Consider the following 57,671-nt stretch of genomic DNA (forward strand, 5'->3'; position numbering starts at 1 on the left):
TCCTGAAACCTGGCGACCACTTCACATTCTTTGGAGAAGACATGACATACAGCTCGCTGAACAGCCTCTCCGGCTACCAGTACCGCAAATACATGGAGCCTTTCTCTTATCCTGGCGCCGTTCATCTCAGCCCTAACGGTGACCACCCTACTACAGACCTTTCTGTACCTTTATTACGTTATGCAGAAGTGATCCTGATCAAAGCAGAAGCCAAGCTGATGCAGGGCAAAAATGCTGATGCAGAGATCAATATGATCCGCCATCGTGCCGGACTTGCCAATGTTACAAACGCCAATATGGACGAACTGAAAAAGCAACGCCGTTGCGAACTGGCAGGAGAATGGGCAGACCGCCATTCCGACCTGGTACGCTGGGGAGACGCCAAGGACACCTATGCCAAACCGCTGCATGGCGCCGATGGCAGGGAAGTATGGCCTGCCCGTACTTTCAATCCGGCGGTGCACAACGTGTGGCCTGTACCACAAAGCGAGATCGATAACAGCGGCGGTGTTATAAAACAGAACACCGGCTGGTAATATTATTATGAATTAATGCCACGGATTACGAATGATGACGGCAGAATATTATATTCGCTCCGCTATCATTCGTAATCCGTAATTTAAACTGAAGCCATACGCAATGAGAACTTATATCTGGAGCGCTTTACTAGTCATATCTTTCCTCCCTTCCGTTTTTGCACAATCTGGCCACTATACCACCGCCAATGCACATTCGCATAATGATTACGAACACGACATTCCTTTTTTAACCGCTTACTACCAGCACTTTGGCTCCATTGAAGCCGACGTATTTGCCCGGAACGGCCAGCTTTATGTAGCCCATAAAGAGGAAGAGATAGACACTACCCGCACCCTGGCGGCCTTATACCTGCAGCCCCTGCGTGAGATGATCCGTAAGGCCGGCGGTAAAGCCTATAATAACGGCCAACCACTGCAGTTGCTCATAGACTTCAAAACAGATAGTCTGTTAACCATGCAAACCTTATTGCAGCAACTGCAGCAATACCCGGATATCACCGGCAATACACACATCCAGCTGGTGATCAGCGGCAGCCAGCCAATACCAGCGCAGTGGGACAACTACCCGGCCTATATCCTGTTTGATGGTAAAGGCTCCCTGACTTATTCTGCCGCACAGCTGGAACGCCTGCCGCTCTTCAGCTACAACCTGCAGAACTATGCCAGGTGGAATGGCAAAGGCTCCATGAAAGCGGCAGAACAACAACGTGTACAGGCCCTGATAGATCATGCTCATCAGCTGGGTAAAAAGATCCGCTTCTGGGGCACACCAGATAATGTGAACACCTGGATCACCCTGGCAAAAATGGGCGTAGACTATATCGGAACAGATCATATAGAAGCATTGTCTGATTTCCTGAAACGCCGCCGGGCATCAGAATACCAGGCAGCAGGCAACACACATCCCGTTTACCGTGCACGCTATGTAAACAACGACCGCCTTTCAAAAGTGAAGAATGTCATATTGCTGATCGGCGACGGAATGGGCCTTACCCAGATCTATGGCGGGTACACCGCCAACAAAGGACAGCTCAACCTGTTCCAGATGATCAATATCGGTTTATCAAAGACCAGCTCCGCAGATAATTATATCACTGACTCTGCCGCTGGTGGTACCGCTATGGCCACTGGCCATAAAACCAACAACCGTTCCATCGGCGTGGATGCCACCGGCGTAAAACAACCGGCCATCCCCGATCTCATACAACGCTATGGAATGGAAAGTGCGCTGATCAGCGCGGGAGACGTTACAGACGCCACACCGGCTGCCTTCTATGGTCATCAGCCAGACAGGTCACTGGAAGAAGATATTGCCAGGGACTTTCTCAACAGCCCTGTAAGCATTTTGATAGGCGGTGGCCTGCAGCATTTTGAGCGCAGAAAAGATGGCCTTTCTTTAACCACCCTGCTGCAACAGAAAGGATACACCATCGGCCGGGATCTTTCGGGGCTGGAAAATATGCGCACCCGTAAATGGGTACTGCTGGACAGTGTAGCCGAGGCGCCTGTTCTGAAAGGCAGAGGCGACTTCCTGACACGCGCGCTGAAAAAGACCATCAACACCCTGCAGGATAACCGCAACGGCTTTTTCATTATGGCGGAAGGCGCCCAGATAGATGTTGGCGGCCATTTCAATAACCTGCCCTACAACGCAACAGAAATGGTGGATTTTGACAAGGCTATTGGCGCTGCAATGGAATTTGCCGACAGCAACGGGGAAACACTGGTGATCGTTACGGCAGATCATGAAACGGGCGGACTAAGCCTGCTGGACGGCAATATTCAGAAAGGTTACGTGAACGGACATTTCAGTACCGATGATCATACCGCCGTAACCGTACCTGTATTTGCCTATGGTCCGCACTCGCTTGATTTCAGGGGCGTCTATGAGAATACGGCCATCTTTGAAAAGATCATGAAGATCCTGTCTGAAAGAAAATAGTGATCGCTAAAACAGATAAAAAAAAGCAGGTGACCGCAGCAGCATCGCAGCTGTAACGGCTATATTGCAATCAGGAACTGACTATAAGAAGGGAGAACAACTTGCCAGGGGTTGTCGCAATTCATTACCCTTCAACCGATACTAATGATGCAGTATCATGTTTCCGGCAAAATGCTGGAAGGAGTCACTATACGCCCTGATATCCCCAAACAGTACCAACATTTTCAACTTCCCTTTGCTACAACGGTAGAATCTGTCAGTGGCGTGTTCGGTGCTATGCTGAACCAGGTAGTGGCTGGCGACGATTGGTCTATACAACTGGTCCAGTTCTTTATCGCAAAGCAGGTACGCCTGTACCCGGTAGCACAGCAGCCTTTGGGCGTGTTGCACTGCATGTTGAAGGGACAGGTGCCCTGCATGCTGAAGGGAATGGGAGATATCGTGCTGCGTGAAAGGGAACTGCATTTCTTTTATGTACCTGCAGGCAGCCGTAACCTGGCGCTGCTATCCAAAGGTTATTATGAATCTTTCCAGATCGGCTTCTCCTCCGCGTATCTGTCGCGCTTTGCACAGAATGGTTCTCCTTTGAAGGAGGTATATCATAAACTGGCGCACCAACTGCCCCTTGGCGCCGCCGCGGGTAGTTGTGCACTCAGCCTGCAAGCCATTGAACAGGTGGAAAAGATCAGGCAATGCCAGTTAAAAGGTACGCGCAGACACCTGTATCACCAGGCCCGTATCAACGATTTGATGCTGATGTACATTTCCGCCCTCGAAGACCGCCATCATCAAAAGCTGCCTGTCATGAGCAAACATGAAACTGAAATGCATCAGCTATCTGCCTACATCAAAGACAACCTGGAAAAGCCTTTGATGATCGCACAGCTGGCAGACAAAATGGGGCTGCAGTTACAGGCAATGGAGAAGGAATTTAAAAAGGTACACAAGCAAACCGTTAAATCCTTCGTACAGGAACAGCGTATGAAAAGAGCGCGCCTGCTGCTGGCTGACGGTAAAATGCAGGTAACAGATGTAGCTTATACAGTAGGCTATGCGGATGCCGCTTACTTCAGCAATGCGTTCAAAAAGCAATTCGGCATGACACCCTCCACTTATCAGAAGATCATACAGGAAGAAAAATTACAAGACAACGTTTCGTAATACTACAAGTTTGTTAGGTTCGTTTTACAGATCTTTGTTAAGGTGAAAGGAACTAAACTCAAAATAACTGACATTAAAGAAGGCACGGCTTCCTGGCCTGCAAATCAACTTAATTTTTCACCCCTGGATCTGTTCCCTTTCCACCTGTACTTTCATTGAAAATCTAATGTTTGCGGCCTATGCGAAAAACAAACCGTCCCTCTCTCCGGCGAACCTGGTGATCCGCCTGGTACCGGCCTCATTCCGGGAAGCTGCTCATAGCTGTCCTCCGGATAAGTTTACATAAAACAATAAGGTTAAAACATCAGTGACATTTTCTGCATATGGAAATTCCTCTCAAAGGTACTCCAACGGAGATACCGCTGCAGCTGGCGCCCCATGTTGCCAATTGGGCAACGGCCACTTACCGCCAATGTGACTTTGGTGACCTGTTGTCCCAAACACTTCTATACAAATCCTATTGTATCTACATCTACCGTTTTCTGGCAGAACGGCCGGCATGCCTGCCGCTGTACTGCACAGAAGGCGCCGTGGTACTGCAGCTTGTTACCCAGGGACCCATAAAAAGCGTGATAGAAGGAATAGGAGATACATTGCTGCAAACAGGGGAATATAATTTCTTCTATCTGCCTGCCGGTACCCATGCCCTATGCCTCAGCACCGGCGAATATGAATCCATTTACATAGTGCTGGGCGCAACCTTGCTGGAAGAGCTGGCGGAAAGCAGGGAAGAGATGAAGGAGCTGCTGGATCACCTGCAACACTCCCATGAAGCAGGCGCGGGGCTTACTCCCCGTTTAATGGATTACAGGATGCAGGAGCTCCTCAAAGGCATGCGCAACTGCAGGGAAACCGGCGGCAACCTGTTGGTAGAGTTCAGTACCAGCATCAGGAACCTGCTGAACCTGTACCGTAAATCGCTGAACGATGTGGAATACAGTTTACAGTTGCGCGCTGCCGGCTACATGACCGCCATGTTGAGCATACGCGAAGAAGTGATACGAAATCCCAGCATACAGCAACACACGCTCACCTACTTCTCGCGGAAGCACAATATGAGCCAGTCTACCTTAAAACGGTACTTCAAGGCTGTGTTCAATAAAACGCTGCATGAATTTGTGCGGGAAGAATGTATGAAAAAAGCTTCCTGGATGCGGAACAATATTGCGGCAAGTCTGGAGGACATTGCAGATGAAGTAGGCTATGCCGATAAATCCGGCTTCCTGAAATCCTTTAAACAGTTTCATAACAGGATGTCGCAGCAAAAGCCCTGCTGAACCCTTTCCTCCATTGAACAAACCTGTGCCAGGCCGCTGTTACATAAGGCCAGCCGAAAGCTGCTGTACTAAAGATGATCATCGCAGCGCCAAATAATTCAAGGCCCATGCAGATGGCTATGCCCAGGTGTAACAGTACAACGGCAAGATATCCGTACAGGCGTAAGGGGCGGAACCACATATAGACAGGGTAACCGATCTCTACCAGCAACGTACTCCAGCATATCAGCCTTGCCAACCATGGATATTCCGACAACCAGCTCATATCAAACCGGCTGAACTGCGTGTGCATCAGCGTTTGCCAGATAGCTTCGCCATTCCACCACTGGATGCCCATGGATTTTTCAATACCGGAGGCCAGGTAAACAATACAAAGGTGAAGCTGCAGCACACGAATGGAAAGCGTGTTCCATGCACTGTCAGCTGCACCGCGCTTCACAGGCATTACAATGCAGTAACACAGACCGATATGCATAAAAGTCTCTACACCGTAAGCCGCCATGAAGCCGGTATTCATGAGCATGAAATGCAGGGCCCAGGCTACCAGCGCCATCACGCGGATACATTTTCCCGCCAGCAGGCCTGTTAAAGCAGCGAGGTAGACAAACAACAGGATGAACACCCATTTATCTGTTGACAGATGTGTAGCTGTTGCCAGTGACTTCAACCAGGACAGCTGCGGCATGTGAGCGCCTACAATGCCTTCGCTGATCGGCCATTGCACCAATCCCTGCTCACCGTATAACAGTATTGCATCACCTGCCAGCCATATTCCCTGTGAAAGGCCCAGCAACGTAATCGCTATCCTGAAAAACACAAGTGGCCGGGACGATGAAGGCGCCAGGAAAAAAGCCTGCCATGTATGGGTAAACGTATTCATAACTTTTATTTTTATCGCTTGTAATAATCTTTCACCAGGAAGGGCGACCACTCGGGACGTGCGCCCCCACGGTATTCCTGCATGCCGGGTACATGCCTGGCTACTGCCGTTACCCTTACAACGTGATGGCCGGGATACCGGCGCAGCATATACGAAGCGCAGCTCTGGGCAAGTAATGGGCAGGCTTCCTCAATACTGAAAAAATTGTAGATGGTCTGAATGCGGCGGTTGCATTCGGTATTGTTGCCTTCCAGTCTGACAACCCGTTGCGAGCTGTCGCTCGCGGCCAGTGTATAGATCACGGCTATTTCATTTCCAACAGCCGGTGCAAAGAAGCTGAAAATGTTACCGGCACCGGTGTAGTCGCCATAGGTGGCAAGTCCTTTTATCAGCGGCTGTTGATGCCCGGTCCATTCTTCCAGGTGTGCTGCGTGGAGAGCTGCTATCAGCAGGTGGGCAACCGCAATGCCCGTCCAGCACCAATGCTTCCATGTGATCATAAAAAAGGAGTTATAAACAGCATGCGCAACTTCCTTCCGCAGTACATTGCCCATGCTGTTGTTGTAGTTGTTAGCATGAAAAGCTGTGATTGTTTAAAAAGCCTGTGCGGCGCCCAGCATTGCACCACCGGGTACTTCTATCACATCCATAGGAATAAAGCGTTTGTCCAGCGTCACAAAATTTGCACGGATCGCTCTCAGTATTTCCGGGTCAAAACAGCCGATCATGTTGGGAAACTTCCTCCTGAGAATACTTTCCCAGGTAGGTTCTCCTGTCCCTGCAGCTCTTACCGCTGACGGGGCGGCCTGTGTAATATCGCCTATGCCGTAAAAACCGCGGGTGGCGTAAGGGAATGTAGTGCCAGCCGGTAAGGCAATACGGAACTTGCTGAGATCCAGTTTGCCCACCACCTTATTGTCAATGACGTCGGGCTGCATGGCTGCAGCGGCGCCAAGAAAAGATTTGGTGGCGATGATGTGCTGTTTGCCAACAGCTACCGTGGTTACATCAAAGAATGTTTTGCTGTCTGCTTTCTTCATCAGTCCCGCCGCCCTCGTGGCGATGTCAATGTAAGGGATCATGTCCGGACAGGTTTTGATCCAGATCTTTTTCCAGGGTGTTTTGGTGTATCCGATCTTTTGTAATGCGGGCGAAGGGCTGCCGGCGTATTGCGCTTCATCAGAAAGGCTGCCGTAAACGCTTTTGGTGATATATGGGTTCGCCGCTAATCCGTCAAATTTAAGCAGGTAGGTGTCAGGACTGAGGCCCTTCAGAATGGCATCCAGTTCATCATCCGCAGCAGCGTTGGCGGCCACAGGAGAAGGAGCAGGTGTATTGGTCCGGTCAAAGGGCTGGGTCTGGTCTTTCTGACAAGACAACATCAACATGGCCGCGATGCCAGCTGTACCGAAAAAGATAAATTTCCTCATTTTCTTGGGGTTATTGAAGTTATTAAATCAGTTTCATGCTGCGCAACGCCGTAAAATTGATGCAAAAACCACTTGCGGTCAAGCGTAAAAATACCTGATTTGGGAACGGAGAAATGCGCAATACCTCATTTTCTGAAAAAGCGATACATTTAACCTATGATCTCCCTGCAGACATATCATCCGGAAAAATTATATCCTTTCATAAAATCATTCTGGCGGCTGGAAGTAGTCAACGCAGGAGAAAGATCTTACGAAGAAGACATTATCCCTGACGGTCATCATGAGATCATCTTTCACCTGCAGCCCGGTACCGCCCGGAGAAAGATGGGACAGGAACAATGGCTGTCTGAACCAGACGCCCTTTTTGCCGGGCAAACATTACAAAGTTATGCGCTGCAGTTACAACCAGGATCCGTACTGTATGGTATCCGGTTCTATCCACATACCATGGCGCTGCTGTTTAATGTTCCCGCTTCCCTATTTACCGATCAGCTGCTTGCGGTAAGCGATATTGCAGGCGCCAATGCGCTACGTCAATGCGTTACAGATAATGCAGCCCATACCTTTTCCCGCTTTGAGGACCTATTGGCTGCAAAGATAGCCGCCCTGCAACCCAATAATGGTTTCCAGTATGTGAACGCAGCCGTAACCACGGTACTGCAGCATAACGGGAACGTCAGGGTGGATGCGCTGATGCGGCAAACAGGGGTTTCCGTCAGGCATCTTGATACCTCGTTCAAACAATTTGTGGGCATCACTCCCAAGACCTTCTGCAACATCATCAGGCTGAACCATTTTATACGCTACCGTGCGGCCCATTCTTTCAAAAGCCTTACAGAGTGCGCTTATGAAGCCGCTTTTTATGACCAGTCGCATCTGATCAGGCTGTTCAGGTCTTTCACCGGTAAATCACCCAGGGCTTATTTCAACGATGCCAACTACATTAATGCGCATTTTACCGTGATGTAGCACGCAGCTGTTTCCCGGCAGTTCATTTTTTTACAATTCCATCTTGCCTGCAGCAGCTATGTTTGCAAAAAAAGACGATGCGAACACTTACGTTCCTGCTGCTGCTCTGTTCAATACAATCGGCGGCACAACAGCATATTGCCCAGTTTGTAGCATGGAAGCCCAAAGCGGGTGCAGAACAGCTGTTTGAAACAGGATACCGTCAACACCTGCTATGGCATAAAACCAATCGTGATCCCTGGGGATGGTATGGCTGGTTCATTATTTCCGGACCACGAACCGGGCAGTTTGTAGACGCGACGGTAGAACATGCATGGAGTGATTTTGATCAGCTGCTTAAACCTGCAGACGACCGGGCAGATAATGAATTACATGTGTATCCTTATCTATAAGATAGTAGACGGCGGTCCTGTTAATCAACTGCTGTTGTTATGGGGCTTTAACAGTTACGAAGAATACGGCAGCAGTGAACAACTGCAGGAAGCGCTGGCTGCAGCTGAAACAGCGTTGAAGGTAAAGGCTGTCAAAGCCCTTACCTCCGAAACGCTTGTTTACCGGCCAGATATGAGTTTGTTCCCGGAATGAGACTTACCAGGTGTGCCAGATCACTTCCTCAGCTTCCCAGGGAGCTGGCACTTCCAGCTTAGCGGCTAGTTTTTCCAGCACAGCGGCCGGCACCACCGCTTCGCGGTTGCGGTTCTGCTGCTGCAATTGCCGATAGGCAGCTTCCACATACACCACTTTAACCTTCGCTTTATAAGCGTGGAAAAGGTCTATCAGCTGTGAACGCATCTGCCGCGTAGTATTGGTGGCATTCCACACCAATCCTGTCTGTCGTCGCAGGTAGGCTCTCGCTTGTTCTTTTGCCGCCTGTATCACCTGACCGTTACCGGTTGCATCTGTAGGTGAAACCTTGCGCAGAACGCGGATCTCATCAAGCGAAATAACGGGCAGGCCGGAAAGATATTTTTTTACAAAAGTATCTTTGCCTGCGCCCGGCAGGCCGCACATCAATATCACTTCAGTATGGGGCTGCTCAAACGGAACGTAGTCCGGATGAGCATCTTCCCTTTGCAGGTAATGCATACGGGCATGCGCAGATGCAAAGGCACGGGCGCTGCCCCAGCAGCCGTTTTCGCGGCAAAGCTCCGCAAAGCAGTCCAGCCGGTATAAGAGCTCAGCCTGATCCATACATATCCTGCCCAGCACATCTGCCCGGGCCAGGAGGTATAGCCACCGGGTATTCACTTCCAGGCTGGCTTTAATTAACTCCCGCAAGGGGTCTTTCTTTTCAAATATCCACAAAGGAAGACCATGATAACGCACCAGCGCTGTGATCTGCTCCCTTATCATTAAAGGCGCAGGCACTTCCCTGTACAGGATGTTCCTGGCTTTCAATGCACCTTTGCGCGCATGACCATGAGCAGTTATACGACCATCGGACTCCGTTACAGTGGTGCTGTACTTTTCAACATCGTGCAGCAAAGCAGCAGTCCAGAGTATTTCCTGTTCCTGCGCTTCCAACTCGCGGCAGGCTGGCTGTGCCTGCAATGCTTCCAGCACCATTTGTGTATGTATGGCCACATTTCCTTCCGCATGGTGATGAATATCCTGCGGTACCTGCTCCATCACACTGATCCAGTCAAAGCGTCCTGCAAGGTAGGCCCATGTTTTATTATCGCTGATCGTCCACATATTTACCTCCTTCATTATTCAGCCGGGCCCTGCGCCAGTGGCGGGTCCAATGCTGATCAGTTTTAACATGTCCTTTCCGCACATATTTGAATACGTGCTGAGAAAAGGCGTTTTCGGGATATCCCGCTGCATCGCGGGTGACAATACCTTCCATGGTAACAGCCTGCCCGTTCTGTGCATCATGCGGGCACAAAGCCCCGCTTCCGGATACAATCACCTGCACCTCCTTCTCAAATCCTGCACGGTCTGCCGGTGGTGTAAACACTTTAATTTCCGGCACTACAGGCAGATCAAGCATCGCCGCATAATACTTCGTTTCTTCCCAGCTAAGCAATTGATCGTGCTCCCGCACAGCAAATACATAAAAATGATGATCCAGGTTACGGTATTCTATAGAATGTACGGCGTACAGGTTTTCCAGGAAAATTTCCAGTGTCCCCAGGTCGTTCTTTATACTTTGCCAGAAACGACGTAAGCCTTCCGTCCACGGTGAAGTGGTGGGCGCTGCATGCGAGCGCGCAAACACGCCCAGCCTGGAAAGACAATTGTTCTCCCCATCCAGTTTCTCTGTATGCACCCATACGGGTATTTGCCGCAGGTGATCCCAGTAATCGTGTTGTATACGATCATCGCTGGTTGTACCGGGAGAGAACGGGTAATGATAAGTACGGCCGTATTTTTGGGAAATAGCCATGTTGTGAGTTTAATATCAACAAATAAGATCCGCGCCTGCATCCAGTGCTGCAGGCATCTCCAACCTTTAATATGTTTGTGATATTACATGGCCCAAGGCTTGAAAATTTCTTGTAACGGCTGCAAAGATAGAGAATTCTGTCCTCCCCCAGGCACATTATTTGTACCCCTACTCAAAAACCTGTTATGGAAAAACGCATACTGGGAATCATATTCTCCCTCCTGGGCGCAACAGGACTGATACTGGCCGCTGTAAACTTCGTGAACGGCGGGGAAGGCACCAGGAATATTAAAAGCATCATCATCTTCGCTATCCTGGGCGCTATCTTCTTTTTTGCTGGCGTAGGGCTGGTTAAAAGCACCAAAGACAAGCCCTCCTGAATGCCCATACAGCGCTAATGCTTTTTTCAATATCCTGCTGATCTTCTTCACAGTAGTATCCCCGTCTGCATCCTGCAGCAGGATCTTCATGCCTGCACCTTGCCTGACATTATCTTTTTTTTCAGTATCTTGCGGCACTATACTTCACTAAATCTGCTGAACGATCTAAACTGTATTGTACGGCCTTACTTAGCATATTACTTTTTTTGATATTTCGCCATTATCTAAACACTGTTCAGTATGTCTACACTCACCATGGAGTTGCCTGCAACTTCCATCAGGACCAAACGTATTGAGTCTATCGACCTGTTACGTGGTCTTATCATTGTTATCATGGCCCTGGATCATGTCAGGGATTATTTTCATGCAGACGCTTATCTGTACAATCCAACTGATCTTTCACAAACCAGTGCCTTCCTGTTCTTTACCCGGTGGATCACCCACTTCTGTGCGCCGGTATTCGCCTTCCTGGCTGGTACTTCAGCGTATCTGAACGGCCTGAAAAAAACAAAGAAGGAGCTCTCTGTCTTTTTGATTACCAGGGGCCTGTGGCTGGTAGTGTTGGAGTTTCTTATCATTACCCTGGAATGGACCTTCAACCCGGCATACAATGTATTCCTCGTTCAGGTGATCTGGTCTTTAGGTATCAGCATGATCTTCCTGGCAGGGTTGATACACCTGCCGCGTAAAGCGATCCTGCTGACAGGCATTATACTGATTGCCGCCCACAACCTGCTGGATCATGTACACGTGCCTGGCTCCGGTGCCGCCGCCATTTTCTGGGCATTCCTGCATGAACAGCGCTTCTTTATGATCGGCAACACAGGCCTGTTTGTAGGCTATCCCATCATTCCCTGGATCGGTATAATGGCCACCGGCTATTGCCTCGGAACATTGTACGCTCCCGGCTATGATGCAACAAAGAGAAAAAGAACGCTGATCTTCCTGGGCGCTGGCATTACCGCGCTTTTCATTATTGTACGCGCTGTCAACAGCTATGGCGACCCGTCACACTGGTCTGCACAGAAAGATCCGCTGTTCAGTTTTCTCTCTTTCCTGAACACGGGTAAATATCCTCCTTCCTTGCTGTATACACTGATGACACTCGGGCCATCCCTGCTTTTCCTGGCCTTTGCAGAAGGCCCATTAAACCGGTTCACGCAAAAGATGGTTGTGATAGGAAGAGTACCCATGTTCTTCTATATCCTGCACATTGTGTTCATACACCTGCTGGCCGTATTTGCAGCTATGCTAACAGGATACAGGGCGTCTGACATGGTGCTGACTACCTGGGTAACCGATAGTGCCCAGCTGAAAGGTTATGGCTTTAACCTGCTTACGGTTTACATCCTATGGATAGCCGTGGTGGTTGCTTTATACCCGCTATGCAGATGGTATGATGCTTATAAGAGAAGTCGCCGCGAAAAACAATGGTTAAGCTATATATAGGTTGTTTCTTGTCCTAAAGTTCAATAACTTACTGTTAAAGTCATTACCACATGGAAAAGAGAACTTTCGTCAAACTGTCTGCTGTGCTGGTGACCGGAACTGCCTTTTCTCCCATGATCGATTTCATACAAGACAGCAAGCTTAAGAACTGGGCAGGTAATTATACCTATAGCACCAACAAGGTGCACGCTCCCAGATCAGTAGAGGAAGTGCAACAACTGGTAAAAAGCCTTCCTAAATTCAAAGTACTGGGCACCCGGCATTGCTTTAACAGCATTGCCGATTCTGCCGATAATTTTGTTTCACCAAAACACCTGGATCAGGTTATTGAGTTAAATAAAGAAGCGCGCACCGTCACCATTGGCGCAGGCATCAGCTATGGCAAACTATGCCCCTATTTATATGAGCAGGGTTTTGCACTGCATAACCTGGCCTCTCTGCCGCATATTTCCGTAGCCGGCGCCTGTGCCACCGCCACGCACGGATCCGGCAGCCATAACGGTAACCTGGTCACCGCGGTGCGCGCGCTGCAGATGGTAACGCCTGCTGGTGATGTGGTCACTCTGTCCAGGGAAAAAGACGGAGAGAAATTCCTGGGCGCAGTAGTAGGATTGGGCGCACTTGGCGTTGTAACCACGCTTACCCTGGATCTTCAGCCCGGTTTTGATATGCAGCAGGACGTATTTGTACACCTGCCATTTGCACAGCTGAAAGACCACCTGGAAGAGATCTTCTCCAACGGCTACAGTGTGAGCCTGTTCACCGACTGGAAAAGCCAGGAAGCCAACCAGGTATGGCTGAAACGCCGTATAATACCGGGCACGGAAGCGGTATTAAGGTCTGACTTCTTTGGCGCCGTACCGGCTACCAGGCCCCTGCACCCTATTGAAGCACTATCCGCAGAGAACTGTACACAGCAAATGGGTGTTCCCGGCCCCTGGCACGAACGCCTGCCTCATTTCCGGATGAATTTTACACCCAGCAGCGGGGAAGAATTGCAATCAGAATACTTTGTTCCGCGCGATAAAGGATATGAAGCGATAATGGCCGTAAACCAGCTTCGCGACCAGATCTTTCCTCACCTGTTCATCTCGGAGATACGTACCATTGATGCAGATCAGCTGTGGATGAGCCCCTGTTATCAGCAGCCATCCATGGCCATACACTTTACCTGGAAACAAAACTGGCCGGCGGTAAGTAAACTGTTGCCGAAGATAGAAGCGCAGCTGGCGCCATTCAATGTAAAACCGCATTGGGGTAAATTATTCTCCATCGCACCGGCTACCCTGCAGCAACGCTATGAAAAGCTGCCCGCCTTCAGGCAACTGATAAAAGAGTATGATCCGCAGGGAAAACTCCGGAATGCATTCCTGGATACCAATATTTACGGCAGCTGATCACGCAGATTCAGCAGGAACAGCTTTACATCGGTATCCTCGCCGGGGGGCTTCATCAGGGAAAGATATCTGAAACGGCATTTTTCCAGCAGGCGTATAGAACGGCTGTTGTCTGGTATAGTGATCGCGTAGAGGCTTTCGAGATAGGAATACTGTTGTTTTACATAACGCAGCGTTGCCGTAGCCGCTTCATAAGCATACCCCTTACCCGAATGACCGGGCAGGAAAGCAAAACCCAGATCGGGCGCAGGCAGGTACGCCCGGCGAAACAAGCCGCACATGCCAACAGGCAGCCCGCTCTCTTTTAACACTACCAGCCAGCCCCCATACCCGTTCTCCGCATAACTTTCCATTACGCCGTTCGCCAGGTAGCGCTCCGCATCTTCAATGGTATGCAGCTGTCTGTCTCCTATGTATCGCAGCCAGGCGGGGGTATTCACCAGCTCCAGCATAAACGGCGCATCTGACAGGTCTAACTGCCGGATAAAAAGCCGTTCTGTTTCTATCAAAGGATGCATAACCGGAATTTATGACCGGTACTAATATAAACATTTCTCCCATCCTCCCGGAGGCGGTATTGGTGTTGTTCGTCTACAAAATGAGGAAAAAGACAGTAGGCAGACCATCGTCTGCCCACTGCATCACAATTAATGTCTGTCCCAGAACGGAGGCGGTTCAATGCCCAGGGCACGTAAATAAACGTAGCCTTGTCCGCGGTGGTGTATCTCATTATCCACCCAGTAAAATACCTGCGAATACATCGGTCCTTCATACATACCGAAGGCCAGATCGATCTCCTGCCAGCGCTCAGGAGCTACCTGCGGCCAGAGCGTATTGATCTGTTCGGTCACCTGGTCCCACAGCTGCAGCAGCTCCGCTTTGGTGGTTGGTTTGGCGGAGTCGCCGGGAGCAAATAATTCGCCCATGTGCTGCCAGGACCCGGTAGCTAAACCCTGCATTCCCGCAGGCGCAATGGTGATCAGTTCCAGCGCCATTTCCGAGAATGGCCGCATCCCTCCTACAGAGAACTGGAAGAGCTCGTTTTCCGGGAAAGCTTCAATAAGACGGCGGGTAAGCCCCCGGTGCCCCTGCCAGTGTTGCAGCAAGGCGGCTGGCGTTACAACAATAGCATGGCCGGGTAATGTGGCAGCAGAAAGGTCATTTGACATGATGAACAATTTAAGTTTATCAGGAATTTTGTTTGCTGACACAAAGCAACAGCAGGTAAATGACAGCCCTATGTCAGCAGAAAAAAGATGACCGCATAAATTTTTTCCGAATGAACAAATTGCTTATTAACCCGGTTATGTATTGTAACAAGAACAAGTACATTTTTCCAGATTATGCATAACAATTATACATAATATCTAATACCCCTAAAGGATAAACAATTATTTGGCATAATTTCAGCTACATACCTTTCCGGGGAAATTACATCAGGAATACTTTCATTTCTTAACCTTGAAATCCCGACCGGCACAAAAAAATAACTGCAGCCGGTCCCGGTTTGATTAGTTAACGTTTAAAATCAAAAATGCTATGGCAAAAACAGCAAAAAAAGCTACGAAGGCAGTAACACCCGCTAAGAAGGCAGCCGCAAAGAAAGCAGCAAAACCTGCTGCTCCTAAAAAAGCAGCGGCTAAGAAGGCAGCTGGCAAAACCAACGCAGGCCTGTCCGCCCCTGTTACTCCAAGTGCTGAATTAGCCAGTGTTATTGGCAGCAAACCAGCGCCAAGAACGGAGATCATTAAGAAGATATGGGATTACATCAAGGCTAACGGCCTGCAGGATACTACAAACAAAAGGATGATCAATGCCGACGCAAAATTAAAAGTGGTCTTTGGCGGCAAGAACCAGATCTCCATGTTTGAACTGGCCAAAGTTGTAAGTAACCACGTGAGCTAGCTAAAAGCACACACGCATAGCTTCAAACCACTTGTCATAAATAGTTGCCGGCAGCCGGAGAAGACCCCAGGTCTTTTTCTGTTGTTGGCTTCTTTTATTGACGGGCGGGCAAATACGCCCCCTGCCAGATAGCCGGCCTGTATCAGGAGCTCTTCTTTGCCTTACCCAGGCCCACTTTGTAATCATCCGGCGTACCGGTGATCTTGATGTTCATGAACCGCACTTTCTTGTCCTTGTCACGCACCTCTATCGCGTCAACCTGGTCCGGGTCTACCTCCTCCTGCTTTTTACCGAACAGCATACGGAAGCCTACCGATGTCACCATTTTCATGGGGATGCGCAGATAGTATTCCATTTGCATGTTGAGCGACTGCTTACCGGATATTTCCATAAAACCCAGGGAAGAATTAATATTCATATTGGGGATGGTCAGCGCACCGTCTTTAAAGGTCAGCTTATTACGCAGGGTATCAAACCGCACCATTTTCAGGTTTTTGTCCTTAAAATAGGAAGACATCGCCTGCATGGGAGCAAAGTTCACCAGCACACCGTTGCAGATGGTTACGTCCATAGAGGCTTTGGAATGATCCAGCAGCGGCGTAAGATCAGGGTGCACCTGTACAAAGGTCCTCACAGTGCCAGTAAGCCGGCCTTTGATATTCTTGTTGATCACATAATCCTGTCCCAGGTAATCCAGCTTCAGCATCATCTTTTCTATATTCACGTCTTCCACGTTGATCTTGCTGGTTAAATAGATCTTTTGCGGGTTGCTGCCGTTAAGGTGCCCCCGGGCACGTACCTTTCCTTCCGCCACCTCCAGCATCAGGGTATCCAGGTACAGGTGCTGATCTGCCTGCATACGGATATTGGAGCTCACCTCTTTTATCCATAAACGGCGGTACTTGATCCTGCCTATCTCCACGGCGGCCTTGAAGTCAATAAAGGGTATCTGGAAAATGTTGAATGCGTTGGCATGAACAGATGTTTTAGCGGCTGCATGCTGTACCGTTGCGATATTGGATGGCAGGGCTGGAGCGGTTTCTTCTGCGGCGGTCAGTTTATAGCCCGTCAGCTGGTCTATATCCAGGAAGCGGGATTTGAACACCAGGTAATTTTCCTTCTTTCTTTTAAGGGTATCCGGTCCCGCATACAGGCGCATATTGATGTCAAAATCGCTACGTCCTATCTTACCGCTCAGGGTATCTATCTTAATAAATTTGCTGGCGCTGAATTTAACATTGCCTTTGATGCTGTCCAGCTTGAAAGCATGGTGCTGCAGCTCCCCTGATATGTTGGCGATCTTTACATTGGCAAACCGGAACACAGAGTCGTAACGCAGCTCCATTTTGGAACGCAGCCAGATGTTGCGCGCTATTTCATCATGATAATCCTTCGGCACATATTTGCTGCTGATGCGCCCCAGCAGATCACGCATGGCCAGGCGCTGCGATTTAAAGTCGAAAGCCACATTCGTACGGCCTCTCATCACCTTGTCAAACCAGAGGACGTAATTATTTATACGGCCGCTGAAGCGGATATCGCTGCTGTCTATCTTCCCGGAAAAATCTTTCAGCCGCAGCGAAGTATCGGCAATGGTCAGCTCCGCGCCAAAATCATGAAAAGCATGCGGGTAGCGCTTAAATGAGGCGCTCAGCTTTTCTATCAGGAATTTGCCTTTGGGTAATGGCTGAGGGTGCCTTAGCTCATTGACGGATGTTTCCAGCGAGGCGCCCAGGTTAAAGCCGTAGATCTCTTCAGCCGCCCTTCTGCTTTTAGCCGTATCATATGCCAGCAGGTCTTTCAGCAGCAATTTATTGCTGCTGGCCCTGAGGGTTACCACCACCGGTTTTTGCTGCTGGTGGAAGATAGCCGGCAGATCGCTGACAGCGCCGCTCAGGCGGAAGTCAGAACTGCCGAATTTGAAAGCCATCGAATCCAGTTGCAGGAAACCGTCTTTCATATAGGCATGCAGGTCAAGATCCCTTACAATATCGGGGTAGTTGGGAATGCGGAAGGTAAGGTTACGTACCGTAAGCTCACTTTGTATGCCCTGTTTCAGCTTGCTCATGGACTGTTCGGGCGTGCTGAGATCCACCAGTTCCTTGAAATCCATCTTCAGGCTGATCTCGCCCCTGATACGCTGCAGGTCTTTAATGCCCAGGAAAGCGCCGATGAAGCCCAGCTCCAGCTCAGAATCTACCTGCATCAATACTTTGGGATCGGTAAAATCGCGCAGCACAAAATTTCCCTTGAAAATGCCCTTGTCCTGCGGGCGAACCAGCATGTTCATCACCCGCAGCTCAGATGTTTTCAGTGAGCGCTCCGCACCATTGGTATAATACCCGCTGAAAGCGAGGGAATCCAGCCTTTTGTTTGTTTCCGTATTATGCATCCAGGCCTTGCTGCAGGAGAAAGACAGCTCTATCAAAGGCATTTCGTTGCCTTTCAGCTTACCTTTCACTTTCCCGTCAAAGCTCAGATGACCATCATATTTGAAGTGGTTCAGCTCTTTCGCCACCTCGGGCGGTGCAAAAGAGAACAGCTGCTTGAAATCCGGCTTATCCCCTTTGATGGTAAAATCCACCATATTGTCGTGCAGGAGGTCTGCCGTTCCGGTAATGTTGAAGACGGCGTCCTCCAGTTTCAGTTTAGCAAGCGGCAGCTTTACCAGCTGCGCAGGCTTGTTGTAAGACAATTGAATACTGGTTTCCACCCTTTTGTGACGGAACAGGGAAGTGTCTGAAGGGCCGCTGTAATCCACTAACATTTTGCCGTCCAGCTGTGCATTGATCAACACACTGTCTATGCTGAAACCGGATTTTATCCGTTCTATATGCGCAGCTACGCGATGGCCGCTTTGCCTGTCCAGGTACGAAATATCCAGGTTCCTCAGTATCACTTTCCGCACGTCCAGGTCCAGCGCGGTAGAAGCCGTATCGGCAGCAGCCACCGTATCCCCTGTCATCTTGCTGGCTTCCACAATGTTAATCCGCCCCTGTTTATCCTGTACAATGTCAAGATGCCCGTTCTTCAGCACGATCACTTTCACCCGGTAACGCTGTTTCAGTATATCAGGCAGACTGAAGCCAACGTACATACGTTCCGCCTGGTATATCGGCTTAAGGGTCTTCTTTTTGCTGCCATAGAACTGCACATTGTTCAAGCCTATAGAGATATAGGGAAAGCCCTGGAAGAGAGAGATACTGCTCCCCCCCACCACTACTTCGCCCTGCAGCTGCTTGTTCACTTCTTTTACCGCCAGTTTTACCAGGCGTTGCTGCTGGGAATATAAAATGACCGCCGCTATACCAACCAATACAATAAGACCAATAACAGGTATGAGTAGGAAACGGATCAGCTTTTTCTTTATGCCAAATTCCATAGGTTATGATTGCGCAGCAAAATTACGTGATATTTGAATATGCATTTAATCATTATACAGATCTTACCCGCCATATACCCCTGGCCTTTTTCCATAGTATTTTAACCACCTTTGCCTTGCTGTATCCATGCTTTCTCAATGCTTTATCCTTATTCCTTCGCCTTTTTGTTAAAATACTATCAGAAACAGCTTCCGCGGCGGCATAAATGCGGGTTTTACCATTTCAAGTAGTTTAATGCACCAGGCGCTTTTTTGTAAATTCATTAACTTGTTCCGGCATAAAAAATGCGCGCTGCAGATATGCTTAACAAGATCGTATTACTCGGACTGGCTTTATGCGTCTCGTATACGCTACCCGCGCAAAACAAGCTACCGGTGCCGACTAAGAACCAGCTGGCCTGGCAGCAAACGGAAACCAACGGCTTTGTTCACTTCGGCGCCAATAATCCCGCCGCTTTCAAAAACGCTTATTTTGACGCTAAACAGATAGTGCGCACCATGAAGGAAGCGGGATTCAAAATAGTGGTATTCACCGCAAAACATCACGCCGGATTTTGCCTGTGGCCCAGCAAGTATACAGATAACACTATCGCCGGCAGCGGTGAACGCAACGGTCATCGCGACCTGGTAAAGGAAATGGCAGACGCCTGTAAAGAATACGGCATGGGCCTGGGCATCTACCTCTCCCCCTGGGACGGCCATGAGCCTACTTACGGCACTCCTGCCTATAACGATTTTTACAAGAACCAGCTGCGGGAACTGCTCTCCAACTATGGCCCCATTGCCGAAGTATGGTTTGACGGCTATAAAGGCCCTAAGGCCAAACCAATGGATTACGACTGGCAAGGCTATTTCAACATTGTGCGGGAGCTGCAGCCCAATGCCGTTATCTTCTCTGACATTGGCCCTGATGTACGCTGGGTAGGTAATGAGCGCGGCAATGCCTCAGAAACTTCCTGGTCTACCATCAGTGTAGGCACCATGCTGCCCGGAAAGGCAAAACCCGCTTACCTGAATACCGGCGACGCCCTGGGCGAAACATGGATGGCCGCAGAAACAGATGTATCCATCCGCCCGGGATGGTTCTATAACCCCGCACAGGATGCCCAGATCAAATCAGGCAAAGACCTGATGAATATCTATTACCAGTCTGTAGGCCGTAACAGCGTACTGCTGCTCAACGTGCCCCCTAACCGCTACGGGGTGATCTCTGATGCCGACCGTAAAAGCCTGATGGACTTCAAAAGCATCCGGGAAGAAACTTTCCGGACCAACCTGGCCAAAGGCGTTGCACCCAACCAGCTCACCGATAAGGCCCTGGCTACTTTTGTGACCATCCGGCAGGGCGCCTCCAGGGAATTCTCCTTTTCCAAACCCATACAGTTTGACCGGGTCATGCTGCAGGAGAATATTGCCAACGGCCAGCGTCAGGTAGCCGGCAAGCTGGAATACTGGGACGGACGCCAATGGCAGCTCGTTTCACAGCTTACCACCATCGGCTATAAACGCCTGCTGAAAGTAAAACCGGTCAGCACCCAAAAGCTGCGATACACCGTAACGGAGGCTAAAATGCCGGTAGAACTGGCAGAGATCGGTTTTTATAAAGCCTCTCCACGGGAGTAACATACCTATGGTCAGAAAAAACAAAAGTTTTTTCTGACCATTATCGTCCTATTTGTAAATTTTCATTTGTTATTGAATTATACACCCGGGTATTCAATAACATTAAAAACTTAAAAAGATGGATGAATTTATGTTGATCTTCAGGCACCAGGATGGCACCAAAATAGCTTCGCCTGAACAGATACAGATCTGGATGAAACAGACAATGGACTGGATCGGTGGTATTGCCGCCCAGAACAAATTTGTTGAAGGCAACGGCCTTCCCTTTGACGATGCCAGGGTGGTATGGCATAACAATGTGGTCACCAACGGCCCCTTCGGTGAAATAAAAGAAACGCTTGGCGGCTACATTATCGTTAAAGCGGATTCTGTAGACGAAGCGGTGGAATTTGCAAAGGGCTGTCCGGTACTGCAGGGAGAAGGCAACAGTGTGGAGGTAAGAAGGCACGCCAGACCTTAACCGTTTTAAAAGTCCTTGTATTCCCGGTATCTTTACAGGGACTGCAAGGACTTTCCTCATATGGAACAAACCGGATTAATACCACACCTGTTCAGAACGGAATTCCGTAAGATCACCTCCGTGCTCTGTAAAGCCTTCGGTATCGAAAACATACAGGTTGCCGAAGACATTGCCAGTGAAACCTTTTTAGCCGCGCTGGAAACCTGGACCTACCAATCCGTACCACCCAACCCCAGCGCATGGCTGTACGCCGTTGCCCGCAACAAAGCGCTGAACTACCTGCGCCGCAACCAGCTGTTTGCAGGGAAGATCGCCCTGCAGATCAAACAATCCGGCTCCGGGGCAGAAGAGATGGATATTGACCTTTCTGATCAGCATATTACCGACAGCCAGCTGCAGATGCTCTTTGCCGTCTGCCACCCGGCCATCCCCGCAGAAGCGCAGGTAGCACTGGCCCTCCGCATTCTATGCGGTTTTGGCATTGAAGAAATAGCGAACGCTTTTCTCTGCAGCAGGGAAACCATTAACAAACGCCTTTTCAGGGCAAAGGAGAAACTGAGAACAGAGAACGTAAGCATCGTTTTTCCCGGCGAAGCGGAGATCAGCAAGCGCTTAACAACAGTGCTCACTACCATTTACCTGCTCTTTAACGAAGGATATTATTCAGAAAGCCAGGACACCGTGCTGCGGGAAGACCTGTGCCAGGAAGCCATGCGCCTGGCCTGCCTGCTTATTGAACATGAAAAGACCAGCCTGCCGGATGTGAACGCCCTCCTGGCCCTGATGTGCTTTCATGCCTCCCGTTTTGAAGCCCGGAAAGACCGTAACGGAGAACCGGTGCTGTATGATGACCAGGATGAAACCCGCTGGAACAATGACCTGATCGCCAAAGGCGCTTACTTTCTTCACCAGGCATCCCGGGGCAACAAGTTCTCCCGCTATCATCTCGAAGCCACCATCGCCTACTGGGCCACCCGGAAAGCAGATACAAAAGAAAAGTGGGAAAACATCCTGCAGCTATACAATCTCCTGCTGCAAACAGCGTACTCCCCCATCGCTGCGTTGAACAGAACCTATGCCCTCTCCAAAGCAAACGGCAAAACAGCAGCCATTGCCGCAGCGGAAAAACTGCAGCTCACCGGCAACCAATACTACTATACCCTACTGGGAGAACTGTACACGGGTATTGATAATGACAAAGCCAGAAATCATTATGAACAGGCGGCTGCTATCGCGAAAACCAATGCAGACAGGCAGATGATACAGCAAAAGATCGCACGCTTATCCCAACAGGGATAACCGGCACAATACCAGTCTGAACAACTTAGTGAAATGGTACGTTATTCGCTATAGCATATTAAACCCCCTACAATATGAAATCAGGGCCTATTATTGTTGTTGAAGACGATATTGATGATAAAGAAATATTTGAAGCTGCCCTGGAAGAGCTGCAGTTTCCGAACAGGATCATCTGGTTCAGTAACTGCAATGATGCCTGGCATTACCTGAAAGTAACAACGGATTCCCCCTTTATTATTTTCAGCGATATTAACCTGCCAAGGCAAAGCGGTCTTGATTTTAAGAAACAAATAGATGAAGACAGGCAGCTACGGAAAAAAAGCATTCCCTTCATCTTTTATTCAACATCCGTTAACCAGGATACGGTTAATGATGCTTATACGAATATGACCGTCCAGGGCTTTTTCCAGAAGAGTAACAGGTTTAACGAGATGAAGGAGATGATTAAAGTGATACTGGATTACTGGCGTATCTGCAGGCATCCCAATGTGGGATAACCATCGCGGTCATCAATACCCTATAATGGATCTTAATTTACCCCAAAGCGCTGTATCAAAGCTGGAAAGCGCCAGGCGGCTATTTCCTGCTGATTCCCCCATCCGCACTACTACCAATCGCTGTGAAGGCACGATGTACAGTTTCTGATCATTTTTGCCCAGTGCCGCATAGAGATCAGCAGGCGCCGTGGGCACCAGGTTGCCGTTAAATACGATCTGCGTTTGCGGCAGCATATAATTGGCTTTCCCGTTCAGCCAGCACAGGTATCCATAAGCGGGGTTAATGGGCTGCGAGCTGTTCACCATGCTGTTAAAGTAGCTGGTATCCGTCATGATAGCCGTCTGGTCCCATGTACCCTTATTCAGCATCAGCAGCCCGAAGCGGGCCATGCTGCGGGCATCGCTGTAGTATATGTTATTGTAACCGGCTTTGATCCAGGCGCCTTTCATGCCAATGCGGCTACGGATCTTTGCATTGAAGTAATTGTTGAACGATTGTCCGGAGGCCTTTTCGATCACCTGGTCCAGGATCGTGTAAGGAGCGTTGTGATAGGCCCATCTTGTCCCCGCATCTGCCTTGTAAACGAGACAGGATTTGGCGGTGCAGAAATCATCGGGCACACCGTCATCCAGGCCGGTGCTCATGGTGAGCTGGTGGCGAATGGTGATCAGGTCTTCTTTTGCCTGTGGAGCAGCAGTCCAGCCTGCGCCCAGGTATTGGGATGTTTTATTATTGATGTTCAGCATACCTTCCTGCTGGGCAATCCCGGTAAGGAAAGCGGTCATGGTCTTCCCGGCAGAGGCCCAGTACCAGAGGCTATCGGCGGTAAAGCTGCCGAAGTATTTTTCCTGAACGATCCTGCCGTCTTTTAAAATAAGAAATGCCTTGGTATGCTTTTCTGCCAGGTAGGTATAGAGATCATTGAACTGCGCCTCCTTCCATCCAAGGGAAGCGGCGCTGCTGGTTTCCCAGGCGCTGCCCGATAAAGGGGGGAAATACATAGCCGCTGCAGGCGGACCAGGATCTTCATCCACACGATCCTTTTTGCAGGAAAGCAGGGTGCCGGCAGCAAACAAAAGCACCAGGGAAACAAATGCCTTCATAGGGAGTATTTTAACGATATTGGATACCAGGATGCCCGTAAAGTTTAATCAAATATAAAAAAAGGGCTGCCCTTACGGGTCAGCCCTGCGTTATCTATTGTTGATGCTACATGCGTATGATCTTGGCGCTGCCCTTCTGTACACCTGCAGCGTTGCTGGCTTTGATGATCCAGGTGCCGGGTGGCAGCTGGCTGATGTCGATGCTGATAGATTGCTGGCCTTTGGCGCCCGCTACATATTCTTTATGTAATACGGGGCTGGTGCCATTCAGGCCCCAGATGTCCACATAGATCTTTTCAGCAGCCGTTGTTTTCAGCTGCAGCTGTACTGTTGAACCCGTAACAGGGTTGGGATATGCCTTCAGCGTTTGCACAGTGGCTGCCTGCTCAACACTGGCTGTAGCGGAAGCGGTTCTTGCTGCCGCGCCGCAGGCGCCCAGCGGTTTCCACCACCAGTCGGCAGTACCAGGGGTAACGTTATACAGTGCGTCAGACTGGCTTTCGTATAATACGCCGTTATACACCACACGGTCTCCTTTGCTATAGATCTTCGGATAAGGCTCATAGCTGGCTACACCACCGCAATTGCCGCCTCCACCGCCGCCGCCGTTCACTACCACTGTTACTGCAGCAGAGGTAGTAGTGCCGTTGGCGTTATCCGTTGCTTTTGCTGTAAGGGTGTAGGTACCTGCCGCCACATTGGTCCAGGTAAAGCTGTAGGGCGCACCGGTAGTTTCACCCAGTTTGGCGCCACCATTAAAGAACTCAACTTTGGCGATGCTGCCATCGCTGTCTGTAGCATTCGCCTGGATATTGATACTGGCCGGAGCGGAGAAGCTGGCGTTGCTGGCAGGAGAAGTGATGCTCACTGAGGGCGCATTGTTGCCTCCTCCGCCGCCACCATTACAGTCGCGTACATAAGCCCATACCTGGCCATCACCCGCATGAGTGTCTGGCTGTTCGTTCTGTGTCCACCATTTGGCGCTGTACACCTTGTTGTTGTATACCGCCTGCATCCCTTGTGTATAAACAGCAGCAGCAGACCATGCGGCAATGCCATTACAGCCACCGCCGCCGGACGTACCTACGGTAATAGTAACCGTTGCAGACGTCGTGCTTGCGTTAGCGTTATCTATCGCTCTTGCCGTAAGGTTGTAGGTACCTGCGGCTACGTTTGTCCAGGAAAAAGAATAAGGGCTTGAATTATCTTCACCCAGTTTGGTGCTGCCGTTATAAAATTCCACCCTGGCAATAGAACCGTCCGGATCTGATGCATTGGCGCTGATATTAATTGTAGCAGGCGGTGTGAAAGAAGCATTGCCGGCGGGAGAAGTAATACTTACGCTGGGCGACTGGTTACCACCGCCACCACCGCCGTTGGCAAGCTTCTGTTCATGGATGGCAGACAACAGGGAGTAGGTACCTGATGCATCCTGTGAAAGCTCCCACATCATAATACCACCCCCCTGGTTCCAGGCCAGGTTGGTTTTGTTCTTGATAGTGGTAATACCATTATAGCCTATGCCCTGGTAGGTGTCGGCATAGGGGTCAGCGCCTCTTCCTATCAATGTTGCAAAGCTTTCCCAGCTGGGACGGCCATAAAAGGGTACGCCCAATACAGCCTTGGAGGCGGGTAAGCCCCTGCCCTTCCAGTAAGAGAGCGACTGGGAGGCATAGTTGTAGGTAGAGTGGTCAAAGTTGTTGAAATCATAGGCCATCAGGTTCAGAAAATCCACCTGGGAGAACACAGAAGAAAGAATGCTCTCCCCGTTAATACCCACTACAGCTGCTGTTAACAGCTTGCCCTGCGCGTGCAGGGCGCTGGCCAGTTGCGTCATCAGCGCAACATAGTTATTGGCGGATGCCCCCTGGTCCGGGTATTCCCAGTCAATATCCACACCATCCAAACCATACTGGTTTACGAAATTCATGATATTTGTTACGAAGGCGCTGCGATAGCCGGCGTTAGCAGCAGTAGATTCAAAGCCGCCATCGTTACCATCGTTCCAGCCGCCTACTGCGATCAGCACCTTTACGCCGCTGGCATGCGCCCTGGAAACAAGGTTCTGCAGCTTCGCCGGGTTTTCAATCGGCTGAAAACCGCCGGTGGTAGTTGGCAGCAGGAAGGCGTAGTTGATATGCGTAAGCTTATTGTACTGTATCGCATTCACATCGCCGGACCAGGAGGGCATATAACCTACTACTTTAAACTGTGCGGAGGAAAGTAGGGATGTGATAAGAAACGTGCAGGCAAGCAGGCCCGTTCTTATCCATTGGTTTGTTTTCATTGTATATGGTTTTTAAGGGATAAAGGTTTTCACGATACAGGTGTCGTGTAAAGCGGGGTTTGGTACTACTTTCCTCCAAAATTTATTTACTGCTTCCGCTTCCAGGTCACTACAGCGGTCACCGTACCGCCATTCGTTGTTTGTGTGACAACATACTTCAGTGTATCCTGCTTAAGCTCAAAGTTGCGTTCCTGCACGGTTCCCTCCCAATTGGGATAGAAAGCATGTTCAATGTTAAACCGGATGATGCCCTTCTTTTCATCTGCGGTAAAGCTGCCAAAATGGGAATTGTTCCCTTGCACCAGGGCCGCGTTTTCTTCCGGGGTGGCTTTGTTCTTGTCTTTTGCAGCCACTTTCGGCCTGCCTGCTTTCAGTATCTGTATAGCATATTCGCCGCCGGATGTAAATACCAGCATTCCCTCCGGATGTGCTCCGTAAGGATATGTTTTTCCGCCGTCACGGTCAATGTTCTCTACAGCTACCAGGCTCCATACACCCGCAAGATCCTTATGTGAGCTTTGTGCACCTGCACATTGAAACAATACGATGGCCGCAATAAAAAGGAATGTTCTTCTCATAATGTAATTTTTTGACAGCGTAAATTTATACTGCTGCAACAGCGCCATCCCTGTACATTTTTTCACTAATTCTGTACTTTTATAACAATGGGAAAAGAGAATTTATACCAGCCTTTTGAAATTGAGTGTAAGGAGCTGCAACGCTTTCCGGCATCTATGAAACGGATCAATTTCTTTGAGCTGATTTACGTGATGGAGGGCGCCGGTACACAGGTGGTCAACAATAACCGCTTCACCTACCGCAAGGGAAATCTCTTCCTGCTGACGCCACAGGACGCCTATTCATTTGACATCAGCGTTCCTACCACCTTCTTTTTTCTTCGTTTCAATGAGCTGGTGAACACCATCATCACCGTTGTAGCAAGGAACATAGCGCTGAAACTGCCTAAGAACATCAAGGAAAATACGGGAGAGGCCGTACTGGAAATATTGCATTATATACAGGAAAACATATTCGATCCCAAAATGCTGCGGGCAGAAATGCTCAGCAAACAATTCAGTATATCGCTTAGTTACCTGGGCCGTTATTTTAAGAAACAAACAGGAGAAACTTTGCAGCATTATATAGCAAACTACAAACTGCGTTTGGTAGAAGCGCGCCTGCTGCACAGTGACATGACGATCAATGAAATTGCCTACGAGTTTGATTTTACAGACGAGAGTCATTTGAACAGGGCCTTTAAGAAACACAAAGGCATGAGCCCAACAGCCTATCGGAAACTGAACCAGGCGGCACAGTAAAACAGGCAACCAGGCCGCATTTTGCAATGTGACCTGGTTGCATGCAGTGGGTTGCCTGGTGCTCAGGACTTGAAATAATAAGGCTGATCAACATCTTCGAGCAGCCCCGGTCCCACGGGTTGCCATCCCAGCTGTTCCCTGGTTTGCCGGCTGGAAACCCGGTTGTCCACCGCTGCAAAATGCGCGAACCAGCCAAAATGTTCCTCAGCTGCTTCCTCCGGTTTGCTCACCACCGGCAGATTTAAACGGCGGCCAATTACCGCTGCAATTTCGCGGAAAGGTATTCCCTCTTCGGCTACACCGTGATACCTGGCCCCGGCGCTGCCCTTCTCCACTGCCAGTCTGAAAATCCGGGCGGCATCCAGGCGGTGTACGGCAGGCCAGCAGTTCTGGCCTTCGCCCACGTATGCAGCAACGCCTTTCTCACGGGCAATGCCAATCAGTATCGGCACAAAGCCATGATCCCCTTCTCCGTGCACAGATGGCGGGAGACGTACCACAGACACCCGCACGCCACGCGCCGCTACCGCATTTGCGGCTTCTTCAGAGGCCCCGCGCGGAAGCCCTGCAATTTGCGGGGTGGCTTCTGTTGCGGGATTGCCCGGAGTCAGCAGGGCGGTGCCTGATGTGATGACCAGCGGACGGTCAGAGCCCTCAAGAGCAGCTCCCATCGCTTCAATAACGCGCCGGTCTGTTTCGCAGTTAGCTACAAATTTTGAGAAGTCATGATTAAAGGCCGTATGGATCACCCCATCTGCCATCGCTGCGCCGCTGCGCAGGCTGTCGGCATCTTCAAGATCGCCGCGGTGTACCTGCACACCGGCGGCGGTGAGTGTTTCAGCAGCGGCAGCTGATCGGGCCAAACCTATCACCTGGTGGCCTGCACTAAGTAATTCCCTGACAATGGCGGAGCCAATAAAGCCCGTAGCGCCTGTAACAAAGACACGCATAGTTTTGATATTCTTTTGGTAAATTCATGCCGGGCAAGGGAGGCCTCCGTTTCCCATCACAAAATTCAGTAAGAACAGCGCCCTAAACGAGGAGATTTGACACAATTTTTTGAGGTCATTTGACTTAATTTGCCTTAATATTTGACCGATGTTTGAGGAATTTGAAGCTTACATTACGTCTCATGCCGGTTTTACCAAAGACGAGCTGAGGCAGATGCGCCTGGTGTCAACCGTAAAAAAACTGCGCAGAAGACAATACCTGCTACAGGAAGGTGAAATTTGCAGGTATAAGACCTTTGTTGTGAAAGGCCTGCTGAAAACGTACCGCCTGAAGGATGACGGCACGGAATATATCATGCGTTTTGCAGCTGAAAACGCCTGGAGTGTAGACCATGAAAGCTATCATAAGCAAACACCGTCCAGGTACTTCATTGAGGCATTGGAAAATGTTACACTGATCCAATGGAGAAAGGAAGATTTCGATGTATTACTGGAGAACATCCCGGCTTTAAAAACATTCTCAGAAAAAATAAAGTCCGATAACCTGGACGCCAGCCAGAACAGGATACTGATGAACATCAGCTATACTTCTGAAGAAAAATACCAGCAGTTCATCACGGCTTACCCGGACATATTCCGGCGGGTGCCTTTGCACATGGTAGCGTCTTATCTTGGCGTATCAAGGGAAACGCTGAGCCGTATCAGGCATGCGCAAAGCCGGCCGCAGGACTAAGGGGTCTGCCTGGCGGCATTTGTTTGCTGCTCCATACCTTTTACCGGTTGCAGCGCAATGGTCACCAGTGCAAATTCTGCGTGCGGGTCAAATTCATTTGAAAGCAATATTATACCGGTATTATTTTCAGGGTAGGAGTTATTGGGCAATAATACGTAACAAGTCTTTTAAATTTAAATAAAAGCCTTCAGGTTCCCGTACTGAAGGCTTTTATTTTTTTATAACTGTAACGCTTATCCGCAATTCAACCACTGACAATTATACAACCGGTAAAGAACCGCCGTCAATTGCGTAAACAGTCCCGGTCAGATAAGCTGCAGCCGGCGATACCAGGAAATGAACCAATGATGCTACTTCTTCCGGCGCGGCTAATCTTCCCATCGGAATGCCGCCAGCCTGCGAAAGCAAGAGTTGATACCCTTCTTCAAGAGATATGCCTGCTGATGCGGCATAGTCAGCAATAAATTTCTCCATCGGCGGTGTTTTAGTGGCTCCCGGCGCTACGGTTAATACGCGTACGCCTTTGGAGGCCAGCTCTGTGGCCAGCGATTTGCTATAGCTGTTCAAAGCTGCTTTGGAAACGGCATAGGCCATATTCAGATTCCATAAAGGCTGCCTGGCGGCAACTGAGGAGATGTGAATGATAACGCCGCTTTTCCGTTCAATCATTGCCGGTAGTAAGGCCCTGTCCAGGCGAATGGCAGAAAGCAGGTTTAACTGCAGTTCATTTTCCCAATGCTCGTCTGTTAAGGTGCTGAAACCTCCGGGTGGAGTTGTTAATCCGCCGGCGTTGTTGATCAGGATATCAACCTTACCGTATCTATCTGAAATTTCCTGCGACAGTCTGTCTACATCAGCAGATTTAGTCAGATCTGCTGCAATGAAGTGATGAGGCAATTGGGCATCGTCAGGATGGTTTCTGGCAGTAACAATTACCTGGGCGCCTTCCTGCGCCAGTTTGTCTGCAATGGCACGGCCTATTCCTTTTGTACCACCGGTTACAAGGGCCGTTTTACCCTGCAGGTTCGTGAGCTGTTGTTGTGAATGTTGCATGTTTATTTTCTTTGGTTTATTATTTCTGAAACATATGTTTCAAAATAGAGCATACGTTCCCTGTTTATTCTGAAGTGCTTGTTTCAGAATATGACAAAAAAATTTTACTTGGAGATCTGCTTAATAAAGTACTGACTCATTCTTTTGATCTTAGCAGGATCCTTGTGCAGGATATACGCTTCGTTCCAGCCCGTCCAGGTGCTGATAAAGTAATCTGCAAGCAGCTCAGGGTCTTCGTCCTTTGCTATTTTTCCCTCCTCCATCGCCCTGGAGATCAGGGAGTGTAAAAAGCGGTAAGCGTAATCACTGTCTGCTTTAAGAATATCTTTCACCCGCTTATCGCTGGAAGCTACCTCGAATGCGGTTTTGATGGCCAGGCAGCTTTCTTTGCCGATGATGGACTCTACTGAATCGTTGATGTATTTCACCAATATTTCAAAAGAAGATCTTGCGCTTTTTAATCTGCGGTCCAGGTCCTTTTTCCTGGTGTCGGTGTAGTATTTAACACAGCGGACAAACAACTCGTGTTTATCACCTATTGTATTATAAAGACTGCTGCTGTTAATCTTCATGGCATCTGTAAGGTCGCGGAGAGAAGCGCCGTTATAGCCTTTTTCCCAGAAAACGACCATCGCTTTCTGAATAGCTTCTTCTTCGTTAAACTCCACGCTTCTTGCCATAGTAATTACAATTGCAGAACAAATATAAAACTATTTCTGAAACGATCAATTCAGAATGAATGAAACACTAGACTTTAACAGTTTGATGGATCCCCTGATCCCATACATTGACTTACAAAAACAGAAAAGGCCCGTAAACACTGTGTTTTACGGGCCTTTAATTTTCTTTACATTTAGTCTTGTCGCCCTGCCTGTACAAATTTCGAACTTATTTTTAATGGATTTAAGACGGCTTGCAAACATAGCTATTTGATAGCCAATTGTTTGCAGGCCGTTTTGTATTGTACATAGTTGATTGTGAACCTGAAAAACGTGTGTATGAAAAAATTAATGTGTGCAGACACAAAGCAGATTGATCTGGTAGCTTATCTGGCCTCACTGGGCTACCATCCCCAAAGGATAACGAACCAAGATTATTGGTATCTATCCCCACTCCGGGAGGAAACAGAGGCATCTTTTAAGGTAAACCGACGGCTGAATGTCTGGTTTGACCAAGGCACCGGGAAAGGCGGTGACCTGATAGACTTCGGAACCCAATACTTTAACTGTTCGGTCAGCGACCTGCTGCAACGCCTATCGCAGTACCAACCCGGCCCAGCTTTTTCTTTTCACCCGCACCCCGGCTCCGGTGATCGGCGACAGGGCGCGGCTTTTTTTGCTGGTGAAAAGAAAGATACCCCCGACAACAAAATTGTTGTCCTGGACACCCGCCCGCTTGCCGAACAGTCCCTGGTGAACTACCTGCAAAAAAGAAGTATCCCACTTGAAATTGCCAACCGATTTTGCCGGGAGGTGGATTTTCTTTTGTACGGAAGGCAGCATACCGTTATCGGCTTTCAGAACAAAGCCGGGGGATATGAGCTGCGCAACGAATACTTTAAAGGCAGCAGTTCCCCCAAGGACATTACTTTTATTGACAACCGTACAGAACAGGTTGCTGTCTTTGAAGGCTTCTTTAGCTTCCTGTCTTTCCAAACCATCAACAGTAATAAACAGGCCCCACTGTCAAACTGTCTTGTCCTCAATTCCCTTTCTTTCTTTGAAAAGTGCCGCCCATTGATGGAGCAATACAAGCAGGTTCATTTGATTTTGGATAGGGATAATGCCGGCAGGAACCGTACCCGGCAGGCGCTTGAATGGGACGCGAGCAAGTACATAGACCGAAGCGATTTTTACCAGGGTCACAAGGATTTAAACGACTGGCTTGTTCACCACCACCATAGCCAAAGAATAGGCCCACGGATGGGAAAGCGTCTTTGACGTTCGGGTAGCCAGCTATGTTTTGGTAAAACCAAAACGGCTGGCTCACCTCATGCTACCGCATTCGGTGAGGAATTTTTTTCATGCTATCGCATTCAAAAAATTAAGAGGAGGTTGATATGACGCAGCAGAATGCACAAACAAAGAACAAGGGTGGCCGCCCCCCAAAAGCAGTAAAAAAAGACCAATTGTTGGCCGTTAAGTGCAGCCTTTTTGAACGGCGCACCATAGAAGCATTGGCGAAAAGCGCCAACTTTACTGTTTCAGAATACTTGCGGGAAATAGGTATGACCGGAAAAATTGACAGGCGGGAAAAATCATTGCCACCGGATGTACTGGAAATGAAAGGCACGTTAAATCACCTAGCTGCAAACTTTAACCAGATCGCCAAAAAGCGTAACAGCAATGAGGAATTAACTGTGCTGGAACGGGCGGATTTAAAAGTGTGGATGAAGGAAATAAAAGATTTAGTAACATGCATTAAAACTCATTACCAATGATTGGGTATGTAGGTACAGGTTATTCCTTTTTTGAATGCCTCCGTTATTGTCTGGAAGATAAAAAGGAATTATCAGAAGAACAGAAGCAGCAGCTTTCCCAAAAAGATCGCCTGCAGCACAAAGACCGGGCAGAAGTCCTCTTTTATAATAAGTGTTTCGGCAATAAGTATGAGCTGGCAAGAGATTTCATAGAGGTCGCCCAACTAAGCAAACGGGTGGAAAAACCGGTATTCCATTTCTCCCTTCGGTTGGCGCCGGGTGAATCGTTATCCAAAGACAAATTAATGGAAATGGGCCGGGAATGCGCCAACCATTTTAATGTGGCAGATAACCAATATATCTGCATCCTGCATAAAGATACCAACGAGCAGCACATTCACATCGTTGCGAACCGGGTAGGCTATAATGGGAAAGCAGCAAAGACCAGCAAAAGTTTTAAGAGAATGGCCGCCCTTTGTCGCAGGCTCGAAAAGCAATACAATTTACAGGAAGTGCTAAGCCCCCGCGCCTTTTTGTCCCCCCAAGAACGGCTTTTGCCCCGGCACGATATACGAAAGGAAAAGTTAAGAACAGACATTCGGCAAACTTTGGAGCAGGTAAATAGCTACCAATCATTTGAACAGAAAATGCAGGCATTGGGATACAAGGTCATAAAGGGCCGGGGTATCTCCTTTATTGATGATAAGAAGGTAAAAACGAAAGGCAGCGAAGTTGGTTTTTCACTGACAAAAATAGAACAGATCCTCAGCGTAAAGCAAAAGCTGGAAACTGCCCAAGCCAACCAAAAGCGTTACGAAATGACTATCCGACAGGAAAAGGAAAAGCAGCGCTCCTTTACTCCCGCACAAAAATTAATCCAGCGGGTAAGGGAAACAGCCTATGTAGACCATTCCCCATTTATTCCGGTAATACAGGAATTAACTAACCTGCTTTCGCAACTTTTGGAACCAGTATATACTTCCAATTACCTGCCTTACGAATTAACAGAAGCTGGTATTAAGCGCCGGAGAAAAAAAGAGCAGGCACAGCAAATGCGGCATTAATTCAATTAAAAAATATATTATGGATACTGTAAAAAAAATAGACAATATACAGAAAGACACTTTAGAGGTGGTGTTGGAAGAATTTGCGGGAGAACAGAAATCCAATACCCAATCCCTGAATGACCTGGTTACAGCCGTTAATACCCTAACCGAAAAAATGGGCGGGTTCGAGAAAAAATTGAATAGTCCACAGCCAGTAAATGTTTCGGTAGATACTAAGCCTTTTCAGGAAATTATCAGGAAAGGAATTACAGACATGGTATTGGCCGCCGCAGCCCAACCGAAGAATTTAATCCGTAAATTCCAAATTTTGCTTTTCCCGGAACAGGATGCCAAACTGTTCTACAAAGTGGTTTTTGGCCGTTGGTTCCTCATGTTGGTAATTATGCTGTTTATTGTCAATTTGTACAAATTCAGTATTCATTGGAGCGATAACCAAAAAGAAATAAAGTTGCAGCAGTTAGAAAATGACAAGGTTAAAAAGGCATGGAGCTATCTGTATATACAGCAAGGAAAGGCAGTAAAAAGACTTATGGACAGCGCCTATAATAAGGCCAACCAGCCATAAAATACGACAACTTTTAAATGCTGGCGCAATTTGCGCCAGCATTATTACACCTTATCTAAGCCGGGTGTTGTCTTTGGAAGTGCTTTTAATTGCTGCCGCCTCAAGCATACACGGGCCTGATTTTGTGTTTCATGATATTCTTCAGCAATTTGTTGAAGCTCCCGGATTTTTATCCAGTAACTCGCATAAAGTTCTTCCATTTTCTGTACATACTCATGTACACGTACTTTCATTTCGGCAGCATTAATAATCCTGCCGTCAATTAAATCCGACTGTACGGTGGCAATATTTTTCAACTGCTCACAGAGCTTTGTGTGCATGGAGGTGTTGATGTACCGCATATAGGTTGATAGATTTAATCGGACATCTAAAAGGAAATTATATATCAAAATGCTTTCCTAAGCATTTCAGCATATTCATTTGGCAGCGGGCTATCTTCGACAGCTTTTGCCGCTTTTTCAACGTCATAGGAAAAACGTATGAAATCAACCTGTATAGAACCTTTCTCTAATACGCTGCTGTTTTCATTGATTGTTAGCATAACATAACAACCCTTGGGCTCACCGTCTTTTGGCTTACCGACAGAACCGATATTGATTGCATGGCGCAAATGGCTGCCAGCTTCCGCATCAGTAGGTAGTACACGGTGATAAGGTTTGTGCGTATGGCCGAAACACATAATGTCGGCATCCGCATCCTGCATAATCCGCAGAAGGCTTTTTTCCTCCCTATCTTCAAACAGGTATTCATTTATTTTCCTTGGACTGCCATGTACTAGCAAAAGATTTAACTTGTCATTATTCAATTGAAATTCTACGCGGATGTGCGCAGGCAGGGTACGCAGGTATTGCCTTTCTTTAGGCCCAACGATTGAATTAGTGTAGGAAATAGATATTTTCCCCATATCTTTCTCCGGTTCAGTTTTATAGGCGCAGCCGCAATCATCACTCATTCGACCAATTCCAAAATCATAGTTCCCGGCAATAGTAGGGATACCCCGTTTTCTGATAATATTTATAACCTCGTTCGGCCAGATATTATACCCTACCAAATCCCCTAAACAGTAAACCGCATCCGGCTGCTGTTCATCTATACTGTGCAGGCATGCTTCCAATGCCGGTAAATTGGCGTGTATATCGCTGAATAATGCAATTTTCATACGTTGTTGATAATTTTATGCGTTTTGTAATTCGTTAGGAGTATAATATTTCCGGCGCAGCCAGAAAGCCACATTTACCAGGGCAATAAGGGCCGGTACTTCCACCAACGGCCCAATAACACCTGCAAAGGCTTGCCCTGAATTAATGCCGAACACACCGATGGCTACAGCAATAGCCAGTTCGAAATTATTTCCGGCAGCCGTAAAGGAAACGGCGGCATTTTGTGAATAATCCGCTCCCAAAGCCTTACCCATAAAGAAACTTGCCAAAAACATGATGGTGAAGTATATAACCAGCGGCAGGGCTATGCGCAGCACGTCAAGTGGTATTTGTACAATCAATTCCCCTTTCAGGCTAAACATTACTATAATAGTGAACAGTAACGCTATTAAGGTAATGGGTGAAATAAAAGGGACAAATTTTTGCTGATACCATTGCTCACCTTTTAATTTCAAAAGTACATACCGGCTAATTATGCCAGCCGCGAATGGAATACCCAGGTAAATAGCTACACTTTCCGCTATTTGCCCAATAGTGATATTAACGGCCAGCCCTTTATAGCCAAACAACGGCGGCAATACCGTTACAAAAACATACGCATAAACACTGTACAGGAGTACCTGAAATATGCTGTTAAGGGCTACCAACCCTGCTGCATATTCCCGGTTACCATCTGCCAGCTCGTTCCAGACAATTACCATTGCAATACAGCGGGCCAGCCCTATTAAAATAAGCCCCACCATGTATTCAGGATAGCCATGTAGAAATAGCAGGGCCAGAACAAACATAAGCACGGGACCAATCACCCAGTTCAGCAGCAGCGATGCCCCCAATACCTTCGTATTCCTGAAAACCTTTCCCATTTGCTCGTAACGCACCTTTGCTAAGGGCGGGTACATCATAAGTATTAAGCCCACTGCCAGTGGAACGTTGGTTGTCCCGGAAGAAAACGAATTGATAAAGGCAGATGTACCGGGGACAAAATAACCGATGCCTACCCCTATAGCCATTGCAAGGAATATCCACAGGGTAAGATACCTGTCTAAGAAACTAAGCCGTTTCCTTTCACTGGCAGGATTACAATTGTTTGCGCTCATAGTCAAGCTATGTATTGTTGAATAAAATTGTGACTGTATTGTTTTATCTGTTCCCGAACCGTCCTGAACTGTTCCATTATTTCACTTTCTACACCAGTTGCTTTGGCCGGGTCAGGAAAATTTTGGTGGAACTTTTGAGCTGTAGTTGGGAAATAAGGACAGCGTTCTTTGGCATTATCGCATACAGTTATTACATAGTCAAAGTCAATACCTCTGTATTCATCAATATTGTTTGAGGTATGCCCGGAAATATCAATGCCATCTTCTTTCATGGTGGCAATAGCTTTCGGATTAACACCATGTGTTTCAACCCCGGCGCTGTAAATTTCAGCTTTCCCCGCTGCGAAGTATTTTAAATAGCCTTCAGCTATCTGGCTGCGGCAACTGTTACCCGTACAAAGTACCAATACCTTTTTCATTTTTTATATTTATGGATTTTTAGCTTTATTGAACGCGCTTACTATTTCTGCTGCAATCTGGGAAAATAGTTTGTCTGCTTCATCTTCAGAAATATCAGCAGAAGGATCAGTAAAAGGTGCTGTTTCTTTGAAAAATGCTCCTTTCAGATCAGCACAAGCATTGTCACCAGCGCTGCATAGTTTCATTTGAAAGAAATTCGCTTTCGGCAATGTTGCATCGTCTGCTGTTTTGGAATATACATTTACAGGTAGAACATTATCCCCAAACGCAACCGTATAAGCCTTCTTACCGTTAACAGCAGATGCTTCAGTAACCTTATACCCATGTTTGTTAAGCACCTTTATCAATATTGGGTTAATTTCTCCCGCCTGATACCCGCAGGATGAAACGCCCATCTTATTGTATTTGTTCACCGCTAACAATGATTGCAGCACTATTTGAGCAGATGCACTTACAAATGAATTGTCTTTGTCAGTAAATAACAGATCAATCTTTCGGTCGCTTCCCATTCCCTGTAATATATATTTCTCGAGATTGCCCAGCCCTTTTTCATGGGAAGGCTCTACGGGTACGGTAGTTAGACCGGCATAATACTTTTCCAGTTCAGGAAACAGTTTAGGTTTAGGGCCTTTGGCAATTACTGATAGGCTGGTGATCAGTAGCATGCTCAAAGAGAAAATCAGCTTTTTCATATTGTTCTGTTTTGGTTGAAGATGATTAATCGCAACAGCCAGGTGCGCAGCAAGCCGCTTCCTGCGGTTTTTCCGCATATACAGTAATGCTGTAGATACCTGTATTACTGTTTTTGAACTGGTCTATTTCTTCTTGTGAGAGATACGCGGCCAGTATATCGTCAGGTATAATAATAGGCTTCTCTTTCTGCAAGGTAATATTGGTAAAACCGTTATTCTTGATTAGCTCCAGGTAAACCTGCTTTTGAATAGCCCCGGATACACAACCAGCGTACATTTCGGCGGCTTGTTGAATATTAGCAGGTAGATTTCCTTCCAGTACAATATCTGAAATACTGAAATGGCCACCCGGTTTCAATACGCGCAGGATCTCCTTAAACACGCCGTCCTTATTGGGTACAAGGTTTAATACGCAGTTGCTTACTATTACATCCGCAGTATTAGCCGTTACGGGCATTTTCTCAATATCGCCCTGTCTGAACTCAACATTATTATAGTTCAGCTTTTCAGCATTGGCGCGGGCTTTTTCAATCATGGCCGGGGTAAAATCAATACCTATCACCTTACCGGTTTCCCCTGTTTCATGGCGTGCAACAAAACAATCATTCCCTGCACCACTCCCTAAATCAATTACTGTATTCCCCTTTTTAATTTGGGCAAACTGCGTTGGCAGGCCGCAACCCAGCCCTAAATCAGCGTCCGAATTATACCCTTCCAGTGCGGTATAATCGTCACTCATAATATTGTACACTTCGGTAGAGCAGCAGCCAGAACCACAGCAAGAGGCTTGATTGTCGGCTTTGTCCTGTAAGGCAATTTCACTGTATTTCTGCCTTACCATATCCTTTATTTGTTGATCAGAGGACATAATGGTAATTATTAATTGTTTTATTGCAATATTGCGATTAATTAGATCAAAAAAATTTTAGCAGCAGTTTTCTTGCAGGGTAATGTCTTTAAAGAAGCTATTGAACAGCTCGCGGTACTGCTTCCAAACCTTTGGATTAATACAGTAACAAACGCTTGCCCCTTCAATTGTTCCCTGAATAATACCGGCGTTTTTCAGTTCTTTCAGGTGTTGCGAAGTAGTGGCTTGCGCAAGCCCCAGTTCGTCTACCAGATCACCGCAAACACAGGCATTCTTTTTAACCAGGTATTGCAGTATAGCTATGCGGGCCGGGTGGGCCAGCGCCTTCGCCATATTGGCTATATCGTTCTGCTGTTTGGTAAATAAATCTGCTTTTGTAACTCCCATACTGTACTTATATAATCGCAATATTACGATTTGTTTTTAAAAATCAAAAATTATTCTGAAAATAAAAAAGCCGCCGTAAGGCAGCTTTTATCATATCATTAAAAATTGTTACTTTTTCTTTTCACCGGCAAACTTTTCCAGCAGCTCGTTTTTTTCCTTCAACATCCGCTCATACAACTCTATTTTTTCATCGTAGAGCTGTACGATTTTATCTATAGGGTTGAATGTTGGATAATACATGAATAAAGAATTGCCGGTGGCATTATCGTGGTTATTAACCGTATTAGCGATGATGGTTATAGCCGCTTCTTCATTGAAATTCCTAATTGCCTCCGGGGTCACTTTCAAAATCTTTGCTACCTGTTCTAAAATATCCGGTTCTATAGTTTCTTTAGCTTCCAACAAAGAAACCTTTTTTTGCGTCCAATCCTCCCCCAGCTCATAGGCTAGGGCTTCCTGCTTAATACCCAGCATTTCCTTAAAACGCTTTATGTTCCTTCCTTCATGTACTTTATTCGGCATATCAGTATTTATCATGGTGCAAATTTAACCTTTTTATGCAAGTGGTAATATACGCAAATTTTGGATAAAATGCCGCTAAACTATGCTTTTTTACGTCTAAAACATGACTTTAATGAATTGAATATGAGATAATTATAGGGTTATTTCGAGTGTAATCTAAATTATATCACATGGCAACCCATAAGAACACCAGAACAAAGGGTATCGGGCTACGCATTTCATCCGAACCTTTCACCATTCACTTAGATAACGAACCTTATATATTAACCGATGATGCTTTAAAAAGACAGATAGATGAACGCCTGCAAAGAAAGCGGGAGTGGTTCTATCCAAAGCTAAAGTTTATTTCTATGGTAGACACTATACTTAAAATGCAGCTTACTTTCCGGGACGTATCCCACGAAATGACTGTAGGCATCGAACGGGATAAACTGCACATTTCCTGCACCTGCGGCCAGCAGGTTGAAACACTTTGTCTGCATACATACAAAGCGCTGGAACGGGTAATTGGCTATCGCAGTACAGACTACTTTAAAGAATACCGCCCCAATGGTTTGATGGAAATAGCAGCCAATCACCCAAAATATTTTGACAGGAAAGTGACAGATCAGGGTATTGATGTTAAACCAAAACCCAATTTAGGCAGCGTGTATCAATTGGCCGATAAGATGGAAAGCGTCCCGCTGGGTGAAGTGCTGAAATTGCCACCGGCCCCACCAGAACGAAAAGCACAAGATACAGCAATTACCTATATCCTTGCAAGCCATTTCAGGAACAAGTACCTTACGTTCCTGCTGCCCTGTTTAGGCGTTCTGAACAAATCACAAGATAATATTAAGGCGTTCTATCACTTCATTAGTGGTACGGAGAAGGAATACGATCCATTTTTAACCGATGATCAAAAAATACTGAACAAGTTATGCTATGAAATGTGGCAGCAGGTTGAAACGCAGTGCGGCTCATTGATAGAAGGCGACCCGGAGCAGGAGCGCTCACCCGCTGGCATCTTCAACCTGTGGGAAAAGGCAATGCCGCTGCTTTTGCAGCAGCAATTTATCTATGCCTATTGCTTATATAATAAACGGGAATTAAAGGAGAAACCGCAAAGGGCAAGAATTGAACGTATTACCCTTGTGAAAGACAGGCCGCACATTCACTTTCTGCTTTTGGACAAAGGCCCCCTTTACCATCTACAAATGAAAGGGGCTGTAAGGGACAGGAATATTTACAAATACAACACGGAAACAACCTTTTTCCTGGAGGAAGATAAAAAATTTTATCTGCTGGCTTCTTTACGGGATGCCGGTATGGCGGAATGGATGCGAAAAGCAGGCGGCCATATAACAATTTTCAAAGAACACTTTGGGGATTTTGAGCAGGAATGCTTAGATCGGCTCCGGGAGTGTTATGCCGTTACCACCGTCTTAGCCTATAAATAAAGCAACGTAAGTAAGCGAGTTTTTGTAAACCCAAAACTGGATTGTCATGAACATCGGAGGACACAACCACAGAATAGAATATACTACCAATGTATTTATCAATGCCGGAGCTGATACCGCAGAATTAAGGAACTGGAAGGAAAAACTGATTTCCATAGCTACACAGATACCAGACCAGGCAGATACCCTAACGCCGGTTATTCAGCTTATTGTTGCGGCCATTGCCCCAGCCAAAATATACATGATAAAACATGATGCTATTGAAGGAATGGAGGACGAAGCATTTATTGACCTGTTAATAGTAGTCTCTGGAAAAAGTAACACGCCGTTCAAAGAGCTGGAGCCTGTATTGGAAATGGCCTACCTGAAAGACCGGCGGGTTTGCTGCTCCCTACATGGGGAGAGCAATGTAATTGAAGGACTGCGAACCGGGCATATATTCTATTCCCTTCACTGCATTCCTGAAAATCTTATATATGATGATAAGACGGTTAATTACCCTGTGACAACAACCATTGCCGTGCAGGAAATGAAAAGTCGGATACAGCAGCAGTTTGCCTTTACTTTTAAAAAAGCCGTAAGGTGATTTTTGAAGATCATTCAGCTAAGACCTTTAACCGGCCTGAATGGAAAAAGTACCTACTAGAATTAAAGAGATACAAGGGACAGGCTGATTTAGTATTGTTTCTTAAATGGGACAGGTTTAGCCGTAACGCAGGGGATGCCTACCAAATGATTAACATACTCCGGAAACTTGGAGTAGAACCGCAGGCTATAGAACAGCCGCTAGACTTATCCATCCCGGAAAATAAAATGATGCTGGCATTTTACTTAGCCGCTCCTGAAGTAGAAAACGACCGCAGGGCCTTGAATGTTATTCATGGTATGCGCCAGGCAAGGAAAGAAGGACGTTACATGGGTTTAGCACCTATCGGCTATAAAAATAAAACGGACGAGTTAGGCAAGAAATATATTGCTCCTGAAGAACCGCAGGCCAGTATTATAAGATGGGCTTTTGAACAGATAGCCGAAGGAGTGTACAACACGGAACAGGTTTTTAAAATGGCTAAGGAAAAAGGGTTCAAAGGAACCAAAAGCCTTTTCTGGTTTGTTATACGTAACCCGGTTTATTGCGGGAAAATATTTATCGCCAAGTACAAAGACGAAGAAGCAAAGTTTGTAAAAGGTCTGCATGAACCTATTATTTCTGAAGCATTGTATTACCAGGTACAGGACGTACTGGACGGCAGAAAAAGAGTGCCTTACCGTCTTAAAATTCTTACCTGCCCTGAATTGCCATTGCGGGGATTTTTAATTTGCCCAAAATGCGGTAAGCTGTTAACCGGCAGCAAGTCAAAGGGACTTACCAAGTATTATACCTATTACCACTGCACCGGAGGTTGTACCTGCCGGTTCAGGGCAGATAATGCAAACAGCCTGTTTGTCTATGAACTTAAAAAATACATGCCCCGCCCGGAAATGCTAGATCTTTACAAGATCACACTTTCCGAAGCATGGTATGACCAGACCAATCATTTGCAGAACGATCAGAAACAACTGCAAATACAAATAAAAGAACTGGAAGGGAAGCTATCTTATATAAGGGATTTACTTTCCTCAAAAGAGATAGAGCCTGCCGATTTCCGCGAAATGAAAACGGAGTACAGCAGTAAACTTGAAAAACTGGAAGCCAAACTAAGTATCTATGATCAAGACCAAGTAAATATAAATGACCTTCTGGACAAGGGACTGAACAACCTTTTGAAGCTGGATTATGCGTATGAAACCGGAGAAATTGAAAAGAAACGGGAAGTAATTAGTTCGATGTATCCTGAAAAATTAACTTTTGACGGATTTTCATTTCGAACTAATCGCATCAATGAAGCCGTGCGCATAATATACACGCTGGACAAGGATTTTGGAGAAAATAAAACAGGACAAAATGGTTTGTTTTCCACTTTGTCCTGTCAAGTCGGGGCGGCAAGATTCGAACTTGCGACCTCCTGCTCCCAAAGCAGGCGCGATAACCGGGCTACGCTACGCCCCGAACCTTTAGAAGCAGTTGCTTCTGCGGTGAGGGAGGGATTCGAACCCTCGGTACAGTGTTACCCGTACGACGGTTTAGCAAACCGTTCCTTTCGGCCACTCAGGCACCTCACCATCCCTTTGCAAGGGGCTGCAAAAATAGCAATTATTTAGAATTATCCAAAAGCATTTGCTGATTTTTGACTTTCCCTCGCGGAAAACCTATTGCCCGGCTGCCGGTACAGCATTATTTTCTATTTTTATCAGCTAAACAACACTTTCATGCAAACCTGCTATCGTCTCATCGCTGTAGCTGCACTGGCTCTCGGCGCCTGTAACCAGTCCGGGAAAAATGCTGCAGCCCTTGAAGATTCTACAGCCATCAATACCATCTCCCAGGAAAGCTTTACCAAACATCTGCAGGTACTGGCGGCCGATTCGCTGGAAGGCAGAAAACCCTTTACACAGGGAGAAGAAAAAACCATCCGCTACCTGGAACAACAGTTCCGCCAACTGGGACTTAAACCCGGCAATGGCGACAGCTACCTGCAGGAAGTACCCATGGTAGAGATCAATTCCGTACCCGCCGGTCCCCTGGTGTTCAAAGGCAAAAACGGATCACTCTCCCTCACCTACCTGGACGATTATGTAGCCACTACCCGTCACGTGACAGAACAGGTTCGCCTCAATAACAGTGAACTGGTATTTGCAGGCTATGGCATCGTAGCCCCGGAATACAACTGGAACGACTACGCGGGCCTGGATGTAAAAGGCAAAACCGTACTCGTGATGGTGAATGATCCCGGCTTTACAGACAGTACCCTCTTTAAGGGCAGGAACATGACTTACTACGGCCGCTGGACCTATAAATACGAAGAAGCAGCCAGGCAGGGCGCCGCAGGCGTGATCATCATTCACGATACCGCTCCCGCCAGCTATCCCTGGGCAGTGGTAAGAAGCGGTTGGTCTGGCGCCAAACTCTATCTGCAGACAAAAGACAACGACATGTCGCGCGCGGCCATGGAAAGCTGGATCACCCTGGACGCCGCCAGGAAATTATTCAAACTGGCCGGCGTATCAGACACCCTGCTGCAACAGGCGCATAAACCGGGATTCAAACCCGTGCCGCTTCCGCTCAGCGCTTCTGTAGTGATCAATAACAAACTCAAAAAATCCACTTCCCATAACGTACTGGCCGTTTGGCCCGGCGCCACCAGGCCAAACGAGTACATTATCTACTCGGCCCACTGGGACCACCTGGGCATCGGTGAGGCAATAAAAGGAGACTCCATCTACAACGGCGCCGCAGATAATGCCACCGGTACCGCCGGCCTGCTGGAAATTGCAGCAGCCTTCACCAAACTGAAAAATCAACAGGCCCGCTCTATCCTGTTCATTGCGCTCACCGGCGAAGAACAGGGCCTGCTGGGCTCAGAATATTATGCCACGCACCCGGTTTACCCGGTTGACAGCACCGTGGCAGACCTGAACATGGATGTGCTGAACACCTATGGCAGAACAAAAGACATCACCATTGTAGGCCGCGGACAATCAGAACTGGACGATTATGCAGAACGTGCGGCCGCCAGGCAGGGACGCACCGTATCGCCCGAAGAAAATCCTTCCGGTGGTCATTTCTTCCGCTCAGACCACTTCAATTTCGCCAAGGTAGGTATTCCCGCCCTGTACACCGGCAGCGGTACCATTTCAGTAGCACATGATACAGGCTACGCCAAAATGAAGATCGAAGAATACGGCCGCGACCGCTACCACTCGCCCGCCGACCAATTTGATGATACCTGGGATCTTTCCGGTATGGTGGAAGACAGCCAGCTGCTGTTTGACATCGGGCTCACATTGAGTAATGAAACTACTTTCCCTAAATGGAAAAGCGGGTCTGAGTTTAAGGCTGTCAGGGAAAAACAGTAATTTCAGCAGCTAGTACTGAGGCAGGAGGCCATCCGTCAGCCGGCGGATGGCCTCCTGGTATAATATAAACCCGGGAATAACGTATCGATATAGTAACGCCTGTAAGAGATACTATATCGCTACTATATCGCTACTATATGTCTACTATATCCTGGGAGAAACATGCAGTGCAAGGCCTGTTGGCATGCAGAAATATCTGAACTGATAACGAACAGGCCCCGGTTTAAACGGACAGAACAATAAGCAAAGATCACTAAAACAGGCGTGAAGGCCGCCAGGGGCCTAAATTAGCGGCACTTTTATATTTTACTTATTTATATGGAATAAGTAACTAAATTTGCGCTCTAATATTTGATTTAACTGTTATGCGTACTATTACACTTAAGAGGGTTGTAGTCACTGGGTTGGGAGCATTAACACCAATTGGGAATGATGTTAACACTTTTTGGAATAATATGAAGGCTGGCACCAGCGGTGCCGCCCCAATCACCCGTTTTGATACCACCGAATTTAAGACCAGGTTCGCCTGCGAACTGAAGGACTTTGATATAGAAAAGTTCATGGAGAAAAAAGAGGCCCGCAAAATGGACCTCTTCACCCAATATGCCATGGTAGCCGCACAGGAAGCCATTGAAAACGCCGGTATCCACCAGGACGGTATTGACAAAACCAAAATTGGTGTTATCTGGGCCTCCGGCAACGGCGGTATGCAGACCTTCGAAGACCAGATCGTTGAATTTTCAGCGGCCAACTTTGTTCCGAAGTTCAATCCTTTCTTTATACCCAAGCTGATCGCTGATATTGCAGCGGGACAGATCGCCATCAGGTATGGCTTCATGGGCATTAACTTCTGTACGGTATCTGCCTGCGCTTCTTCCAGCAGCGCGCTTGTGGATGCGTTCAACTATATCCGCCTGGGTAAGGCAAATGTGATCGTTGCCGGCGGATCTGAGGCGCCCATCACCCGTGCAGGTATTGCCGGTTTTAATGCGCTGAAAGCACTCAGCACCCGCAACGAAGATCCTGCTACCGCTTCACGTCCGTTTGACGGGGAGCGTGATGGTTTCGTAATGGGCGAAGGCGCAGGCGCCATCATACTGGAAGAATATGAGCACGCCGTAAAAAGAGGCGCTACCATCTACGGGGAAATGATCGGCGGCGCTATGACAGCCGATGCCTATCACCTTACTGCCACCCACCCCGAAGGACTGGGCGCCAGGAATGGAATGGCAGAAGCACTGGAAGACGCCGGGCTGCAACTGGAAGATGTTGATTACATCAACGGGCACGCTACGTCTACCCCCGTTGGCGATGTTAGCGAACTGAAAGCCGTTACCAGCCTTTTTGGCGAGCATGCTTCCAAATTGAATATCAGCGCTACCAAATCTATGACCGGCCACCTGCTGGGCGCCGCCGGGGCGATAGAAGCGATTGCCTGTATCAAAGCCACCCAGGAAGATATTGTGCCCCCTACCATCAACACCAAAGAACTGGGCGAGGGCATTCCCACCAATCTGAACCTGACAATAGGTAAAGCACAGCAGCGTACTGTAAACGTAGCCATGAGCAATACCTTTGGTTTTGGCGGCCACAACGCCATCGTGGTATTTAAGAAATTCAAAGCTTAATATAAACAGTGAGGCCGGACTGATCTTTCAGCCCGGCCCACTTCTTATACTCAGTGTTAACCCGATATCATTTACTTACGCTCCTTTCACCAGTTTCAGTGTCTTTGTTCTTCCTCTGCCCTCCAGCCGTATGAGGTACATCCCGTTTTGCAGGAATCGCAGGTCTTTTACCACTTTCCGGTCTGTGGGTGCAATATACCAGCGGCGGATGACTTTTCCATCGATATTGAGCAAAATCATGGAATTATAGTGATGTTCCGGCAAATCAATGGTTACCTGCCCTGCTGTAGGGTTGGGATAGACCACTGCAGCGTCCTTCTCTTCCGGTAACGGCATCTTTTCATGGCTGACAGCCATCCTGGCCATACTGGCGCTTGTATCTTCTGCACAGTTATCGATACTGAACCAATTGAACTTAAAGGTACCGGATGCTGAATGTATACCCGTATAATTTAAGGCGGGTAAGGTCATGGTATCGGAAATGGTTTTCCATTGACCGCCGGTAGATGGAAGATCCACATATCCAAAGTTCATGTCTCCATGCCCCACCCATATACGCGCCGGAGCCGTAGTAGACACCCTGAAACGGATGTTGTACCTTCCTGCTACGGGCACATTCAGTGTGCTGTACCGGAAGTAATCTCCGCCCCAGATACCGGTAAAATTCTGTCCGCCGCCTACATCTGTGCATGTCTGCAAGGTGGGGCGCGTACTGCGGCCAGAGCAGCTTTCAGCTTCGTACTTTTCATTCACGGTACAGGTATAGGCCATTGTTGCCACTGCAGTAACGGTTATGCCATTCGCAGCGGCGGTTACATTCACAGTACCCGGCGCACTGCCTGCGGTGAAAATGCCTGTCTGTGTAACCGTAGCCGTTGTATCGCTTACAGTCCATACCGGCGATATGGTCATCAGGCTATCCATCTGGTCATAAGCGGTAACAGTAAACTGCTGGGAGGCATGTAAGGGTACGCTCACCGTATCAGGTGTGATCTCCATGCGTGTGAGCACAGGTGCAGGCCTTACCGTTACCTGCACCGAACCGGTTACTCCCTCTGCTGTTGCCGTAACAGCGCCTGTAGTGGCGGTGCTGACACTACCCGCAGTGAAAAGGCCGCCGGCAGTGATGGTACTACTGTCAAGCGTAGTGGCCCAAACCGGTGCTACCGTCATCACACTGCTATCCTGGCCGTATACAGCGGCCTTGTATTGTTGTGTGTTGCCGCTGATCAGCCGCACGCTGTCTGGCGTAACCACTATCCTTGACACGCCAACGGAATCTGCCCGTACAAAGCGCAGCCAGTTGAAGTTCCAGCCCGAAGCGTCAGACTGGATACGGATGGTTTTATTACCCGCACTGAAATTGATAGGCGCAGATGTAACGGTGATCCATTTCTGCCACCCGCCACTGGCAGGTAAAGGTACTGTGCTGAGGGTAACTGAATCCAGCATAACACGCAGACTGGTGGCATTGTTCATGGCCGTGCGGAACTGTATACGGTAATCGCCGCTGTCTGGTACTGTAATATCATATTCAAACCAGGTATTGCCGCCAATATAACTTACGTTGCGGCCGCCGCCTGCATCGGAAACAGGTTCTGTACAGCAGGAATTGGAATTATCAAATGCCTCCGCTTCAATCTTAACAGGTATCAGTTTGTAGTTTGTAGGCCGCACCGTTGCAAAGGCCGTACCGGTAACGCTTACACTGTCTGCTGTAGCCGTTGCGGTGATCACCCCGGAAGATTGTATAGTGGCCAGGCCATCGCTTGTAATGGTATTACCTGCTCCGCTGATGCTCCATACCGGGTTAATGGTCATGGTATGGCCGTTCTGATCATACGCGGTTGCTTTGTATTGCTGTGTTTTGCCAGGGAGGAAAGATACGTCTGCAGGTGTTACCAGGATACTATCCAGCACCGGTGTGCCCAATCCCTTCTGGTATACACGCACATAATCCACCATCATACTATCCGGCCAGTCTGCCTCTGCAATGGAACCTCCCATACCGCCGCCAATAGCCACATTCAGAATGATGTGGAACTTCTGGTCAAAGGGCCAGTCTTTCCAATCCGTATAGGGGTTCACGTAAGTGTACACATGATTGCTGTCGTAAGTAAATCGCAAAGAATCGGGGCTCCATTCTACCGCATACACATGGAATGCAGTGGCTACATCTGGAATGCTTTTGGTGGCAGACAGATGACCGCCGTTGGTCCAGTTGTTATTCTCCGTATGCACGGTAGAGAGCACGGTGCCCAGGTTATTGCCTACGTGCTCCATAATATCGATCTCACCGCTCTTTGGCCAGCCGCCATAGGCGCTGGTGGTAGGCATCATCCAGATAGCCGGCCAGGAGCCGCGCGCCCTGGGCAGTTTAGCCCTTACTTCCACCTTACCATAGAGCAGGTCCATTTTATTCTGCGAGATCAGTCTGCCGGAAGACCATGGTTCTGTGGTATTGCCATTGGGAAAATCCTTCTTTCCCCTGATGATCAGGTTGCCGTCTTCTACGCGGATGTTATCATGCGTGGTATCTGTATACACCTGTTGCTCGCCGTTGATCCAACCTTTGGGTTTGGGATCAACCGTCCATTTGCTACGGTCCGGCAAGCCGTTGGTGTTGAACTCGTCTCCATATACCAGCGACCAGGCGGGGTTGCCCTCAAACACTACTTTTCCTTTGGTGAGGTACTGATGTGTATTGGCGTTTGCCACTTCCTGTGAGTCTACCCGTATCTGCAGCAGGGCGCGGGAATAGATGGCTGCAGAATTGCCGCTGAGTGTGAGGTAGGCAGTGGTATCGTTCACGCGCTGCACACTGTCAATACCCACGCCGGGGGGCAGGTTCAATGCAGTCCAGTGAGATGTATTCAGCACCGGTTTGAATACGGCCGCATTGAGCGCTGCCTTTATCACCGCGCCGTTCTCCTGTCCCATTGCAATGGAAGTATCTGCCAGGGTGATGGTTACAGGATTGGGCGCCTGTACCAGGTCAAAATACAGGATGCCATTGGCTTTTTTGCCGTCAATAAAATGTACTTCCACCCGGTTAAAATCTTTCCGGTCCTTTACGCTCTGGAAATTGTAAACTGCCTCTTCCCAGTGATTTACCCGGCTCACCTTGTAGGTAAAGAAAACAGCTTTGTTATAGTCATTGCCAGGCTGCAGCTTGAACATGATCTCATCTGTTGTGTTGCTGTACACCAGCATTTTGAACTGGCTGCTGGAAGACAGGTCAAAGGGTTCTGCCAGGTTAACGCCGGCGCTCATGTATTCAAAGCAGCTGGTGTCTTTGGTAAATTTAGCTACCAGCGGACTGGTGTTCAGTCCCGACGGATTAGGATTGGGCACGCCAAATTCTACTTTCCCTGTAGCGTTGGCGCCGCCTGCATACCAGGTCCATCTGCCGGAGCAGGGGCCATTGCCTTCCATATCATCCAGCAGCAGGTACTGCGCATTCAGTTTACTGCATAGCAGTATACTGAACACCGTTAAAAGTGTTGCAATAGTTTTCATAACGTAACGTTTTTGGAATTTATAGGTTCGGGTTGATCAATGCATCGTTACCTGGAATGGGCATGTGATATTTCTCATGCGTAATAGCGCCGGGCGTCAGCTGCAGGTCGCCGGGATCTTTAGCCGCGTTGGCGCTCTCCACCATTTCCAGGCGCACCAGGTCGAACCAGCGGCTCCACTCACCGGCAAATTCCCATGCCCTTTCTGCTACAACGGCCGCGGCGAAATCAGCGCCTGAGAGTCCCGGCTGCAGGTCTGCCAGGCCGGCGCGCTGACGTACCGCATTAACGGCGGCATACGCTGCAGCATCAGCCGTGCCCGTAGCTCTTGCCTGCGCTTCTGCGTAAATGAGCAGCACATGTGCGTACCGTATCATGATAACGGGGTTGTTAGACATATACGTGGCCTGGTTGCCAGACTGTATGCGGAACTTTTTATAATAGGGGTGTTTGGTGCTTACATCCTGCCAGGGAATGGTGTTACCGTTCACGGTAAACTCTGTGGAGAAAGTTGCTTCCTTTCTGGGCCCTGCGGGAAAGTTGTTGAAGAAATTCAGTTCGGGGAAAAAGTCGCTCCAGCCGCCTTCATTCTCCGGCATGGTAGAAAGGCCGTAAAAGGAATTGTAGGTAGACCATTGCCCGCGGGTGAAGAGTGTAAACACATCCTCTACGGTGCCGCCGGCAAAGATCTTCAGGAACCCCTCCTGGCAGAGGTCAAAGTTGTAAACGGCTTTGTTGTCGATCACTTCTTTTGCCTTGGCAGCTGCCTGCGCATATTTGGCGGCATTTTTCAAAGGCCAGCCGGCTTCTGTAAGATATACATCTGCCAACAGCGCTTTCACAGATCCTTTGTTGGGTCTTCCCGGATCGCGTTTCTTATCTGTTACCCATTGTTCTGCGATGGCGAGGTCCTGTTCTATCAGCTTGTAAATGTCGGCCACCGGGCTCTTTTTTATCTGCAGCAGACCGGGTGAATATTCTGCAGCAGGAATGATGGGCACTTCGCCCCAGCAGCGGGTAAGCCAGTAATAGCAGAGCGCGCGCAGGAAGTAAGCCTCACCCACAATGGCATGAATATTTGCTTCACTGCCATCCTGTACGGCTTCATAATTGTTGATGATGTTGGTGGTGGATTGTATGGTTTTATAGCAGCCCAGCCAGATAGGCGTCATGCGGCTGTTGAGCGATGATACCCTGAAGAGATCAAACTCCCTGAACTCTTCCTTGTTAGAGCCGGGGTGTGTGGTGAGGTCGTCTGCGCCCATGGTCATTGCGATCTGTGACACGGTGGTGAAACCGCTTTCCCATGGCACCATCAGGCTGCCATAAGCGCCGGTTAACGCAGATTCCAAACCGGCCATATTGCTGATGGCGGCATTACCGGCCACCAGTCCTCTAGGGTCTTCTGTGAGTTGTTTGCTGCAGCCGCCCAGCATGAACAGGGCAACAATAAGGTATATTTTCTGCATAGTATCTTTTTTACGGATGATGATCAAAAGCTGAGTGTAATGCCACCAGTGTATGTTTTGGCGTTGGGATAGGAACCGAAATCAATGCCCTGCCTGATATCGCCGGCAGATGAATTGGCTTCGGGGTCTATACCGCTGTAACCGGTAATGGTAAAGAGATTGGTGGCGCTTACAAACAGTTTCACACCTACGGTGTTCTTCAGTTTTGCTTTAGGTATATCGTATGATAAACTCAGGTTTTTGAGCCGCACAAAATCAGCCTTTTCCAGGAAGCGGCTGGACTGTGTAAAGTTGCGGTTGGTAGAGCTGAATGCCGGAATGTCTGATGTTTCATTCACGCCGGGAATGTACCTGTTCAGTATATCCATATGCGTGGCTTCGCGCGCATCGCCGCCATGATACATGGCAGCCGCCTTGTTGTAGTTCAGCTTATCAAATCCCAGCAGGCCCTGGAAGAACAGGTTCAGCGTCCATGCGCGATAGGTCAGTGTATTATTCCAGCCGATGGATGTACGCGGCATACCCGTACCGATCACGCTGTAGTCATCGGCATCGATCGTACCATCTCCGTTCAGGTCTTTGTAACGTGCATCACCGGGTACGGCGCCATATTCAGATGCCTTGTCCTTATCGCCGGGTTTCCAGGTACCCAGGTAGGTAAGTCCCCAGATAGCGCCCAGCGGCTGCCCGGGCATGATCACAAACTCTGACTGGGGCGACATACCGCCGCCTATCCTGCGGTTGTTGGGATCAAAAATGCGCTGCGTGGTAGCGCCGATAGAGGTTACCTTATTACGCAGGAAAGAGAAATTAAGCCCGGTGCTCCAGGTAAGCGGGCCCTTATCGATCACCATACCTTCTACGGAAAATTCCCAGCCTTTGTTCTGCACGGCGCCTACGTTACGGGTAATGGTATTGCCACCCAGGTACAGCGGCAGTTTTTCATTCAGCAGGAGATCGCGGGTGTCTTTTACAAAGTAATCGGCTGTCAGTGAGAGGCGTCCTTTCAGCAGGCCGATCTCGATACCGGCGTCTTTCTGTTCCGTGGTTTCCCATTGCAGGTTAGGATTGCCGATATTGCCCAGTATAATACCGGTCTGAAAAGTTGAATTGGTAAAGGATGCGATCCTGTTGGAATAGGAAGAAAAGGTACTGTATGGGCCAACGCCTTCACTACCGGTAAGGCCCCAGCTGCCGCGCAGTTTCAGGTAGCTGAGCAGCTGCTGCTGTTTCATGAACGGCTCTTCTGTAAGCACCCATCCGGCGGATACAGAAGGAAAATAACTGAAGCGGTTCTCTTTACGGAACTTGGAAGAGCCATCGCGCCGCAGTGCCGCAGAGAACAGGTACTTGTGCTGATAATCATAATTGGCGCGGCCTACCAGCGAGAACAATGCCCATTTGGAATAGCCGGATTGCGGGCTGCCTGCCGTGCCCTGTGTCAGATTATCCCATTTAAAGAATTCATACGTGAGGTTGGATGCCCCGGCATAGGTATAGTTATAGGTAGATTGCTGGTACTCCATCACCGCGGTCAGATCTATGTTATGCCCGCCGTTAAATTCCTTACGGTAATTAAGCATATTGGTGTTCTGCAGCCGCACTTCCTTGTTGTTGCGCACATTGGCGGTAGCGCTGTTGGAGTTCACTACTTTACCTGCGAAGTTCTTGTTATCATATTGCAGGTAGTTGGCGCCGTACTGCAGGTTAAAGGTAAGTCCGGGCAGCAGCTCAAAGCGGAAGCCGCCAATAGCGTTAGCCAGCATACGGTCTGTTACTGTCAGCTGTTCTGTTGTAAGCGCCAGGGGATTATAGAACACGGAGCTTACCGGATCAGTGAGGGTATACTTACCGGCGGCATCGCGCACGGGCACGGTAGGCGACCAGGTGATGGCCTGCGCCAGGGGGCTATGCGGCCCATCTGCCGGGATGTCTACATTCTGTGCGGTACTGTAGGAACCGGTGATGTTCAGGAATGTGGAGACGCGGTTGCTCAGTTTTGAATTGATGTTGGAACGCAGCGTGTACCGTTTGTAGAAAGAGTTGTTGATCACACCATCCTGGTTGAGGTAGTTACCGGAAATGAAGTATCCTGATCTGTCGTTACCACCGGCGAGGCTCAGCAGGTATTCCTGCGCAGGCGCCCTGCGGAAGATCTTTTTTTGCCAGTCTGTCCCGCCGTTGCGGTAAAATCCTTCCACCTGTTCGGCCGTGAACGGCGGTGTAGTACCGGTAGCGGTGGCATGTGCGTTGGCGGTAGCAGCAAAATCCGCTGCATTCAGCAGGTCCAGCCGGTTAATCACTTCAGCGGTAGAAAAGCGGGAGGTAAAGTTCACTTTCAGGCCATCTTTACTGCCTTTTCGTGTAGTGACGATGATCACGCCGTTAGCGCCCCTGCTGCCATAGATGGCAGTGGCGGAAGCATCTTTGAGTACCTGGATGCTTTCGATATCATCCGGATTGATGGCAAAGAATTCAGCGCCAACAAAACCATCTACCACGTACAGGGGGCCATTATCGCCGTTGATGGAATTGGCGCCGCGGATGCGTATCCGCACCGCTCCGCCGGGAGAGCCGGCTGCGTTGGTTACCTGCACACCGGCGGCCCTGCCTTGTAAAACCTGGTCGAGGCGGTTCACCGGCTGATCACGAAATGACCTGGTGGAAATGGAAGTGATGGCATTGGTCAGTGAGCCTTTTTTCTGTTCTCCGTAGCCTACTACCACCAGCTCGTTGAGGCCGGCGGCCATTGTTTTCATGACAATGCCAATTTCATTTCTGCCGTTTACCACCACTTCCTGTTTATCATAACCGAGGGATGAAACGATCAGGGTGGCGTTGCCGGAGGGTACGTTGATGATATAATGTCCGTCTGCGTCTGTTACAACGCCGTTGGCAGTACCTTTTACCTGTATGGTAACGCCGGGCAGCGGTTCACCTTTTTCATTGGTGACGCTGCCTTTTACAGGTATCTCCTCTTTGGGTGGTGCCGATGGTATAGGGATAAAAGGCCTGCGCTTTACAATGACAATCTTGTTATCAATGGTATAGGTAAGCGGCTGGCCCTGGAAGCATAGGTCCAGCACCTGTTGCAGGGGCGCATCTTTTACATCCAGGCTAACTTTCCCGGCGCCCGACAATTGTTCGTCGGTATACAGGAAATAATAGCCCGTTTGTTTCCTGATCTCTTTAAAGATCTTTTCCAGGGAGGAATGCTGCCGGGACAAGGTGACGGTTTGCGCATGCCCTGCCGCATGTACCTGCAGGAAGGCAATAGTGATCAAAATCGCCGTTAATTTCATGATCAGTACCGTTTTGGCTGATAATCGCGGAATTCGTTTCCGGCAAGGGGCACAGCGCCCTGCCGCGCTTTGGGAAAAAAGCGTCAATTGCATACTTTTGTATGGTTTAGGTAAATAAGGAATAATTGCTGAACGATTGTTTTTTTATAACCTGAGCTTTACCGGGAGCGGTGCGAACGCTTCCGGTTTTTTATTGGTGCTTTTTATGGTGATACAATGATCCTGTTCCCCTCTATTGTAAAATGTACTTCCCCTGTCAGTTCCATCATTTTTAATACCTGCGATACCGGAACATTGCGAGGGATAATGCCCCTGAAGTGTGCCGGTACTGCGCCCCTGTAATCCACTTCTACATTATACCAGCGCGCCAGCATGCGCATGGCGGCTTTGATGTCTTGTCCCTCAAACTGGATGAACCCGTTTTTCCAGGCCACGGCTTCTTCTGTATTGGCATCCTGCAGTACATCCATACTACCGTTTTCTTTGTAGATGCGGGCCTGCTGTCCGGGCTGCAGGCGGCGGCTGCTGCCATTGCGTGTAACTTTCACTGCACCTTCCAGCAGGGTGGTTTTCAGCACGGCTTCATCATCATAGGCCATGATGTTAAAATGGGTGCCCAACACTTCCACCTCCATTTCTTTTGATGCGATACGGAAAGGCATACCTGCATTGCGGGCCACTTCAAAATAGGCTTCGCCGGAGAGCTCCACCCGTCTTTCACGCCCGGTGAAGGCAGTAGGGTAGCGCAGGCTGCTGGAGGCATTGAGCCATACCTGTGTGCCATCCGGCAATGTGATGCGGAACTGTCCGCCCCTGGGCGTTGAAATGGTGTTGTATAAAAGTGTAGCGGTGGAAGCGCCGGCGGCGCTGCGGTAAGCCAGCTGCCCGCTGTCCAGTTTGATGATATGGGTATTGCCCTGTTGTGCAAGCTGCCCGGCGCCTGCGCTATCCAGCGGTATCTGTGTACCGTCTGCCAGTGTGAGGATGGCCCTGTTGCGCCCCGGGGCAATATCATGCCCGGCAGGCAGGGTGGCGATTACAGGCGTTGTTGGCTGTAAAGCAGGCCTTTTGAGCCACTGCCAGGCCGCTACGGAGATCAGCGCTGCTACTGTTGCTGCTGCAGCCCAGCGCCAGCCATGCAGGCGGCGCAGCCTGACCGGAGCGGAAGGAATGGTTTCCTGCGGACGGTCTGACAGCAGTATTTGTGTGGCAATCGTATCCCAGTAGTCTTTATCGTAGTTCTTATCTGCAGGCGGCAGTTCTGCTTCCAGCTGCGCAGCAATACTGGCGGCAAGGCTGCCCGTGGTGTCTGCCTTCAGCAAAGTGGTCAGCTCTTCCAGCTCGGCATCGGTGGCCGAATGACTTGTTGCCCGGCGTACCAGGTACGCCAGTCTTTCGTGGATATTCAAGCTATTAAGAATTTGTTTTTCAAACGCGGTAAACAAAATTTATTGAGTCCCCATAGTAACAGACGCGCAAGTTTTCATTTAGGACCTATCGGATCAAAAAAAAATTTCAAAGTTTCAGCAGCCATAGCACTACCATAGGGATGAAATGTCCGGATTGCTCAATACGTTTCCGGATAATTTTCAGCGATGATACAAGAGAATTCTTTACCGTGTTGGGTGAAAGCATGAGCGCCTGGGCAATTTCGGGTATGCGCAACCCTTTTTCCCTGCTCATCACGTATATACGGCGGGCCTGCGGCGGCAGCTGTTGTACGGCTTCTTCCACCAGGTGCAGCACCTGGTGATAGGCCAGGGTCTCTTCGGTGGGATTGTGCACGTCTTCCGCATCCTGCCGGGATGCCATAACATCCATTGCCCTGGTATGTACGCCCTGCCTGCGCAAGTAAGAGAAAGACTGGTAAAAAACGATGCGTAACAGCCAGGAACGGGGGTTTTCGATACTCACCAGCTTATCCCTGCTGATCCATAAACGCAGGAAGGTTTCCTGTATGATATCTTCGGCAACGGGGGCGGTTTTGGTAATATGCATGATGAGCGGGCGCAGCTCCGGCACGTACCTGTGAAAAAGCAGGCGGAAAGCCGTTTCGTCTCCTTCTGCTATCAACCGGAACAGCTCAGTATCAGTGTATGGCTCGTTATGCATACCGGAACTAAAATAATTAATAATTGCATAATCCCTATACAGCTTTTTTCGTTATCTTTCTTATATGTTACCCTTATCGAACTTATCCACGTGTATAGCCCTGTGCTGCCTGTTTGGAGTCGTTCACGTTACCGCACAGCAAAAAGAGGTGAATCTGACAGAGGCTAACGTTCCGGCTTATACGCTGCCGGATCCGCTGCGTATGCCAAACGGCAAGACCGTCACCACCGTAAGGCAATGGAATGACATACAACGGCCCTACATTTACGAGCTTTTTGAGAACAATGTTTACGGGCGCTTTCCCCGCACACCCGTGCAGATGACATTCAAAACCACCCGCACAGACCCCTCGGCCCTGAACAATCTGGCTACCTGCAAACAGGTAACCCTTTACCTGTCTCAAAAAGATACTACGGCGCAGCTGCACCTGCTGCTATACCTGCCCAACCAGGCCAGGGGCAGGGTGCCTGTGTTCCTGGGCATGAACTTTTACGGCAACCAGTCTGTGATCAATGACAATTCCATTCCCATTACCCCGCATTATACAGTAAAGGGGCCGGGTATTGCAGACAACCATGCCACCGAGGCCTCGCGCGGATCCCAGGCATCCCAGTGGCCTATCGGGGA

At 48.6% G+C, this 57,671-nt stretch carries 53 protein-coding genes, 2 tRNA genes and 1 pseudogene (2 of these 56 cut by a window edge); 27 read left to right on the forward strand and 29 right to left on the reverse strand.

The features are described from left to right. The 4 genes from Q0577_RS11005 to Q0577_RS11020 all read left to right on the forward strand — a co-directional run. On the forward strand, positions 1–536 hold the final stretch of the coding sequence (locus Q0577_RS11005; protein ID WP_298736015.1) for a RagB/SusD family nutrient uptake outer membrane protein. The gene continues 964 nt to the left of window position 1, outside the view; only the last 536 of its 1,500 coding nucleotides appear in the window; its start codon lies off the left edge, out of view; the stop codon is at positions 534–536. Between the two features lie 103 nt (positions 537–639). Continuing rightward, positions 640–2,481, forward strand: coding sequence for an alkaline phosphatase (locus tag Q0577_RS11010; RefSeq protein WP_298736018.1), 1,842 nt, complete (start codon positions 640–642; stop codon positions 2,479–2,481). A 144-nt stretch (positions 2,482–2,625) separates the two neighbouring features. Beyond that, entirely contained in the window at positions 2,626–3,642 is a 1,017-nt protein-coding gene (locus Q0577_RS11015; protein ID WP_298736021.1) for an AraC family transcriptional regulator, read from the forward strand. Between the two features lie 323 nt (positions 3,643–3,965). Continuing rightward, a complete protein-coding gene (locus Q0577_RS11020; RefSeq protein ID WP_298736024.1) occupies positions 3,966–4,919 on the forward strand; it encodes an AraC family transcriptional regulator in 954 nt (317 codons plus the stop codon). Here the strand turns inward: Q0577_RS11020 and Q0577_RS11025 are convergent. From Q0577_RS11025 to Q0577_RS11035, 3 genes are all read right to left on the reverse strand, one after another. Then, positions 4,876–5,799, reverse strand: a complete 924-nt coding sequence (locus Q0577_RS11025) for a hypothetical protein (RefSeq protein ID WP_298736026.1) — start codon at positions 5,797–5,799, stop codon at positions 4,876–4,878. The two genes, Q0577_RS11020 and Q0577_RS11025, sit on opposite strands and share 44 nt — an antisense overlap. A gap of 11 nt (positions 5,800–5,810) precedes the next feature. Continuing rightward, the gene (locus tag Q0577_RS11030; protein ID WP_298736028.1) at positions 5,811–6,299 is read right to left on the reverse strand and encodes a hypothetical protein; all 489 of its coding nucleotides are present in this window, start codon (positions 6,297–6,299) and stop codon (positions 5,811–5,813) included. 93 nt (positions 6,300–6,392) lie between these two features. Then, positions 6,393–7,229 carry a hypothetical protein gene (locus tag Q0577_RS11035; RefSeq protein WP_298736031.1) on the reverse strand — a complete coding sequence of 279 codons (837 nt, stop codon included), beginning with the start codon at positions 7,227–7,229 and terminating at the stop codon, positions 6,393–6,395. Positions 7,230–7,385: 156 nt separating this feature from the next. Here Q0577_RS11035 and Q0577_RS11040 point away from each other — a divergent pair, with 156 nt between their 5' ends. The 3 genes from Q0577_RS11040 to Q0577_RS11050 all read left to right on the forward strand — a co-directional run bounded on the left by Q0577_RS11040 (position 7,386) and on the right by Q0577_RS11050 (position 8,783). Beyond that, a complete protein-coding gene (locus Q0577_RS11040) occupies positions 7,386–8,198 on the forward strand; it encodes a helix-turn-helix domain-containing protein (RefSeq protein WP_298736034.1) in 813 nt (270 codons plus the stop codon). A 77-nt stretch (positions 8,199–8,275) separates the two neighbouring features. Next, positions 8,276–8,590, forward strand: coding sequence for a hypothetical protein (locus tag Q0577_RS11045; RefSeq protein ID WP_298736037.1), 315 nt, complete (start codon positions 8,276–8,278; stop codon positions 8,588–8,590). Further along, entirely contained in the window at positions 8,571–8,783 is a 213-nt protein-coding gene (locus tag Q0577_RS11050) for a hypothetical protein (RefSeq protein ID WP_298736040.1), read from the forward strand. Before Q0577_RS11045 ends, Q0577_RS11050 begins: the two co-directional genes overlap by 20 nt. 3 nt (positions 8,784–8,786) lie before the next feature. On the opposite strand, the gene Q0577_RS11055 is transcribed toward Q0577_RS11050, so the two are convergent. Both Q0577_RS11055 and Q0577_RS11060 read right to left on the reverse strand, forming a co-directional pair. Beyond that, complete coding sequence (locus Q0577_RS11055; RefSeq protein WP_298736043.1) at positions 8,787–9,908, reverse strand: AAA family ATPase; 1,122 nt, start codon at positions 9,906–9,908, stop codon at positions 8,787–8,789. Further along, on the reverse strand, positions 9,874–10,587 hold the full coding sequence (locus tag Q0577_RS11060) for an RNA ligase family protein (RefSeq protein WP_298736046.1): 714 nt from the start codon (positions 10,585–10,587) through the stop codon (positions 9,874–9,876). Before Q0577_RS11060 ends, Q0577_RS11055 begins: the two co-directional genes overlap by 35 nt. A gap of 185 nt (positions 10,588–10,772) precedes the next feature. Here Q0577_RS11060 and Q0577_RS11065 point away from each other — a divergent pair, with 185 nt between their 5' ends. The 3 genes from Q0577_RS11065 (at position 10,773) to Q0577_RS11075 (ending at position 13,813) form a co-directional block, all read left to right on the forward strand. Continuing rightward, positions 10,773–10,967, forward strand: a complete 195-nt coding sequence (locus tag Q0577_RS11065; protein ID WP_298736048.1) for a hypothetical protein — start codon at positions 10,773–10,775, stop codon at positions 10,965–10,967. Positions 10,968–11,207: 240 nt separating this feature from the next. Then, the gene (locus tag Q0577_RS11070) at positions 11,208–12,416 is read left to right on the forward strand and encodes a heparan-alpha-glucosaminide N-acetyltransferase domain-containing protein (protein ID WP_298736051.1); all 1,209 of its coding nucleotides are present in this window, start codon (positions 11,208–11,210) and stop codon (positions 12,414–12,416) included. Positions 12,417–12,466: 50 nt separating this feature from the next. Beyond that, complete coding sequence (locus Q0577_RS11075; RefSeq protein WP_298736054.1) at positions 12,467–13,813, forward strand: D-arabinono-1,4-lactone oxidase; 1,347 nt, start codon at positions 12,467–12,469, stop codon at positions 13,811–13,813. Here the strand turns inward: Q0577_RS11075 and Q0577_RS11080 are convergent. Both Q0577_RS11080 and Q0577_RS11085 read right to left on the reverse strand, forming a co-directional pair. After that, entirely contained in the window at positions 13,801–14,331 is a 531-nt protein-coding gene (locus tag Q0577_RS11080) for a GNAT family N-acetyltransferase (protein WP_298736057.1), read from the reverse strand. The two genes, Q0577_RS11075 and Q0577_RS11080, sit on opposite strands and share 13 nt — an antisense overlap. A gap of 129 nt (positions 14,332–14,460) precedes the next feature. Beyond that, positions 14,461–14,982 carry a DinB family protein gene (locus Q0577_RS11085; protein WP_298736061.1) on the reverse strand — a complete coding sequence of 174 codons (522 nt, stop codon included), beginning with the start codon at positions 14,980–14,982 and terminating at the stop codon, positions 14,461–14,463. A gap of 370 nt (positions 14,983–15,352) precedes the next feature. Between Q0577_RS11085 and Q0577_RS11090 the strand changes: the two genes are divergently transcribed. After that, the gene (locus Q0577_RS11090) at positions 15,353–15,718 is read left to right on the forward strand and encodes an SWIB/MDM2 domain-containing protein (protein WP_298736063.1); all 366 of its coding nucleotides are present in this window, start codon (positions 15,353–15,355) and stop codon (positions 15,716–15,718) included. 142 nt (positions 15,719–15,860) lie between these two features. On the opposite strand, the gene Q0577_RS11095 is transcribed toward Q0577_RS11090, so the two are convergent. Beyond that, complete coding sequence (locus Q0577_RS11095; RefSeq protein ID WP_298736066.1) at positions 15,861–19,100, reverse strand: AsmA-like C-terminal region-containing protein; 3,240 nt, start codon at positions 19,098–19,100, stop codon at positions 15,861–15,863. Positions 19,101–19,400: 300 nt separating this feature from the next. Between Q0577_RS11095 and Q0577_RS11100 the strand changes: the two genes are divergently transcribed. From Q0577_RS11100 to Q0577_RS11115, 4 genes are all read left to right on the forward strand, one after another. Then, a complete protein-coding gene (locus tag Q0577_RS11100) occupies positions 19,401–20,723 on the forward strand; it encodes an alpha-L-fucosidase (RefSeq protein ID WP_298736069.1) in 1,323 nt (440 codons plus the stop codon). 118 nt (positions 20,724–20,841) lie between these two features. Further along, complete coding sequence (locus tag Q0577_RS11105; protein WP_298736071.1) at positions 20,842–21,183, forward strand: YciI family protein; 342 nt, start codon at positions 20,842–20,844, stop codon at positions 21,181–21,183. 60 nt (positions 21,184–21,243) lie between these two features. Further along, complete coding sequence (locus Q0577_RS11110) at positions 21,244–22,482, forward strand: sigma-70 family RNA polymerase sigma factor (protein ID WP_298736074.1); 1,239 nt, start codon at positions 21,244–21,246, stop codon at positions 22,480–22,482. Between the two features lie 74 nt (positions 22,483–22,556). Beyond that, positions 22,557–22,979: a response regulator gene (locus Q0577_RS11115; RefSeq protein ID WP_298736077.1), complete on the forward strand. Its 423-nt coding sequence runs from the start codon at positions 22,557–22,559 to the stop codon at positions 22,977–22,979. Between the two features lie 12 nt (positions 22,980–22,991). On the opposite strand, the gene Q0577_RS11120 is transcribed toward Q0577_RS11115, so the two are convergent. From Q0577_RS11120 to Q0577_RS11130, 3 genes are all read right to left on the reverse strand, one after another. Next, positions 22,992–24,083 carry a serine hydrolase domain-containing protein gene (locus Q0577_RS11120; protein ID WP_298736079.1) on the reverse strand — a complete coding sequence of 364 codons (1,092 nt, stop codon included), beginning with the start codon at positions 24,081–24,083 and terminating at the stop codon, positions 22,992–22,994. A gap of 106 nt (positions 24,084–24,189) precedes the next feature. Next, entirely contained in the window at positions 24,190–26,370 is a 2,181-nt protein-coding gene (locus Q0577_RS11125; protein ID WP_298736081.1) for a glycosyl hydrolase family 18 protein, read from the reverse strand. Between the two features lie 86 nt (positions 26,371–26,456). Then, the gene (locus tag Q0577_RS11130) at positions 26,457–26,948 is read right to left on the reverse strand and encodes a lipocalin-like domain-containing protein (RefSeq protein WP_298736085.1); all 492 of its coding nucleotides are present in this window, start codon (positions 26,946–26,948) and stop codon (positions 26,457–26,459) included. An 87-nt stretch (positions 26,949–27,035) separates the two neighbouring features. On the opposite strand from Q0577_RS11130, the gene Q0577_RS11135 reads away from it, so the two are divergent. After that, a complete protein-coding gene (locus tag Q0577_RS11135; protein ID WP_298736087.1) occupies positions 27,036–27,689 on the forward strand; it encodes an AraC family transcriptional regulator in 654 nt (217 codons plus the stop codon). Between the two features lie 62 nt (positions 27,690–27,751). On the opposite strand, the gene Q0577_RS11140 is transcribed toward Q0577_RS11135, so the two are convergent. Then, the gene (locus Q0577_RS11140) at positions 27,752–28,639 is read right to left on the reverse strand and encodes an SDR family oxidoreductase (RefSeq protein WP_298736089.1); all 888 of its coding nucleotides are present in this window, start codon (positions 28,637–28,639) and stop codon (positions 27,752–27,754) included. Between the two features lie 148 nt (positions 28,640–28,787). Here Q0577_RS11140 and Q0577_RS11145 point away from each other — a divergent pair, with 148 nt between their 5' ends. Then, on the forward strand, positions 28,788–29,372 hold the full coding sequence (locus Q0577_RS11145; RefSeq protein WP_298736091.1) for a Crp/Fnr family transcriptional regulator: 585 nt from the start codon (positions 28,788–28,790) through the stop codon (positions 29,370–29,372). Positions 29,373–29,630: 258 nt separating this feature from the next. Here Q0577_RS11145 and Q0577_RS11150 read toward each other — a convergent pair whose 3' ends face one another. Together Q0577_RS11150 and Q0577_RS11155 are read right to left on the reverse strand one after the other, a co-directional pair. After that, positions 29,631–30,425, reverse strand: a complete 795-nt coding sequence (locus tag Q0577_RS11150; protein ID WP_298736092.1) for an SDR family oxidoreductase — start codon at positions 30,423–30,425, stop codon at positions 29,631–29,633. Between the two features lie 104 nt (positions 30,426–30,529). Further along, a complete protein-coding gene (locus Q0577_RS11155) occupies positions 30,530–31,105 on the reverse strand; it encodes a TetR/AcrR family transcriptional regulator (protein ID WP_298736095.1) in 576 nt (191 codons plus the stop codon). A gap of 318 nt (positions 31,106–31,423) precedes the next feature. On the opposite strand from Q0577_RS11155, the gene Q0577_RS11160 reads away from it, so the two are divergent. From Q0577_RS11160 to Q0577_RS11175, 4 genes are all read left to right on the forward strand, one after another. Next, positions 31,424–32,365, forward strand: coding sequence for a toprim domain-containing protein (locus Q0577_RS11160; protein WP_298736098.1), 942 nt, complete (start codon positions 31,424–31,426; stop codon positions 32,363–32,365). 119 nt (positions 32,366–32,484) lie between these two features. Beyond that, the gene (locus Q0577_RS11165) at positions 32,485–32,865 is read left to right on the forward strand and encodes a mobilization protein (protein WP_298736101.1); all 381 of its coding nucleotides are present in this window, start codon (positions 32,485–32,487) and stop codon (positions 32,863–32,865) included. Then, positions 32,862–33,908 carry a relaxase/mobilization nuclease domain-containing protein gene (locus tag Q0577_RS11170; protein WP_298736103.1) on the forward strand — a complete coding sequence of 349 codons (1,047 nt, stop codon included), beginning with the start codon at positions 32,862–32,864 and terminating at the stop codon, positions 33,906–33,908. Before Q0577_RS11165 ends, Q0577_RS11170 begins: the two co-directional genes overlap by 4 nt. Positions 33,909–33,927: 19 nt before the next feature. After that, complete coding sequence (locus Q0577_RS11175) at positions 33,928–34,476, forward strand: hypothetical protein (protein WP_298736106.1); 549 nt, start codon at positions 33,928–33,930, stop codon at positions 34,474–34,476. A 44-nt stretch (positions 34,477–34,520) separates the two neighbouring features. On the opposite strand, the gene Q0577_RS11180 is transcribed toward Q0577_RS11175, so the two are convergent. The 8 genes from Q0577_RS11180 to Q0577_RS11215 form a co-directional block, all read right to left on the reverse strand. Continuing rightward, positions 34,521–34,817, reverse strand: a complete 297-nt coding sequence (locus Q0577_RS11180; RefSeq protein ID WP_298736109.1) for a hypothetical protein — start codon at positions 34,815–34,817, stop codon at positions 34,521–34,523. A 44-nt stretch (positions 34,818–34,861) separates the two neighbouring features. Next, the gene (locus tag Q0577_RS11185; RefSeq protein WP_298736112.1) at positions 34,862–35,635 is read right to left on the reverse strand and encodes a metallophosphoesterase family protein; all 774 of its coding nucleotides are present in this window, start codon (positions 35,633–35,635) and stop codon (positions 34,862–34,864) included. A 15-nt stretch (positions 35,636–35,650) separates the two neighbouring features. Next, positions 35,651–36,733: an ACR3 family arsenite efflux transporter gene (arsB, locus tag Q0577_RS11190; protein WP_298736114.1), complete on the reverse strand. Its 1,083-nt coding sequence runs from the start codon at positions 36,731–36,733 to the stop codon at positions 35,651–35,653. 2 nt (positions 36,734–36,735) lie between these two features. Then, positions 36,736–37,152, reverse strand: a complete 417-nt coding sequence (locus Q0577_RS11195) for an arsenate reductase ArsC (protein ID WP_298736117.1) — start codon at positions 37,150–37,152, stop codon at positions 36,736–36,738. Between the two features lie 9 nt (positions 37,153–37,161). Next, positions 37,162–37,845, reverse strand: coding sequence for a hypothetical protein (locus tag Q0577_RS11200; protein ID WP_298736119.1), 684 nt, complete (start codon positions 37,843–37,845; stop codon positions 37,162–37,164). Between the two features lie 25 nt (positions 37,846–37,870). Further along, complete coding sequence (locus Q0577_RS11205) at positions 37,871–38,713, reverse strand: arsenite methyltransferase (RefSeq protein WP_298736122.1); 843 nt, start codon at positions 38,711–38,713, stop codon at positions 37,871–37,873. A 57-nt stretch (positions 38,714–38,770) separates the two neighbouring features. After that, the gene (locus tag Q0577_RS11210) at positions 38,771–39,100 is read right to left on the reverse strand and encodes a metalloregulator ArsR/SmtB family transcription factor (RefSeq protein WP_298736125.1); all 330 of its coding nucleotides are present in this window, start codon (positions 39,098–39,100) and stop codon (positions 38,771–38,773) included. A gap of 108 nt (positions 39,101–39,208) precedes the next feature. Continuing rightward, the gene (locus Q0577_RS11215) at positions 39,209–39,637 is read right to left on the reverse strand and encodes a helix-turn-helix transcriptional regulator (protein ID WP_298736128.1); all 429 of its coding nucleotides are present in this window, start codon (positions 39,635–39,637) and stop codon (positions 39,209–39,211) included. A gap of 155 nt (positions 39,638–39,792) precedes the next feature. Here Q0577_RS11215 and Q0577_RS11220 point away from each other — a divergent pair, with 155 nt between their 5' ends. The 3 genes and pseudogenes from Q0577_RS11220 to Q0577_RS27210 form a co-directional block, all read left to right on the forward strand. Continuing rightward, complete coding sequence (locus Q0577_RS11220) at positions 39,793–41,061, forward strand: hypothetical protein (RefSeq protein ID WP_298736132.1); 1,269 nt, start codon at positions 39,793–39,795, stop codon at positions 41,059–41,061. A 46-nt stretch (positions 41,062–41,107) separates the two neighbouring features. Continuing rightward, complete coding sequence (locus Q0577_RS11225) at positions 41,108–41,647, forward strand: hypothetical protein (protein WP_298736135.1); 540 nt, start codon at positions 41,108–41,110, stop codon at positions 41,645–41,647. Continuing rightward, a pseudogene (locus tag Q0577_RS27210) lies at positions 41,644–42,483 on the forward strand (recombinase family protein); the annotation flags it as partial. The gene Q0577_RS11225 and the pseudogene Q0577_RS27210, both read left to right, overlap by 4 nt. Positions 42,484–43,033: 550 nt before the next feature. On the opposite strand, the gene Q0577_RS11230 reads toward Q0577_RS27210, so the two are convergent. Both Q0577_RS11230 and Q0577_RS11235 read right to left on the reverse strand, forming a co-directional pair. Continuing rightward, positions 43,034–43,108, reverse strand: a tRNA-Pro gene (locus Q0577_RS11230). A 24-nt stretch (positions 43,109–43,132) separates the two neighbouring features. After that, a tRNA-Ser gene (locus tag Q0577_RS11235) sits at positions 43,133–43,221 on the reverse strand. A gap of 147 nt (positions 43,222–43,368) precedes the next feature. Between Q0577_RS11235 and Q0577_RS11240 the strand changes: the two genes are divergently transcribed. Continuing rightward, on the forward strand, positions 43,369–45,015 hold the full coding sequence (locus Q0577_RS11240; RefSeq protein ID WP_298736137.1) for a M28 family metallopeptidase: 1,647 nt from the start codon (positions 43,369–43,371) through the stop codon (positions 45,013–45,015). A 365-nt stretch (positions 45,016–45,380) separates the two neighbouring features. Next, the gene (gene fabF / locus Q0577_RS11245) at positions 45,381–46,643 is read left to right on the forward strand and encodes a beta-ketoacyl-ACP synthase II (RefSeq protein WP_298736140.1); all 1,263 of its coding nucleotides are present in this window, start codon (positions 45,381–45,383) and stop codon (positions 46,641–46,643) included. A gap of 75 nt (positions 46,644–46,718) precedes the next feature. On the opposite strand, the gene Q0577_RS11250 is transcribed toward fabF, so the two are convergent. The 5 genes from Q0577_RS11250 to Q0577_RS11270 all read right to left on the reverse strand — a co-directional run bounded on the left by Q0577_RS11250 (position 46,719) and on the right by Q0577_RS11270 (position 57,044). Continuing rightward, a complete protein-coding gene (locus tag Q0577_RS11250; protein WP_298736143.1) occupies positions 46,719–50,162 on the reverse strand; it encodes a carbohydrate-binding protein in 3,444 nt (1,147 codons plus the stop codon). Positions 50,163–50,181: 19 nt separating this feature from the next. Beyond that, positions 50,182–51,630: a RagB/SusD family nutrient uptake outer membrane protein gene (locus tag Q0577_RS11255; protein ID WP_298736146.1), complete on the reverse strand. Its 1,449-nt coding sequence runs from the start codon at positions 51,628–51,630 to the stop codon at positions 50,182–50,184. A gap of 23 nt (positions 51,631–51,653) precedes the next feature. After that, positions 51,654–54,932 carry a TonB-dependent receptor gene (locus Q0577_RS11260; RefSeq protein WP_298736148.1) on the reverse strand — a complete coding sequence of 1,093 codons (3,279 nt, stop codon included), beginning with the start codon at positions 54,930–54,932 and terminating at the stop codon, positions 51,654–51,656. Between the two features lie 203 nt (positions 54,933–55,135). Further along, complete coding sequence (locus Q0577_RS11265; protein ID WP_298736150.1) at positions 55,136–56,341, reverse strand: FecR family protein; 1,206 nt, start codon at positions 56,339–56,341, stop codon at positions 55,136–55,138. A gap of 106 nt (positions 56,342–56,447) precedes the next feature. Beyond that, positions 56,448–57,044, reverse strand: a complete 597-nt coding sequence (locus Q0577_RS11270) for an RNA polymerase sigma factor (RefSeq protein ID WP_298736152.1) — start codon at positions 57,042–57,044, stop codon at positions 56,448–56,450. Between the two features lie 64 nt (positions 57,045–57,108). Between Q0577_RS11270 and Q0577_RS11275 the strand changes: the two genes are divergently transcribed. Next, positions 57,109–57,671: the 5' end (the start) of a hypothetical protein gene (locus tag Q0577_RS11275; RefSeq protein WP_298736156.1), read on the forward strand. It continues 727 nt past the right edge of the window; only the first 563 of its 1,290 coding nucleotides appear in the window; its start codon is at positions 57,109–57,111; the stop codon falls past the right edge of the window.

It is taken from the genome of uncultured Chitinophaga sp., from assembly GCF_937898475.1.
Classification (GTDB): Bacteria; Bacteroidota; Bacteroidia; order Chitinophagales; family Chitinophagaceae; genus Chitinophaga.

Coding starts and splice junctions, on each gene's coding strand:
- Q0577_RS11010 (WP_298736018.1), top strand. CDS start 640: ATGAGAACTTATATCTGGAGCGCTTTACTAGTCATATCTTTCCTCCCT.
- Q0577_RS11015 (WP_298736021.1), top strand. CDS start 2,626: ATGATGCAGTATCATGTTTCCGGCAAAATGCTGGAAGGAGTCACTATA.
- Q0577_RS11020 (WP_298736024.1), top strand. CDS start 3,966: ATGGAAATTCCTCTCAAAGGTACTCCAACGGAGATACCGCTGCAGCTG.
- Q0577_RS11025 (WP_298736026.1), bottom strand. CDS start 5,799: ATGAATACGTTTACCCATACATGGCAGGCTTTTTTCCTGGCGCCTTCA.
- Q0577_RS11030 (WP_298736028.1), bottom strand. CDS start 6,299: ATGATCACATGGAAGCATTGGTGCTGGACGGGCATTGCGGTTGCCCAC.
- Q0577_RS11035 (WP_298736031.1), bottom strand. CDS start 7,229: ATGAGGAAATTTATCTTTTTCGGTACAGCTGGCATCGCGGCCATGTTG.
- Q0577_RS11040 (WP_298736034.1), top strand. CDS start 7,386: ATGATCTCCCTGCAGACATATCATCCGGAAAAATTATATCCTTTCATA.
- Q0577_RS11045 (WP_298736037.1), top strand. CDS start 8,276: ATGCGAACACTTACGTTCCTGCTGCTGCTCTGTTCAATACAATCGGCG.
- Q0577_RS11050 (WP_298736040.1), top strand. CDS start 8,571: ATGTGTATCCTTATCTATAAGATAGTAGACGGCGGTCCTGTTAATCAA.
- Q0577_RS11055 (WP_298736043.1), bottom strand. CDS start 9,908: ATGAAGGAGGTAAATATGTGGACGATCAGCGATAATAAAACATGGGCC.
- Q0577_RS11060 (WP_298736046.1), bottom strand. CDS start 10,587: ATGGCTATTTCCCAAAAATACGGCCGTACTTATCATTACCCGTTCTCT.
- Q0577_RS11065 (WP_298736048.1), top strand. CDS start 10,773: ATGGAAAAACGCATACTGGGAATCATATTCTCCCTCCTGGGCGCAACA.
- Q0577_RS11070 (WP_298736051.1), top strand. CDS start 11,208: ATGTCTACACTCACCATGGAGTTGCCTGCAACTTCCATCAGGACCAAA.
- Q0577_RS11075 (WP_298736054.1), top strand. CDS start 12,467: ATGGAAAAGAGAACTTTCGTCAAACTGTCTGCTGTGCTGGTGACCGGA.
- Q0577_RS11080 (WP_298736057.1), bottom strand. CDS start 14,331: ATGCATCCTTTGATAGAAACAGAACGGCTTTTTATCCGGCAGTTAGAC.
- Q0577_RS11085 (WP_298736061.1), bottom strand. CDS start 14,982: ATGTCAAATGACCTTTCTGCTGCCACATTACCCGGCCATGCTATTGTT.
- Q0577_RS11090 (WP_298736063.1), top strand. CDS start 15,353: ATGGCAAAAACAGCAAAAAAAGCTACGAAGGCAGTAACACCCGCTAAG.
- Q0577_RS11095 (WP_298736066.1), bottom strand. CDS start 19,100: ATGGAATTTGGCATAAAGAAAAAGCTGATCCGTTTCCTACTCATACCT.
- Q0577_RS11100 (WP_298736069.1), top strand. CDS start 19,401: ATGCTTAACAAGATCGTATTACTCGGACTGGCTTTATGCGTCTCGTAT.
- Q0577_RS11105 (WP_298736071.1), top strand. CDS start 20,842: ATGGATGAATTTATGTTGATCTTCAGGCACCAGGATGGCACCAAAATA.
- Q0577_RS11110 (WP_298736074.1), top strand. CDS start 21,244: ATGGAACAAACCGGATTAATACCACACCTGTTCAGAACGGAATTCCGT.
- Q0577_RS11115 (WP_298736077.1), top strand. CDS start 22,557: ATGAAATCAGGGCCTATTATTGTTGTTGAAGACGATATTGATGATAAA.
- Q0577_RS11120 (WP_298736079.1), bottom strand. CDS start 24,083: ATGAAGGCATTTGTTTCCCTGGTGCTTTTGTTTGCTGCCGGCACCCTG.
- Q0577_RS11125 (WP_298736081.1), bottom strand. CDS start 26,370: ATGAAAACAAACCAATGGATAAGAACGGGCCTGCTTGCCTGCACGTTT.
- Q0577_RS11130 (WP_298736085.1), bottom strand. CDS start 26,948: ATGAGAAGAACATTCCTTTTTATTGCGGCCATCGTATTGTTTCAATGT.
- Q0577_RS11135 (WP_298736087.1), top strand. CDS start 27,036: ATGGGAAAAGAGAATTTATACCAGCCTTTTGAAATTGAGTGTAAGGAG.
- Q0577_RS11140 (WP_298736089.1), bottom strand. CDS start 28,639: ATGCGTGTCTTTGTTACAGGCGCTACGGGCTTTATTGGCTCCGCCATT.
- Q0577_RS11145 (WP_298736091.1), top strand. CDS start 28,788: ATGTTTGAGGAATTTGAAGCTTACATTACGTCTCATGCCGGTTTTACC.
- Q0577_RS11150 (WP_298736092.1), bottom strand. CDS start 30,425: ATGCAACATTCACAACAACAGCTCACGAACCTGCAGGGTAAAACGGCC.
- Q0577_RS11155 (WP_298736095.1), bottom strand. CDS start 31,105: ATGGCAAGAAGCGTGGAGTTTAACGAAGAAGAAGCTATTCAGAAAGCG.
- Q0577_RS11160 (WP_298736098.1), top strand. CDS start 31,424: ATGAAAAAATTAATGTGTGCAGACACAAAGCAGATTGATCTGGTAGCT.
- Q0577_RS11165 (WP_298736101.1), top strand. CDS start 32,485: ATGACGCAGCAGAATGCACAAACAAAGAACAAGGGTGGCCGCCCCCCA.
- Q0577_RS11170 (WP_298736103.1), top strand. CDS start 32,862: ATGATTGGGTATGTAGGTACAGGTTATTCCTTTTTTGAATGCCTCCGT.
- Q0577_RS11175 (WP_298736106.1), top strand. CDS start 33,928: ATGGATACTGTAAAAAAAATAGACAATATACAGAAAGACACTTTAGAG.
- Q0577_RS11180 (WP_298736109.1), bottom strand. CDS start 34,817: ATGCGGTACATCAACACCTCCATGCACACAAAGCTCTGTGAGCAGTTG.
- Q0577_RS11185 (WP_298736112.1), bottom strand. CDS start 35,635: ATGAAAATTGCATTATTCAGCGATATACACGCCAATTTACCGGCATTG.
- arsB (WP_298736114.1), bottom strand. CDS start 36,733: ATGAGCGCAAACAATTGTAATCCTGCCAGTGAAAGGAAACGGCTTAGT.
- Q0577_RS11195 (WP_298736117.1), bottom strand. CDS start 37,152: ATGAAAAAGGTATTGGTACTTTGTACGGGTAACAGTTGCCGCAGCCAG.
- Q0577_RS11200 (WP_298736119.1), bottom strand. CDS start 37,845: ATGAAAAAGCTGATTTTCTCTTTGAGCATGCTACTGATCACCAGCCTA.
- Q0577_RS11205 (WP_298736122.1), bottom strand. CDS start 38,713: ATGTCCTCTGATCAACAAATAAAGGATATGGTAAGGCAGAAATACAGT.
- Q0577_RS11210 (WP_298736125.1), bottom strand. CDS start 39,100: ATGGGAGTTACAAAAGCAGATTTATTTACCAAACAGCAGAACGATATA.
- Q0577_RS11215 (WP_298736128.1), bottom strand. CDS start 39,637: ATGATAAATACTGATATGCCGAATAAAGTACATGAAGGAAGGAACATA.
- Q0577_RS11220 (WP_298736132.1), top strand. CDS start 39,793: ATGGCAACCCATAAGAACACCAGAACAAAGGGTATCGGGCTACGCATT.
- Q0577_RS11225 (WP_298736135.1), top strand. CDS start 41,108: ATGAACATCGGAGGACACAACCACAGAATAGAATATACTACCAATGTA.
- Q0577_RS11240 (WP_298736137.1), top strand. CDS start 43,369: ATGCAAACCTGCTATCGTCTCATCGCTGTAGCTGCACTGGCTCTCGGC.
- fabF (WP_298736140.1), top strand. CDS start 45,381: ATGCGTACTATTACACTTAAGAGGGTTGTAGTCACTGGGTTGGGAGCA.
- Q0577_RS11250 (WP_298736143.1), bottom strand. CDS start 50,162: ATGAAAACTATTGCAACACTTTTAACGGTGTTCAGTATACTGCTATGC.
- Q0577_RS11255 (WP_298736146.1), bottom strand. CDS start 51,630: ATGCAGAAAATATACCTTATTGTTGCCCTGTTCATGCTGGGCGGCTGC.
- Q0577_RS11260 (WP_298736148.1), bottom strand. CDS start 54,932: ATGAAATTAACGGCGATTTTGATCACTATTGCCTTCCTGCAGGTACAT.
- Q0577_RS11270 (WP_298736152.1), bottom strand. CDS start 57,044: ATGCATAACGAGCCATACACTGATACTGAGCTGTTCCGGTTGATAGCA.